The sequence below is a fragment of the Streptococcus sp. ACS2 genome, assembly GCF_000525585.1.
Taxonomy (GTDB): Bacteria; Bacillota; Bacilli; order Lactobacillales; family Streptococcaceae; genus Streptococcus.
This window is the reverse complement of the sequence record NZ_JALT01000046.1, coordinates 1-52,098: the sequence shown is the minus strand read 5'-3', so window position 1 is coordinate 52,098 and position 52,098 is coordinate 1. Positions and strand designations below refer to the sequence as shown.

At 41.0% G+C, this 52,098-nt stretch carries 45 protein-coding genes, 2 tRNA genes, 2 pseudogenes and 1 riboswitch; of the genes and pseudogenes, 41 read left to right on the top strand and 8 right to left on the bottom strand.

Annotated features, from left to right (window positions below):
• Window positions 1-445: 445 nt before the first annotated feature.
• The 23 genes from ald to HMPREF1517_RS09270 all read left to right on the top strand — a co-directional run bounded on the left by ald (window position 446) and on the right by HMPREF1517_RS09270 (window position 28,965).
• Entirely contained in the window at window positions 446-1,558 is a 1,113-nt protein-coding gene (gene ald, locus HMPREF1517_RS09385; RefSeq protein WP_037601550.1) for an alanine dehydrogenase, read from the top strand.
• Window positions 1,559-1,768: 210 nt separating this feature from the next.
• Window positions 1,769-2,131 carry a hypothetical protein gene (locus HMPREF1517_RS09380; protein WP_037601547.1) on the top strand — a complete coding sequence of 121 codons (363 nt, stop codon included), beginning with the start codon at window positions 1,769-1,771 and terminating at the stop codon, window positions 2,129-2,131.
• Between the two features lie 35 nt (window positions 2,132-2,166).
• Window positions 2,167-2,967, top strand: coding sequence for an alpha/beta fold hydrolase (locus HMPREF1517_RS09375; protein ID WP_037601544.1), 801 nt, complete (start codon window positions 2,167-2,169; stop codon window positions 2,965-2,967).
• Window positions 2,968-3,130: 163 nt separating this feature from the next.
• The gene (locus tag HMPREF1517_RS09370; RefSeq protein ID WP_037597536.1) at window positions 3,131-3,691 is read left to right on the top strand and encodes a PepSY domain-containing protein; all 561 of its coding nucleotides are present in this window, start codon (window positions 3,131-3,133) and stop codon (window positions 3,689-3,691) included.
• Between the two features lie 102 nt (window positions 3,692-3,793).
• Window positions 3,794-4,468: a response regulator transcription factor gene (locus HMPREF1517_RS09365; protein ID WP_002890309.1), complete on the top strand. Its 675-nt coding sequence runs from the start codon at window positions 3,794-3,796 to the stop codon at window positions 4,466-4,468.
• Window positions 4,440-5,783, top strand: coding sequence for a sensor histidine kinase (locus HMPREF1517_RS09360; RefSeq protein WP_037601541.1), 1,344 nt, complete (start codon window positions 4,440-4,442; stop codon window positions 5,781-5,783). The genes HMPREF1517_RS09365 and HMPREF1517_RS09360 overlap by 29 nt, the downstream gene beginning before the upstream one ends.
• A gap of 363 nt (window positions 5,784-6,146) precedes the next feature.
• On the top strand, window positions 6,147-7,463 hold the full coding sequence (locus HMPREF1517_RS09355; RefSeq protein WP_004182975.1) for an FAD-containing oxidoreductase: 1,317 nt from the start codon (window positions 6,147-6,149) through the stop codon (window positions 7,461-7,463).
• Between the two features lie 241 nt (window positions 7,464-7,704).
• A complete protein-coding gene (mvk, locus tag HMPREF1517_RS09350; protein WP_037601538.1) occupies window positions 7,705-8,583 on the top strand; it encodes a mevalonate kinase in 879 nt (292 codons plus the stop codon).
• Window positions 8,565-9,509: a diphosphomevalonate decarboxylase gene (gene mvaD / locus HMPREF1517_RS09345; RefSeq protein ID WP_004182973.1), complete on the top strand. Its 945-nt coding sequence runs from the start codon at window positions 8,565-8,567 to the stop codon at window positions 9,507-9,509. Before mvk ends, mvaD begins: the two co-directional genes overlap by 19 nt.
• Window positions 9,502-10,497: a phosphomevalonate kinase gene (locus tag HMPREF1517_RS09340; RefSeq protein WP_004182972.1), complete on the top strand. Its 996-nt coding sequence runs from the start codon at window positions 9,502-9,504 to the stop codon at window positions 10,495-10,497. The genes mvaD and HMPREF1517_RS09340 overlap by 8 nt, the downstream gene beginning before the upstream one ends.
• Before the next feature lie 48 nt (window positions 10,498-10,545).
• On the top strand, window positions 10,546-11,550 hold the full coding sequence (fni, locus tag HMPREF1517_RS09335) for a type 2 isopentenyl-diphosphate Delta-isomerase (RefSeq protein ID WP_004182971.1): 1,005 nt from the start codon (window positions 10,546-10,548) through the stop codon (window positions 11,548-11,550).
• A 462-nt stretch (window positions 11,551-12,012) separates the two neighbouring features.
• A riboswitch (M-box (ykoK) riboswitch) is annotated at window positions 12,013-12,168 on the top strand.
• Window positions 12,169-12,392: 224 nt separating this feature from the next.
• A complete protein-coding gene (mgtA, locus tag HMPREF1517_RS09330; protein ID WP_002890316.1) occupies window positions 12,393-15,053 on the top strand; it encodes a magnesium-translocating P-type ATPase in 2,661 nt (886 codons plus the stop codon).
• Between the two features lie 284 nt (window positions 15,054-15,337).
• Window positions 15,338-16,720, top strand: coding sequence for a bifunctional UDP-N-acetylglucosamine diphosphorylase/glucosamine-1-phosphate N-acetyltransferase GlmU (gene glmU, locus HMPREF1517_RS09325; protein WP_037601536.1), 1,383 nt, complete (start codon window positions 15,338-15,340; stop codon window positions 16,718-16,720).
• A gap of 75 nt (window positions 16,721-16,795) precedes the next feature.
• Complete coding sequence (locus HMPREF1517_RS09320) at window positions 16,796-17,344, top strand: NUDIX domain-containing protein (RefSeq protein ID WP_002890318.1); 549 nt, start codon at window positions 16,796-16,798, stop codon at window positions 17,342-17,344.
• Between the two features lie 3 nt (window positions 17,345-17,347).
• Complete coding sequence (gene macP, locus HMPREF1517_RS09315; protein WP_037601533.1) at window positions 17,348-17,608, top strand: cell wall synthase accessory phosphoprotein MacP; 261 nt, start codon at window positions 17,348-17,350, stop codon at window positions 17,606-17,608.
• A 66-nt stretch (window positions 17,609-17,674) separates the two neighbouring features.
• Window positions 17,675-18,367 carry a 5'-methylthioadenosine/adenosylhomocysteine nucleosidase gene (locus HMPREF1517_RS09310; RefSeq protein ID WP_002886153.1) on the top strand — a complete coding sequence of 231 codons (693 nt, stop codon included), beginning with the start codon at window positions 17,675-17,677 and terminating at the stop codon, window positions 18,365-18,367.
• Window positions 18,368-18,759: 392 nt separating this feature from the next.
• Complete coding sequence (locus HMPREF1517_RS10105; protein ID WP_051412009.1) at window positions 18,760-21,780, top strand: Spy0128 family protein; 3,021 nt, start codon at window positions 18,760-18,762, stop codon at window positions 21,778-21,780.
• 130 nt (window positions 21,781-21,910) lie between these two features.
• Window positions 21,911-22,909, top strand: coding sequence for a glycosyltransferase family 4 protein (locus HMPREF1517_RS09295; protein WP_004182965.1), 999 nt, complete (start codon window positions 21,911-21,913; stop codon window positions 22,907-22,909).
• Window positions 22,910-24,232 carry a glycosyltransferase family 4 protein gene (locus HMPREF1517_RS09290; protein WP_037601531.1) on the top strand — a complete coding sequence of 441 codons (1,323 nt, stop codon included), beginning with the start codon at window positions 22,910-22,912 and terminating at the stop codon, window positions 24,230-24,232.
• Between the two features lie 332 nt (window positions 24,233-24,564).
• On the top strand, window positions 24,565-24,888 hold the full coding sequence (locus HMPREF1517_RS09285) for a MazG-like protein (RefSeq protein ID WP_037601528.1): 324 nt from the start codon (window positions 24,565-24,567) through the stop codon (window positions 24,886-24,888).
• Between the two features lie 55 nt (window positions 24,889-24,943).
• A complete protein-coding gene (gene thrS / locus HMPREF1517_RS09280) occupies window positions 24,944-26,890 on the top strand; it encodes a threonine--tRNA ligase (protein ID WP_002890325.1) in 1,947 nt (648 codons plus the stop codon).
• A gap of 48 nt (window positions 26,891-26,938) precedes the next feature.
• The gene (locus HMPREF1517_RS09275) at window positions 26,939-27,877 is read left to right on the top strand and encodes an alpha/beta fold hydrolase (protein WP_037601525.1); all 939 of its coding nucleotides are present in this window, start codon (window positions 26,939-26,941) and stop codon (window positions 27,875-27,877) included.
• Window positions 27,878-27,906: 29 nt separating this feature from the next.
• Window positions 27,907-28,965 carry a DUF3114 domain-containing protein gene (locus HMPREF1517_RS09270; protein ID WP_037601523.1) on the top strand — a complete coding sequence of 353 codons (1,059 nt, stop codon included), beginning with the start codon at window positions 27,907-27,909 and terminating at the stop codon, window positions 28,963-28,965.
• A 75-nt stretch (window positions 28,966-29,040) separates the two neighbouring features.
• On the opposite strand, the gene HMPREF1517_RS09265 is transcribed toward HMPREF1517_RS09270, so the two are convergent.
• Window positions 29,041-30,207 carry a dipeptidyl aminopeptidase gene (locus HMPREF1517_RS09265; RefSeq protein WP_037601520.1) on the bottom strand — a complete coding sequence of 389 codons (1,167 nt, stop codon included), beginning with the start codon at window positions 30,205-30,207 and terminating at the stop codon, window positions 29,041-29,043.
• 75 nt (window positions 30,208-30,282) lie between these two features.
• Between HMPREF1517_RS09265 and HMPREF1517_RS09260 the strand changes: the two genes are divergently transcribed.
• Window positions 30,283-30,600 carry a winged helix-turn-helix transcriptional regulator gene (locus HMPREF1517_RS09260; RefSeq protein WP_037601517.1) on the top strand — a complete coding sequence of 106 codons (318 nt, stop codon included), beginning with the start codon at window positions 30,283-30,285 and terminating at the stop codon, window positions 30,598-30,600.
• Window positions 30,601-30,771: 171 nt separating this feature from the next.
• On the opposite strand, the gene HMPREF1517_RS09255 is transcribed toward HMPREF1517_RS09260, so the two are convergent.
• The 5 genes from HMPREF1517_RS09255 to HMPREF1517_RS09235 all read right to left on the bottom strand — a co-directional run bounded on the left by HMPREF1517_RS09255 (window position 30,772) and on the right by HMPREF1517_RS09235 (window position 34,751).
• Entirely contained in the window at window positions 30,772-30,963 is a 192-nt protein-coding gene (locus tag HMPREF1517_RS09255) for a PspC domain-containing protein (protein ID WP_002886147.1), read from the bottom strand.
• Window positions 30,964-31,019: 56 nt separating this feature from the next.
• Window positions 31,020-31,697: a PAQR family membrane homeostasis protein TrhA gene (trhA, locus tag HMPREF1517_RS09250; protein WP_037597545.1), complete on the bottom strand. Its 678-nt coding sequence runs from the start codon at window positions 31,695-31,697 to the stop codon at window positions 31,020-31,022.
• The gene (locus tag HMPREF1517_RS09245; protein WP_037601514.1) at window positions 31,690-32,139 is read right to left on the bottom strand and encodes a DUF1836 domain-containing protein; all 450 of its coding nucleotides are present in this window, start codon (window positions 32,137-32,139) and stop codon (window positions 31,690-31,692) included. Before HMPREF1517_RS09245 ends, trhA begins: the two co-directional genes overlap by 8 nt.
• 172 nt (window positions 32,140-32,311) lie before the next feature.
• Window positions 32,312-33,583 (bottom strand): hydroxymethylglutaryl-CoA reductase, degradative, encoded by a 1,272-nt coding sequence (locus HMPREF1517_RS09240; protein ID WP_037601512.1) that lies wholly within the window; start codon window positions 33,581-33,583, stop codon window positions 32,312-32,314.
• Window position 33,584: 1 nt separating this feature from the next.
• Window positions 33,585-34,751 carry a hydroxymethylglutaryl-CoA synthase gene (locus HMPREF1517_RS09235; protein WP_037601509.1) on the bottom strand — a complete coding sequence of 389 codons (1,167 nt, stop codon included), beginning with the start codon at window positions 34,749-34,751 and terminating at the stop codon, window positions 33,585-33,587.
• Between the two features lie 470 nt (window positions 34,752-35,221).
• Here HMPREF1517_RS09235 and HMPREF1517_RS09230 point away from each other — a divergent pair, with 470 nt between their 5' ends.
• From HMPREF1517_RS09230 to HMPREF1517_RS09190, 9 genes are all read left to right on the top strand, one after another.
• Window positions 35,222-36,082 (top strand): thymidylate synthase, encoded by an 861-nt coding sequence (locus HMPREF1517_RS09230; RefSeq protein WP_037601506.1) that lies wholly within the window; start codon window positions 35,222-35,224, stop codon window positions 36,080-36,082.
• 108 nt (window positions 36,083-36,190) lie between these two features.
• The gene (locus HMPREF1517_RS09225; protein WP_037601503.1) at window positions 36,191-36,694 is read left to right on the top strand and encodes a dihydrofolate reductase; all 504 of its coding nucleotides are present in this window, start codon (window positions 36,191-36,193) and stop codon (window positions 36,692-36,694) included.
• Between the two features lie 4 nt (window positions 36,695-36,698).
• Window positions 36,699-36,869: a hypothetical protein gene (locus HMPREF1517_RS10510; protein ID WP_002886174.1), complete on the top strand. Its 171-nt coding sequence runs from the start codon at window positions 36,699-36,701 to the stop codon at window positions 36,867-36,869.
• A gap of 17 nt (window positions 36,870-36,886) precedes the next feature.
• Complete coding sequence (gene clpX / locus HMPREF1517_RS09215) at window positions 36,887-38,113, top strand: ATP-dependent Clp protease ATP-binding subunit ClpX (protein ID WP_002890340.1); 1,227 nt, start codon at window positions 36,887-36,889, stop codon at window positions 38,111-38,113.
• A 9-nt stretch (window positions 38,114-38,122) separates the two neighbouring features.
• Window positions 38,123-38,722 (top strand): ribosome biogenesis GTP-binding protein YihA/YsxC, encoded by a 600-nt coding sequence (gene yihA / locus HMPREF1517_RS09210; RefSeq protein WP_002885996.1) that lies wholly within the window; start codon window positions 38,123-38,125, stop codon window positions 38,720-38,722.
• Window positions 38,723-38,851: 129 nt separating this feature from the next.
• Window positions 38,852-40,228, top strand: a complete 1,377-nt coding sequence (locus tag HMPREF1517_RS09205; RefSeq protein ID WP_037601500.1) for an amino acid permease — start codon at window positions 38,852-38,854, stop codon at window positions 40,226-40,228.
• A gap of 11 nt (window positions 40,229-40,239) precedes the next feature.
• Window positions 40,240-41,190, top strand: coding sequence for a homocysteine S-methyltransferase (mmuM, locus tag HMPREF1517_RS09200; protein WP_037601497.1), 951 nt, complete (start codon window positions 40,240-40,242; stop codon window positions 41,188-41,190).
• A gap of 112 nt (window positions 41,191-41,302) precedes the next feature.
• Window positions 41,303-41,557: a DUF1912 family protein gene (locus HMPREF1517_RS09195; protein WP_002886199.1), complete on the top strand. Its 255-nt coding sequence runs from the start codon at window positions 41,303-41,305 to the stop codon at window positions 41,555-41,557.
• Window positions 41,558-41,631: 74 nt separating this feature from the next.
• Window positions 41,632-42,009, top strand: a complete 378-nt coding sequence (locus tag HMPREF1517_RS09190; protein ID WP_037601495.1) for a helix-hairpin-helix domain-containing protein — start codon at window positions 41,632-41,634, stop codon at window positions 42,007-42,009.
• Between the two features lie 116 nt (window positions 42,010-42,125).
• On the opposite strand, the gene plsY is transcribed toward HMPREF1517_RS09190, so the two are convergent.
• Window positions 42,126-42,767: a glycerol-3-phosphate 1-O-acyltransferase PlsY gene (plsY, locus tag HMPREF1517_RS09185; protein WP_037601492.1), complete on the bottom strand. Its 642-nt coding sequence runs from the start codon at window positions 42,765-42,767 to the stop codon at window positions 42,126-42,128.
• A gap of 137 nt (window positions 42,768-42,904) precedes the next feature.
• Here plsY and parE point away from each other — a divergent pair, with 137 nt between their 5' ends.
• The 8 genes and pseudogenes from parE to rpsA all read left to right on the top strand — a co-directional run bounded on the left by parE (window position 42,905) and on the right by rpsA (window position 51,779).
• Window positions 42,905-44,854: a DNA topoisomerase IV subunit B gene (parE, locus tag HMPREF1517_RS09180; RefSeq protein WP_037601489.1), complete on the top strand. Its 1,950-nt coding sequence runs from the start codon at window positions 42,905-42,907 to the stop codon at window positions 44,852-44,854.
• A gap of 156 nt (window positions 44,855-45,010) precedes the next feature.
• On the top strand, window positions 45,011-45,559 hold the full coding sequence (locus HMPREF1517_RS09175; RefSeq protein WP_037601486.1) for a hypothetical protein: 549 nt from the start codon (window positions 45,011-45,013) through the stop codon (window positions 45,557-45,559).
• Between the two features lie 623 nt (window positions 45,560-46,182).
• Window positions 46,183-48,639, top strand: a complete 2,457-nt coding sequence (parC, locus tag HMPREF1517_RS09170; protein ID WP_037601484.1) for a DNA topoisomerase IV subunit A — start codon at window positions 46,183-46,185, stop codon at window positions 48,637-48,639.
• 155 nt (window positions 48,640-48,794) lie between these two features.
• A pseudogene (locus tag HMPREF1517_RS09165) lies at window positions 48,795-49,826 on the top strand (branched-chain amino acid aminotransferase); the annotation flags it as partial.
• A gap of 118 nt (window positions 49,827-49,944) precedes the next feature.
• Window positions 49,945-50,175 carry a DUF2969 domain-containing protein gene (locus HMPREF1517_RS09160; protein WP_002890369.1) on the top strand — a complete coding sequence of 77 codons (231 nt, stop codon included), beginning with the start codon at window positions 49,945-49,947 and terminating at the stop codon, window positions 50,173-50,175.
• A 60-nt stretch (window positions 50,176-50,235) separates the two neighbouring features.
• A tRNA-Tyr gene (locus HMPREF1517_RS09155) sits at window positions 50,236-50,316 on the top strand.
• Window positions 50,317-50,384: 68 nt separating this feature from the next.
• A tRNA-Gln gene (locus tag HMPREF1517_RS09150) sits at window positions 50,385-50,456 on the top strand.
• A gap of 120 nt (window positions 50,457-50,576) precedes the next feature.
• Entirely contained in the window at window positions 50,577-51,779 is a 1,203-nt protein-coding gene (gene rpsA, locus HMPREF1517_RS09145) for a 30S ribosomal protein S1 (RefSeq protein ID WP_003094841.1), read from the top strand.
• Window positions 51,780-51,853: 74 nt separating this feature from the next.
• Here the strand turns inward: rpsA and HMPREF1517_RS10390 are convergent.
• Window positions 51,854-52,098, bottom strand: a pseudogene (locus tag HMPREF1517_RS10390) (transposase); the annotation flags it as partial.

Here is a 52,098-nt window from a genome sequence, read left to right as displayed (position 1 = left end):
AATTATAGTGAGTGGCGAAAAGCTAATATCTAGAGTGGATATAGTGGTATAGGGTAATCTAGTTTTGTTTAAATCTGGATATGAGTGACAGTTTCAAAAACATGATGGTTTGGTCGCTTTTCATTATAGTTCTTATGGGACTTTTTGTGTACATTGAAAAAGCTCCATAATCCTCTACAGTGGTTTTACCCACTACAGAAATTATAGAGCCAAAAAATCTTTTGATCATTTAGTTTACACTTAAGAACCCAGCCGATTGGTTGGGTTCTTTTGTCGTATTTTAGAAGCAAGATTTCAGGACTTAGAAAGGGAGGGAAGATTTTTCACTTGCTATTTTTGAGTTTTTTAGATAAAATGAAAGCGTTATCATTTCAAAAATAGATAGGGAGTGGTCAAGTCATCTTTTTGATGTTTGACCTTATAACTTCCGAATAAGGAGAAACGTATGTTAATTGGTATTCCAAAAGAAATCAAAAATAACGAAAACCGTGTGGCTCTAACGCCTGCAGGTGTCCAAAGTCTTGTGGCTAAGGGACATGTCGTGTTAATCGAAACAAATGCAGGCCTTGGCTCTGGTTTTGCGGATGCAGATTATGCCAATCAAGGTGCTAAAATCGTTGCAACTGCTGCAGAAGCATGGGCAGCTGAGCTTGTGGTTAAAGTTAAGGAGCCTCTTGCAGCAGAATATGGCTTCCTTCGTGAGGATCTTTTACTCTTTACCTACTTGCACATGGCAGCAGCTCCAGAATTGGCAGATGCTATGGTCAATGCTAAGACAACAGGTGTGGCCTATGAAACAGTACGTAGCCAAGAAGGTCACCTACCACTTTTGGTTCCAATGAGTGAAGTTGCAGGACGTATGGCCGTTCAAATCGGTGCTCACTTCTTGACCAAACAAGAGGGTGGCTCTGGCGTTCTCCTAGGTGGGGTACCTGGTGTTCCTAAAGGGAAAGTGACTATTATCGGTGGTGGTGTCGTAGGGACACATGCAGCCCGCATTGCCCTTGGACTTGGAGCTCAAGTGACTATCCTTGATATCAGTGCTAAACGTTTGTCTGTCCTTGAAGAGGTCTTTGGTAGCCAAATTCAAACACTTATGTCAAATCCGCTCAATATTGAAGCGAGTGTCCGAGATGCTGACGTGGTTATCGGTGCTGTTCTTATCCCAGGTGCTAAAGCACCGAAACTTGTTACTAACGATATGGTTAAACAAATGCGTCCAGGTTCAGTTATTGTTGACGTTGCCGTTGACCAAGGTGGGGTTGTTGAAACTGCGGATCGCGTGACCACTCACGATGAGCCCGTTTATGAAACACATGGTGTTCTTCACTATGCCGTTGCCAATATCCCAGGAGCTGTAGCACGTACATCAACTATTGCCCTTACCAATGTCACTTTGCCTTATATCGAAGCCCTTGCAGGAAAAGGATTCAGAAAAGCCATTAACGACGACGAAGGTCTGCGTCAAGGGGTTACAACCTACCAAGGTCATATTACTAGCAAACCGGTTGCAAAGGGCTTAGACAGAGAGTATACATCAATTGATGAATTGGCATAAATAGATTATTTAGCATAAACAAAGAGGAGTCGCACCATGATTTGGTTGGCTCTTTTTTTGTGGTCTGAGATAAGAAATGCTACAAAGCCGAAACTATTAGAATTTTTCTAATTTTGGTCTTATTTTATGCTATAATGAGTAGACATATTAAGGGCAGTAATGAGTATCTATAAGGTATTTTATTCATGTTTGCCATTAGGAGGTTTTATCATGGCCAACCATATTCGTGTGATCACAGCAATTATTTTCTCTCAACTTCTCGTTCTTTATTTTGGTTTTCGTATGGATGTCTCTTTGACCGAACTGCTAACTACAGTAGCTGTGGCATCCCTGGTTGAGATTATTTATCATGTGAAGTTTGTTCGTAAGATAGGAGCCAATATTTCTTTTGAGACTTTTTGGAAAAACTGTGACCAACTTTTTAGAAAAAATGCTGTGCTGTTGGCTATTTTACTTTGTGATCTGCTTATTTTTAAAGGTGGGGATTTCTTGGCCTTCATTCTTTGGCAAGTTACCTTTGTTGTCTTGGTAAGTATTATCATCATGGCATCAAATAATGCCCCGGACGCATGATACTACTTAAATCTTGCAATGAAAGAGTTTAGATAATGTTTAGCATTCACAGAAATCATTTGTCAGACCAGGGCGTTGACTATGTCACCTTTGGTCGAGGAGATAAAGTTCTCGTTATCATTACGGGATTAAGTTTGCAAGGGTTAAGTGATATGTCTGACCTTGCCATTCACTCGCTATTTTATCGATACGCTAAGGAGTATACGGTCTATATTTTTGATAGAAAGGATCATATCGAAGAAGGTATTTCAATTGAAAATATGGCTGATGACCTCTACCATTCTTTACAAGAATTGCATATTGCTAATGCCTCTATCATAGGCATATCACAAGGTGGTATGATTGCTCAGCTATTTGCTATCAAGTATCCTCAAAAGGTGAAGAAGCTAGTATTAGCTCTGACACTTTCTCGCAATAATGCCGTCAGTAGAGAAACCATCGGAGGGTGGATAGAGATGACTGAAAATAACGATATGGACCAACTAAATAAGGATTCGATGAGTAAATCATTTTCGTCACCTGTTTTAAAGAAATTATATGTGATTAACAGATTATTTTTGAAGTCTGTAAGCAAGGAAAAACGCAATCGCTTTGTCTGTTTAGCCAAGTCTATTCTTGAGTTTGACTGCTATAAGTCGCTTGATAAAATCACTTGTCCGACCCTTGTTCTGGGAGCCAAAAACGATTTAGTTCTGGGTGTGGGTGGTGCAAGGGAACTTGCAAATAGCATTCCAAAAGCCTCCTATTATGAGTTTAGCAAACAGGGGCACGCGGCCTTTATTGAAAGTAATCAATTTAATAAAATGATATTAGAATTTCTGCGAAAGAATGCTTAGGCAGCAAACTCATAAAAATAAATCTAACCACTTACTCTCTCTAAAAAAATCAAAAAAAATAGTAAAAAAGTTATTTATTCATTTTAGATTCATCTTTCTTAGCTAAAATAAAATCATCAAGAGAAACTTGATAAGTTAATAAAAAAGAAAGTTGGAACATATCATGAAAAAAACAATTAAACAAAAAACAGTTATCACACTTGCATCACTTGGTCTCGCATGTAGTTCAGTAGTAGTGTTTGCTAATACTGCTAAAGCTACTAAAAGTACTGGGTCAACTACCCAATCAAGTTTGACGGTAGACCAAGCCAAAGAAAAAGCTCTCAATGAATCAAAAAGTGGTCAGGTAATCGGTTATGAGCAAGAGGCTAAGTTTGGAAAAACTGTTTTTGAAATTACTATTCTTGATGGTCAAAATGAGAAGGAGTACAAAATTGATGGTCAGACAGGGGATGTCTTGAAGTCTAAAACGAAAGACTTGACCAAGGATAAGGATGATAAGCAATTGATTAATGCTAGTTATAAGATTGATTTAGCTGGTGCTGAAAGTCAGGTTAAATCTAAATATCCTAAGTCTACTATTGAAAAATTGCAATTAGATGTTGAGAATAATACACTTGTCTATGACGTTAGTCTAACTGAGGGCAAGAAAGAGATTGATCTTGAACTTGATGCTAATACAGGCCAAATTGTAGAAGAAGAGATTGAAACAGACAAAGATTAATTTTAGTTATTAAAAATCTAAATCTCGACTAGTCCTTTACTAGCCGAGATTTTTCATACGAACATGATATAATATGGGATAAGAGAGTGAGAGTAGATATCTATGAAAATATTAGTAATTGAAGATGAAGTTGACTTAAACCGGAGCATAGTGAAATTATTAAAAACACAAAAATACAGTGTTGATTCGGCGTATGATGGTCAAGAGGCATTGGACTACATCAAAGTTTCACAGTATGATGTGATTATTTCAGATATTATGATGCCTAAATTAGATGGTTTGGGGGTATTGTCCTACTTGAGAAATCATCATATTAAGACACCGCTTTTGTTGTTAACGGCAAAAGATACACTAGAAGACAAGGTGACGGGTTTGGATGCTGGTGCAGATGACTATCTCGTAAAACCTTTTGAATTCGATGAATTGTTAGCTAGAATTCGTGTCATGCTTCGAAGAGATAATAGGGAAAATCTAACCAGTAGTGTGGTTTTTGGAGACTATTGTCTAGATTTTGTGAAAAAAACGTTGACTCAAAATGGCCAGCTGATTGACTTAACCTCTAAGGAATTTGAACTTCTTGAATGCCTGGTTAGACACCCGAATATTGTTTTAAGTCGGGAGCAAATTAGAGAGCATATTTGGGATTTTGATTATGTGGGAGAATCGAATATCATTGATGTGCTAGTCAAGAATATTCGAAAGAAATTGGGGAATCCGTCAATTATTCAGACAAAGAGGGGCATGGGCTATGTTTTCAAAAATGAAGAATCAGACTAAACAACCCTCTATAATTTCGAAGGTAACACTTTGGTATACAGTGTTTGTCTCCTTACTATTCATTGTCATGTTTGTAGCCTCTTTTATCATATCAGGAACTTGGTCTGACTATGAATCACGAAGTGAGTTGGAACAAGAAACGGTAGAATTGTCTACGGATCTTGATGATTTTGAGTCCTTTGATGATGGTATCTATTTTGCACTCTACAATCAAAATAAGGAGTTTGAAAAAGGGGCACTCCCAAGTGATTTTGATGCGAATGCTTCCTTTAAGTCTGGTAAATTATCTACCTATAGCAGTTCACAAATGAACTATTATTATTACGATGTTTATAATGCCAAGAAAGGAAAGTGGATTCGTGGTGTGCGAACCGCATCTGGACTGAGTAAGGAATTAACCTTGTTTTTAATTTCGATAGCTATTCTTGCTCCCATTTCAATTCTTGGTATGGCATGGGTAGGACGTCGAATTTTAAAACGTGCCTTTGTGCCAATTAAAGATGTGACTCAGATGGCGGAAGAGATTACAGAAAGTAGAGACTACACTAAACGTGTTTCCTCTTCTTATAAGCTGTCTTATGTTGAAACGACACGATTGACCAAAGTTTTTAATGACATGATATCATCGGTCCAGTCGACTTTTGAGAAAGAAAAGCGGTTTAATCAAAATGTTTCTCATGAACTTAGAACACCACTTTCTGTCATCTTGTCTGAAAGTGAGTTTGGTTCGAAATATGCTGATAGTCTGGAAGAATCCAAAGAATCCCATACTATCATAAACCGTCAGGCGAAATTAATGAAAAATATGACGGAGCAAATTTTGGAGTTGTCTAAAACTCAGAAGCTTAATTGGAATGATTTAGAAAGATTATCGTTGTCAAGCCTGATATCAGAATATTGCCAGGCACAAGAAAGAAAGTGGGCAGAATCAGCTATTGATTTTAAAGTAGCTATTGAACCCAATTTATGGATAAAGGGTGAGAAGTTACTTGTCATCCGAATGCTAGATAATCTGCTGAGTAATGCTATGAAATTTACTCGTACTAGTATTTCCATTACTCTTGAAAGGGTGGACAATCAGGCTCTTTTAAAAGTGGCAGATGATGGTATTGGTATCTCAGAAGACCAGCTCAATAAAATCTGGGACCGTTTTTATCAGGTCGAAGATTCTCGAAACAAATCGCTCAATAGTGGTGTTGGGTTAGGTTTATCCTTTGTCAAAGATATTGCAGAGTTACACCGGGCAGAACTTGATATTCAGTCTAAAGAAGATGTCGGCAGTACGTTTATTATTTGTTTCCCTCTAAGTGATTAAGAATACTGGATGAGGCTTAAAAGTATTTATTTCTAGCTAAACTATATTGAAGTTTTGGGATCTAAAAAAGATTTGGTTCTGGGAGTGGATGGTGCAAGGGAACTTGTCGATGGAATCCCAAATGCTTCCTATTATGAATTTAGCAAACTGGGGCACGCGGCCTTTATTGAAAGTAAGCAATTTAATAAAATGATATTAGAATTTCTGCGAAAGAATGCTTAGGTAGTGGACTGATAGAAACCTATTAAAATAGAATGAGAAAGGGGTTACAGTGGAGCTTGTAGCCTCTTTTTATTTCCGGTTCAATTGTGTGCAGTCTGAAAAATTAAATGATAGAATGGCGGTAGATAGGAGGATACAGAAATGTTGAACTATGATTTGATTGTTATCGGTTTCGGTAAAGCCGGTAAAACTCTGGCTGCTAAGATGAATGCAGCTGGTAAGAAAGTTGCTGTCATCGAGCGCAGTAAAGCGATGTATGGTGGTACTTGCATTAATATTGCTTGTATCCCAACTAAGACTATGATTGTTGCGGCTGAGAAGGGCTGGTCATTTGACGATACCATGAAAGAACGTGGTGCAGTGACTGGTCGTCTTAATGCTAAGAATTATAAAATGTTGGCAGACAATGGCGTTGATGTCATTGATGCAGAGGCACATTTTGTGTCAAATAAGGTTATTGAAGTAGTGGCTGGTGATGACCGCCAAGAGCTAACAGCTGAGACTATTGTCATCAATACAGGTGCCGTGTCTAATGTCTTGCCTATTCCTGGCTTGACAACAACTAAGCATGTTTACGATTCAACTGGTATTCAAACCCTTAAAGCCTTACCAAAACGTTTAGGTGTCTTAGGTGGTGGTAATATCGGTCTTGAATTTGCTGGCCTTTATAACCGTTTGGGAAGTCAAGTGACTGTCTTGGATGCAGCGACTAGCTTCTTGCCACGTGTGGAGCCATCTATTGCTAAGTTGGCCAAGGAATACATGGAAGAGGACGGCATTGTCTTTGAGCAAGGTGTTAAAACTTCCGAAGTGAAAAATGACGGTGATGAAGTTGTCGTTGTTACTGACAAAGGTGAGTTTCGTTTTGATGCGCTTCTCTATGCGACAGGACGCAAGCCTAATATCGAACCCCTTCACTTGGAAAATACAGATATTGCCTTGACTGAACGTGGCGGTATTCAAGTTAATAAGCATTTGGAAACAAGCGTTCCTGGTGTCTTTGCGGTGGGGGATGTTAATGGTGGTCTCCAATTCACTTACATTTCACTAGATGATTTCCGTATTGTCTTTAATTACTTGACAGGGGATGGTAGCTATAACCTTGAAACACGTGGAGCAGTTCCAACCGCTATGTTTCTCAACCCACCTTTGGCACAGGTTGGCCTTACTGAAGACCAAGCTAGAGCTGCAGGTGGACCGGTTGCTGTCAAGGAACTTCCAGTTGCTGGCATGCCTCGTGGTCATGTTAACGGTGATTTGCGCGGTGCTTTCAAAGCTGTGGTAAATCCTGAAACTAAGGAAATTTTGGGAGTGACCCTCTTTGGTCAAGAATCTCATGAAATTATCAATCTAATTACCCTAGCGATGAATCATCACATTTCATATACAGATTTGGCTAAACAAATCTTTACTCACCCAACTATGGCTGAGAACCTAAACGATTTGTTTGCGATTTAATATGAAAAGAGCCGATAGGCTCTTTTTTGTGAGTATATCATCCATACAAAGCGACACTCTAGGTTAGATGTCGCTTTTTTTGCGCTTTGATGATAAGATAGAAGTGCTATAAGAAAATTCTTTAGATTGGTGCTCTTTGTCTCCTTTGAATGCTTGATTGACCTTGAGTCACCACTAGAATCTGTATGAAAAATCTAGAAAGACACTCGCCTGCAAATTCGTCTGTGAGTGTGTGTAATTTATGACTAAGAAAGTAGGAGTGGGCAAGGCTCACAGTAAGATTATTTTGATGGGGGAGCACTCGGTCGTTTATGGTCATCCTGCCCTTGCCCTCCCTCTTAAGGATATTGAGGTTGTCTGTCAGATTCAGGCGGCTAAGACTCCTTTGACGCTCAAGGCTCAAGATCCCTTGACGACGGCGATTTTTTCAGCTCTTAATTATCTGAAAATCAAGAATCAGCCTATCAGCTATGCTATTAAGTCTAGTGTCCCTGAAAAGCGTGGTATGGGGTCGTCTGCGGCTGTAGCCATTGCGGCAATTCGAGCGGTCTTTGATTATTTTAATCAGGAGCTTAGCCAGGAGACCTTGGAAATGCTAGTTCATCAGGCGGAGACCATTGCCCATAGTAAACCTAGTGGTTTAGATGCCAAGACCTGCTTGAGTGACCAAGCCATTAGCTTTACGCGTAATATCGGTTTCAGGGAAATCGAGGTTAATTTAGGTGCCTATCTGGTCATTGCTGATACGGGAATCCATGGAAATACCCGTGAGGCCGTGGAAAAGGTTGAAGCCATTGGTTTAGATGCCTTGTCAGATCTCAACCAACTGGGCGAATTAAGTAAGAAGGCAGAACGTGCCCTCAAAGCCAAGGATCAAAAGCTTCTTGGTCAGCTCATGTCTCAAGCCCATAATCACCTTAAATCTTTAGGGGTGTCTTGTGATTTGTCGGATCTTCTAGTAGTAACTGCTCTGGAGCATGGTGCACTGGGAGCCAAGATGTCAGGCGGAGGACTTGGTGGCTGTATTATTGCCCTGACAAGTACTAAAGACCAAGCCCGAACGATTGCTAAAAAACTTCAAGAAAAAGGAGCCGTAAACACGTGGATAGAAAGCCTGTAAGCGTCAAATCGTACGCAAATATTGCTATTGTCAAATACTGGGGTAAGGCGGATGCGGAGCGTATGATTCCTTCAACCAGTAGTATCTCACTGACTTTGGAAAATATGTATACGGAAACCAAGTTATCTTTTCTGCCTGAGGATGCGACTGGTGATGTCATGTATATCGATGATGAGCTCCAAGGGGAAAAAGAAACAACCAAGGCCAGCAAGGTTTTAGATCTCTTCCGTACTAATCCAAACCAACATGTCAAGATTGAAACTTGGAACAACATGCCAACAGCAGCGGGTCTATCCTCAAGTTCCTCAGGACTTTCTGCCCTAGTTAAAGCAGCTAACGAGCTCTTCCAAGTCGGAAAAACGCAGTCTGAATTAGCTCAAATTGCCAAGTTTGCTTCAGGCTCATCATCACGTTCTTTCTTTGGACCATTGACAGCCTGGGACAAGGATAGTGGTGAGGTTTACCCGGTTGAAACAGACCTTAAATTGGCCATGATTATGCTGGTTTTGACAGATCAAAAGAAACCTGTATCAAGCCGGGACGGTATGAAATTGTGCACCGAAACATCGACCTCTTTCCCAGAGTGGATTAAACAGTCTGAGCAGGATTACAAGGATATGTTAGACTACCTCAAGGCTAATGATTTCCAAGCGGTGGGTGAGCTCACTGAAGCCAATGCCCTTCGTATGCACCAAACCACAAGCACGGCTAACCCACCATTTTCATATCTAACGGAAGCCTCATATCAGGCTATGGACGAGGTTAGGGCCCTCCGTGCCTCTGGTGAGCAGTGTTACTTTACTATGGATGCAGGACCAAATGTTAAGGTGCTCTGTCTGGAAGAAGACCTAGACCGCCTAGCAGACCACTTCAGTAAGGACTATCAGGTCATTGTTTCACGCACTAAGGAGTTGCCAGATGCCTAAGCAGTCGGTCAATCAGGTCACAGTAAAAACAGGTGGGAAACTCTACATTGCTGGAGAATACTCAGTCTTAACAGCTGGGCAGACAGCCCTAATCCAATTTATTCCTATTTTCATGTCAGCAGAGGTCAAGGAAGCACCAAGCACACAGCTGTCTTCAGATATGTTTGACTATAGTGTGGGCCGTGAGCCAGACGCAAATTACGCCCTCATTCAAGAGGCCTTGAATACTTTTGAGGCCTTTTGTGGTGAGAAGTTACCCGCTCTGGACCTTTCCATCACTGGAAAGTTGGAACGAGATGGGGTTAAATTTGGTATTGGTTCTTCGGGTTCTGTTGTGGTATTGACCCTCAAGGCCTTGGCAGCAGCCCTTCAGAAAGACTTATCCAAAGACATTCTCTTTAAATTAGCTAGCTACACCCTCCTCAAGCAAGGAGATAATGGTTCTATGGGAGATTTAGCTTGTATCGTATACGAGGATCTGATTTCCTATCGTTCTTTTGACCGTGAAAAAATAGCAGAGCTTATAGACCAAATAACTCTATCAGAGCTTTTGGATAAAGACTGGGACTATCGTATCAGTCCTGTAGTGCCAGTTCTCCAAGCTCACTTTTTGGTGGGGTGGACCAAGCAAGCTGCTATTTCAAAAGACATGGTTAAGATGGCCAAATCTCGTATATCAAGCAAGTATCTAAGTGAAACTGAAGCGGCTGTTCAAGCTGCTATCAAGGCTCTGGAAACAGGAGATAAGAACTTGCTTAAGAGCAGCCTTCAAACTGTCAGTGACCAGTTGGAATCACTTAGTCCAGATATTTATGTGGCCAAGCTGAAAAAACTCAAAGAAGCTGAGCAAGGCCTAGATGCCATTGCTAAGTCCTCTGGAGCAGGAGGTGGAGACTGTGGTATCGCCTTTGCCTTTGACCAAGCTAGCCGAGCTGCTCTAGTCGAGCGTTGGCAACAGGAAGGTATAGAGCTTTTGTATGAGGTTTAGGGGTCAGCTAAGTAGACATTATCACGCAAGAAAGTAAAGAAATAACCTATGACAAATCGTAAAGACGATCACATCCGTTATGCCCTCAAGTACCAGTCGCCCTACAATAGTTTTGACGATATGGAACTTATCCACAAGTCTCTACCGACTTATGATTTAGATCAGATTGACTTGTCCACACATTTTGCTGGACGAGATTGGGACTTTCCTTTTTATATCAATGCCATGACAGGTGGTTCTGCCAAGGGTGGGGCTGTCAATCGAAAACTAGCTGAGGTGGCCAGCCGCACAGGTATTCTCATGGTGACGGGGTCCTATAGTGCTGCTCTAAAGGGGGAAGCACCAGAATCCTTTGACTATCGCCAAGAGTTTCCAGACTTAGACCTAGCGACTAATATCGGTGTGGATAAGTCTGTGGACCTGGGCATTAAGACGGTGGAAGCTATGAACCCAGTCTTTTTACAGCTCCATGTTAATCTTATGCAGGAGCTTCTCATGCCTGAGGGAGAGCGTATTTTCCATACCTGGAAGGAAAATGTGGCGGCTTATGCACAGAAAATAGAGGTTCCTCTTGTGCTTAAGGAGGTCGGCTTTGGTATGGATGTGGAAACCATTCGTTACGCCATGTCTCAGGGCATCAAAACTGTGGATATCTCAGGTCGTGGTGGGACTAGCTTCGCCTATATTGAAAATAGTAGAGGCGGTAACCGAGATTACCTCAATGACTGGGGACAAAGCACCGTTCAGACCCTCTTGCAAGCCCAAGACCTTCGTGATAATGTGGAAATCCTAGCCTCTGGCGGAGTGCGCAATCCACTCGATATGGTTAAATGTCTGGTCTTAGGAGTAAAAGGCGTTGGCCTCTCACGAACAGTCCTTGAATTGGTAGAACGTTACCCTGTGGATAAGGTTGTGGCTGTCGTTAATGGCTGGAAAGATGACCTTCGTCTCATCATGTGTGCCCTTGATTGTCAAACTGTTGATGAGCTCAAATCTGTGGATTACATCTTACATGGTAAGCTACAAGGGACTTATATCAAGCAAAGAAAGTAGGAAAGAGCCAAGTGCTCTTTTTTAATTTTTAAAGATGATAAAACAATTTCTCTAGGCGATGATATTATGGAGACATCATTTTAACACCGGTCAAGGATAAATAATGACATTCCTGATTTGACTTGTTTCTAGCGAGCAAAGCGAGCACTTAACGAGACTTTCCGCTGTGAGAAAAGTTCTAGAAATACAAGTATTTCTAGAACTCGGAATTTTTGAGAGTAAAACAGTTTGGGGAACTGTTTTAGCCTGAGTCTAGAAATTAAAAAGTGAAGGGCTCAAAAATTAGTCATGGAGCTTCGAAGAAGTACGCTGACGTCCGCACTCACTTAAGGAAAGTCTAAAAAAATCCATTTTACAAAAGAATATCTTACAAAAAAGAGCGGAAGCTCTTTTTTTATTACCCACTCAAGCAAAAAGTAACTTTTCCCCTTGACAAGTTACTGCCTTAGGAGTATTATTTTCAGTGAAATACGGTAGGTGAGGCTACCACAAGGATACGGATGACTACCGCAAAGCAGTGGAGACACTACTCGTTGGTCAACAGTCCTGATTGCCAAGGTCAAGACTAAGCTCATTTCATCGCCTTGCGGAGCTAAAGCTTGAACGGTCCATTTTTTGACAGAATCTATTAAAAAATCAACCTCGAGTTTATAGAGTCTTACCTGTATATGAGTAGGACTCTTTTCTTTTGTCTGAGGTCCACCCACTATATAAAAAAATGAAAGGAGAAACCTATGAGACTAATCGACGATCACCCCGAACCGCACCTAACCAGTCAATCGCTGATTAGTGTCTTAGGGACTCCATAAGTGATTGGCTCCTGATTAAATAAGGAGATTCCAATGTCAACAAATAAAGAAAGACTTATTGCTGCTCTTCAAGAGCCACTTGAAACAACCCTTACTCGCTACAAGACTCACTTGGATGGCTTGAAGGAAGACCAAGTAGAAGAAAACCGTGACCTTTATGGGGAAAATGTCATAACCAAAGGACAAGAGGATTCTATCATCAAAAAGATTTATGAATCTATCATCAATCCCTTTACTGTTATTCTCTTAGTCATTGCTCTGGTTTCCTTTATCACCAATGTCTGGCTTGCTAAACCGGGTGAAGAAGACCCAACGACCTCTATCATCATTGTCACTCTAGTTTTGATATCTGGTGGTATCCGTTTTATTCAAGAACTTCGTAGCGACAAGGCTGCCAGTAATTTGTCTCGCATGATTGTCAATACAGCAACAGTACTTCGAGATGGCAGTGAGCAAGAAATCCCAATTGATGAAATTGTGGTTGGAGATGTGGTCAAACTAAGTGCGGGAGATATGATTCCGGCTGATGTGGTCTTACTAGATTCTCGTGATTTCTTTGTTCAACAGTCTGGCTTGACCGGTGAAAGCGATGCTGTGGAAAAAGCTTGTCTGGCTAAAGCAGATGGTCAAAATCTAGAGAGCCTGCTTGAAAGTGAGAGCCTTGCTTTCATGGGAACTAATGTTATCTCTGGTCGTGCAACAGCCTTGGTTTTAGTTGTTGGTGATGAAACCATGATGGGAGCAATTGAGCAGACCATCAATACTTATGACGAACCAACTTCATTTGAACGTGAGATGAATTCCATTTCTTGGCTCTTGATTCGACTCATGTTGGTTATGGTTCCTGTTGTTTTTGTGATTAACGGTTTAACAGATGGGGACTGGCTTGAAGCCGGCGTCTTTGCCCTTAGTGTGGGAGTCGGTTTGACCCCAGAAATGTTGCCGATGATTATCACAGCCAGTCTTGCCAAGGGTTCTATCATTATGGCCAAGGAAAAGGTGGTCATCAAAAAACTTAATGCTATTCAAGACCTAGGGGCTATCGACATCCTTTGTACGGATAAGACAGGAACCCTGACTCAGGATGAAATCGTTCTTGAGTACCCTCTTGATATCCATGGTGACCTTGACCTATCAGTACTTCGGAGAGCCTATCTTAATTCTTATTTCCAAACTGGCTTAAAAAATCTTATGGACCGTGCCATTATTAGCCGAACTGAAAGAGAAGCTAAGAAACATGACATCGTTCGTGACCTTGACCAGACCTTCCACAAGATTGATGAGCTACCTTTTGATTTTGAACGTCGTCGCATGAGTGTCATTGTTCAAGACACTGATGGATTTGTTAGCATGGTGACAAAAGGTGCCCTTGAAGAAATGCTCTCTGTTTCTAACTATGTGGAATACAAGGGAGACATTATCCCATTGACTGACGATGTTCGTGAGGAAGTCCTTGCGGAAGTTGCACAGTTGAATGAACAAGGTTTGCGTGTTCTCGGTGTTAGCTACAAATCACAGCTTAATGAAAATGACGTCTTTAGTGTCGAAGATGAAAGTGATATGATTTTGACGGGATATCTTGCCTTCCTTGACCCACCAAAACCATCAGCAGCACCTGCTATCAAGGCTTTGGCGGAATATGGTGTGACCACAAAAATTTTGACTGGAGACAATGATAAGGTGACACAGGCTGTCTGTGAAAAAGTTGGTCTAGATGTGACGCACATTCTACTTGGAAGTGATCTTGATACCATGTCAGATCAAGATTTGGCTAAGGCTGTGGAAACGACAACAGTCTTTGCTAAGTTATCCCCAGACCAAAAGGCACGAATTATCCTAAGCCTTAAGGAAAATGGGCATAAGGTAGGCTATATGGGTGATGGTATCAACGATGCCCCATCCATGAAGGTGTCAGATGTGGGGATTTCTGTGGATACAGCTGTTGATATCGCCAAAGAAACTGCAGATGTTATCTTGCTTGATAAGGATTTAATGGTCTTGGAAAAAGGTTTGGTTGAAGGACGGAAGGTCTATGCTAATATGACCAAATATATCAAGATGACCGTTTCTTCAAATTTCGGGAATATCTTTTCTCTCCTCTTTGCCAGCATTTTCTTACCATTCCTACCAATGGCACCTGTGCATTTGATTGTCCTAAATCTTGTCTATGATATCTCTTGTATCGCCCTTCCATTTGACAATGTGGACAAGGAATTTCTTAAAGAGCCACATATCTGGGAAGCCAAATCAATCATGCGTTTCATGGCTTGGATAGGACCTATTTCGTCCGTATTTGATATTTTGACATATATCTTGCTCTATTTCATCATTGTGCCAATGATTTTGGGGCATGGCTATGTTCATGGTTCACCAGAAGCAGCAGCCTTTATCATTATTTTCCAAACAGGTTGGTTTATCGAATCTATGTGGTCTCAAACCATGGTTATCCACATGTTACGTTCACCAAAACTACCATTTATTCAAAGTCACCCAGCACTATCAGTTGTTGTGACAACCTTATTTGCTGCTTTCTTTGTGACTTCTCTTCCATACAGTCCATTGGCTAGTCTCTTAAAACTCAGCCATCTAAACGGTCTCTATTTCATTCTCTTGTTTATCATCATTACTTTGTATATGCTTAGTGTTACCTTTGTGAAGCATATCTATATTAAGAAATACAAAGAATGGTTATAGGATAACTATTCTTAGAAAAAGAGCATAAGCTCTTTTTTCATTACCGTCCATTCTGCCAAAACTCTCTCATTTATGGTATAATAGGGCGATTATAGATAATCAGAGGCCCTAAAAAACGTCTGTTATGAGGACATCTTTTCTAAGAAATGAGAGACTATGTTTTCAAGGCCCCTTTCTTTCGTAGGCTATCCCAGTGGGAGGTTGAGGTCCTGAGATTTGGGGCTCAAGGCTAAGACCGCCTCGAAGGAAACCATCACAAATAAATCTTAAGAAGGAAAAAGAAAATGAGTAATTACGCTATTATCCTTGCTGCGGGTAAAGGAACTCGCATGAAATCAGATCTTCCAAAAGTATTGCACAAGGTTTCAGGCATCACTATGCTTGAGCATGTCTTCCGTGCAGTTTCAGCTATCGAACCAGCTAAAAACGTTACTGTTATTGGTCACAAGGCTGAGCTTGTTCGTGAGGTTTTGGACGGTCAATCTGCCTTCACTATGCAAACTGAGCAGTTGGGGACTGGTCACGCAGTAATGATGGCTGAAGAAGAGTTGGCTGGACTTGAAGGGCAAACGCTTGTTATCGCCGGTGACACGCCTTTGATTACCGGTGAAAGCCTTAAAAACCTTATTGATTTCCATGTTAATCACAAAAATGTTGCCACTATCTTGACTGCAACTGCGGACAATCCGTTTGGTTATGGTCGTATTATCCGTAACGAAAATGGCGAAGTGACTAAGATTGTTGAGCAAAAAGATGCCAACGAATTCGAACAACAGGTTAAAGAAATCAATACAGGGACTTACGTTTTTGATAATAAACGTCTCTTCGAAGCACTTAAAAACATCAACACTAACAACGCTCAAGGGGAATACTATTTGACAGACGTCATCTCTATTTTCCGTGAGAATGGTGAAAAAGTAGGTGCCTTCACTCTTCGTGACTTTGAAGAAAGTCTCGGGGTTAACGACCGTGTTGCCTTGGCTACGGCAGAAGATGTTATGCGTCGTCGCATCAACCAAGCTCACATGGTTAATGGTGTTACTTTCCAAAATCCAAACGCTACTTATATCGATGTGGATGTGGAAATTGAGCCAGACGTTGTCATTGAAGCCAATGTTACGCTTAAAGGGCAAACTAAAGTCGGTGCAGAGTCAGTGCTTACCAATGGGACTTATATTGTTGATTCAACTATCGGCGCCAATACTGTTATCACTAACTCTATGATTGAGCATTCAGTGGTTGAAAAAGGTGTTACCGTTGGTCCGTTTGCCCATGTTCGTCCGGATTCAATTCTCAAAGAAGGCGTTCATATCGGTAACTTCGTCGAGGTTAAGGGTTCTACCATCGGTGAAAATACTAAGGCTGGTCACTTGACCTACATTGGTAATGCGGAAGTTGGTTCTGACGTTAACTTTGGTGCTGGAACAATTACCGTTAACTATGATGGTCAACATAAATTCAAGACCCAAATTGCTAACAACGTCTTTATCGGAAGCAATTCAACCTTGATTGCACCGCTTGAAATCGGGGACAATGCACTTACAGCAGCTGGTTCAACCATTACAGAGAATGTTCCAGCTGACAGCGTCGCCATTGGACGTGGCCGTCAGGTCAATAAAGAAGGCTATGCCATTAAGAAACCTCACCACCCAAGCCAACAAAAGTAGGCTTAAGGCTATCTGAGCTTGGTTGTTCTTATAAAACCAGCTTAGAATGAGGTCAGAAGTAAAAGGAGTCAATTCATGGAGTTTGAAGAAAAAACACTCAAACGTGAGTCAAAATTTAAGGGACATATTTTTGAAGTTGCAGTAGACGAAGTCCTCTTGCCAGACGGTAAGACAGCTGGTCGTGAACTCATCTTCCACAAGGGAGCAGTAGCTGTTTTAGCGGTTACCCCAGAAGGAAAAATCATTATCGTCAAGCAATACCGTAAGGCTATTGAGGCGGTTTCCTACGAGATTCCTGCGGGTAAACTGGAAGTCGGTGAAGCTGGTGAAGAGATGGCTGCAGCAGCGCGTGAACTTGAAGAGGAGACTCAGTATAAGGGTGATCTCGAATTGATTCATGAGTTTTACACAGCCATTGGTTTCTGTAATGAAAAAATCAAGCTCTATGTGGCTACAAACCTCAAGCCTGTTGAAAATCCACGCCCACTTGACGAAGATGAGTTTCTTGAAATCTATGAGTTGACTTATGAGGAGTGTATGGAACTCGTAGCTTCAGGTGCAATTCAAGATGCTAAAACCATCATCGCTCTCCAATACTATGCACTTCATTTTGGAGGAAAATAAGTTATGAGTAAGCCACTTTTGACTGACGATGTCATTGAGCAGGCTAAGCGTGGGGAAATCGATTTAGAGGAACAACCTTATTATGAGGACTATGATCAAGAGTTCTACGATGAGGATTATGAGGCTGATTACCAGCCTTCGGCCTACAAGAGCCGTCGAATTGAGAATGCTAAACGCAATCAATTTCAACACAAGCTTAATCGCATCCTCTTTTGGGTTGTCGTCCTCTTGATTATTCTCTTCATTGCTGTCTTTTATTTCTAATAAGTCTATGAGTCAGATAGCTCTGTCTACTGATTCAGACAAGATTACAAGCTGAAAAGGAACTATATGAAAATTGGAATTATCGCTGCCATGGAGCAGGAGTTAGTGCTTCTAGTGGAGCAATTGGAAAATAAGGTTGAAGAAACTGTTCTTGGCAATACCTACTACACAGGACGCTTGGGCAAACACGACGTCGTTTTGGTGCAGTCAGGTGTTGGTAAGGTTATGTCAGCCATGTCTGTGGCTGTTTTGGCAGACCACTTTGGTGTTGATGCCCTCATTAACACTGGTTCTGCAGGAGCAGTAGCACCTGGACTTAAAATTGGAGATGTCGTTGTGGCATCAAAATTGGCCTATCACGATGTTGACTTGACAGCATTTGGCTATGACTATGGGCAAATGTCTATGCAACCACTCTACTTTGAAAGTGACTCTACCTTTGTAGAGACTTTTGAAAAGGTTTTGGCTCAAGCCTCTATCGACTCTAAAATTGGTCTTATTGCGACTGGTGATAGCTTTATTGCAGGTCAGGATAAGATTGATGCTATTAAAGGGCACTTTCCAGAAGTCTTAGCCGTGGAAATGGAAGGAGCAGCCATTGCTCAAGCTGCACACAGTGTCAAGAAACCTTTCATCGTTGTTCGTGCTATGAGTGATACAGCAGCCCATGACGCTAATATTACTTTTGACGAATTCATTATTCAGGCGGGAAAACAATCAGCTGCTATCTTAGTGGAGTTTCTCAAAGAGCTTGCCTAAAATACTTTAAATGAGTGTTTATGCTCAATTTCTTAATAAATTTAAAGACGACTGTTATTCCTTTAAGAATGGCAGTTTTTTTCTTCCTTTAGACAAGATAATCTTCTCATTTTTCAAAGAGAAAATCTGAATTTTAGTATTTTTTAGACAAAATTTGAATTAAAATTATGGCAATAAAATGAGAAAGAAAAACAATATTAAAAGAGAGACTCCGAAAGAAAGCTTATAATATAAGGGTTTAAAAATTTCACTATCTATTGATATCTTAGAAATCTTTACAAAACCTCCAAAGGGGTAAATAATTTTCTTGCAAAGTTCTGAAAATAGTGTATAATTCTGGTTGAAAAGGGTTACAAAAATGTTAAGATTTGTAAAAATGGGAGGATAGAATCATGAATAACCTATTCGGTGATTCGAGGCAGCGTTTCTCCATCCGTAAGTTTACGGTGGGCGTTGCTTCGGTCTTACTTTCGTCTGCGGTTTTTGGTGTAAGTACCGCTAATGCAGAACAAGCTGAAGAGCCTACGGGACAGCCAGCTACGAGTATACTTGAGGAAGCCAGTGAGTCTGATGGTGGGGGCCAAAGGACAAGCGCTAGCGTCTCAAGTCAAGAAGTGACAGCTGAACCTACTGTTCAGGCAGAGAGTACAAGTGCTATCTCAGTGACTGCTATTTCTAGTGAAGTTGCGCGTCAAGAGCAAACGGTTGCAAGCTCTGAACAAACTAGTTCATCGCAAGATAAGACTAGTGAAACTCTTAGTGAGAAACCTGTAACTGTTAGTGAAACACGAGAAGCTAGTGCTAGCGAACTTGCTGCAGCAAGTAATAGTAGTTCCACTTCATCTGATAATTTCGGACTTAAGGTTACCAATCTAAGTCGTCCAATTCCAGCGGATGTCAAGGTGACTAAGACAGGAACTGAAATCCATATTCAAAACCCTAACGTTGAGCTTCAATTTCCAGACGGAAATAGTATTTACTCAAGAAGTAAGGTTGTTTATCATGATATTTCATTCCCTAACGATATAGCTATTAATTCAGGTGACAAAGTTATCTTCACTCTTCCAAGTGAATTGCAATTTAAGACAAGCTATAGTGTTAATGTTTACAACCCTAATAACGAAGTTGTTGGTATTGCTCAGGTAGATCCTAAGAATAACAGTGTTGTAACCACATTTAATCATTATTTCGAAGATCACCCTATTGGGAAATATATGAATTTAGAGTTAGATACGCTTTATTCTGAAGCTCTCAAAGGTGGCGAAAAATTGCACCTCAATTTCAATGGTCATGTCGTTAATGTGACAGTTGGTTCTGCAAATCCTATTCCTGGTGACGAAGTCATTGCTAAATGGGGTAGTCAGGACAAGAATGATCCAACCCTAATTAACTGGGGAATGCGTCTTAATTACGCAAGACGTGTCTTGAATAATCTTCAATTGATCGATACTTGGTCTGATAATCAAAGATTTGTTGATAATTCTTTAGAGTTACGTTACATTGATTCTGCTGAGCCATGGGTTGATAAGGGTTCAGCTATGGAATTGATTAAGAGTTTCTCTCATGACGATACTAAATTTGAGTTAAATCTTGGTCGTTTGGACCGTATGGTTTATGTTTGGTATCAGACACGATTGACCAACCCAGCATCAGATTCTAATAATCCTACGAATAAAGTTGACCTTCATGCAGATGTTGAGTCAAAAACATATACTTCTGAAGTACGTTTAGTTGGAGGTCGTGGAAATGCAGGTGGTGAACAAGAGGTACATTTCAATCTTGAATTAGCCAAAGAGTTGGCAGGTAGAGCCTTGAAAGATAAGGAATTTACCTTCAAATTGGTTGATATGACAGATAATAAGATGGTTGATCTTGGTGAAACAACCAATGATGCCTCTGGTAAAATTGTCTTCTCAAATCTTGTACTTAACCAACCAGGTACTTACCACTATCGTGTGACAGAAGTTCCTGGTAATGATAGTGACGTCGTTTATGATAAGCTCCAAGCTGATGTGACTGTCCAAGTAGCTAGAGAAACCACAGATGGCCGAGAAAAATTAGTGGCCAAAGTGGTTTATCCAGATGACGTTATCTTTAACAATAAATTGGTAACACCAGCCAAGGCCAAAATTACATTTGGTAAGGAATTGACCAAGGTAGGTGTTAAGCAAGATCTAAAAGCAGATCAATTCCAATTTGTCCTTAAAGACCGTTTTGGAAAAGTCCTTGAGACTGTTGGAAATACAGCTGACGGTCAGGTTGCCTTTAGTGAGTTGACCTTTAACAAGGTAGGTACCTACAACTACACTGTTGAAGAACTTGCAGGTAAGGATGATGCAATTGTCTATGATACGATGAAAGCTGCTGTTTCTATCACGGTAACACGTGATGGTGATGCTCTTGTTTCAACCGTAGTTAATCCAAAAGACACCATCTTTAACAACAAGTTTGTGACTCCAGCTAAAGCTGCTATTCAGTTCAGTAAGGAATTGACTAAGGCAGGTGTTAACCAAACTTTGACTGCTAATGAGTTCCAATTTGTCCTCAAAGATAGTGCAGGCCATATTGTCGAAACTGTTGGAAATACAGCTGATGGTCGTGTTGCATTTAGTGAACTTCACTTTGATAAGGCAGGAACTTACACTTATACTGTTGAAGAAGTTAAGGGAACTAACGAAGATATCGTCTATGATGGTATGAAAGCGACTGTCTGGATTACAGTGACCCGAGATGGCGATGCTTTGGTATCAACGGTCGCTAATCCAAAAGACACTGTCTTTAATAACTTTGTTAAAGAAGTGCAACCAGCCAAGGCCAAATTCGAATTGACCAAGGTTCTTACGGGCCGTAACCTCAAAGATGGTGAATTTAGCTTCGTTCTTAAGGACGACAAGGGTAATGTTATCCAAACAGTGACCAATAATGCACAAGGAAACATTAGTTTTGAAAACATTGTCTATGACAAACCAGGTGTTTACTACTACACTGTTGAAGAAGTCAAGGGCAATGAAGCCGATGTGGTTTATGATAACATGGTAGCTAAATTCCAGGTGACTGTTACCAAGACTGTGGGTGAAAAGGAAAATCTGCTTGTAGCAGCAGTTCTCCTTCCTTTGGATACAGAATTTAACAATAGTTACATTCCTCCAAAACCTCCTACACCGCCAACACCACCGACACCACCAAGTGTCCCACCTAAACCACCAGTGGTTCCGCCGACACCACCAACACCGCCTACTCCACCAGTGACGCCAAAACCAGCTAAGCCAGTTCAATCCTCTGAGAAATCAGGACCTCAACTTCCAGAGACTGGTCAAGCTAACGATACTGCCTTGCTTGCCCTCGGTGTGGCAGCAGAAATGGCAGCAGTCATGGGTGTAGCATATAGCCATCGTCGCCGTAAAGACGTTTAAGATGATGACCTAAAAGATCGAGAATGCTCGATCTTTTTTAGTGTTGGAATGCCTATCTCATTAAATGAGAAATCAAGATAAAGCCAACTGCAGGATGAAATTTCTACTAAATTAAGCTATAATGAGGAGTATGAAAGTTCTACTTTATCTTGAAGGAAAATCGGTTCTTGAAAAATCAGGAATCGGACGGGCTCTCCACCATCAGATGCATGCCTTGGACTTGGCGGGGATTCCCTATACGACGGACATCTTGGGTGATTACGATGTCGTTCATATTAATACTTATGGTCCACGTAGCTTGATGTTGTTGCATGCTGCAAAACGCCGTGGCAAGAAGGTCATCATGCATGGTCATTCGACACGTGAAGACTTTGAGAATTCATTCATCGGTTCTAACCTTTTGGCCCCACTTTTTGGGAAATATTTGGCCCACATGTATCAAAAGGCCGATTACGTGATTACACCATCTGAGTATTCCAAAAAATTGATTCAGTCTTACGGAGTTACCACACCAATCATTGCTGTTTCAAATGGGATTGATCTGAAAAAATACGGTAAGGATCCACGTAAGGAAGAAGTTTTCCGAGACTACTTTGGTATCGAGGAAGGACAGCCAGTGGTTATTTGTGCGGGTCTTTATTTCCAACGCAAGGGAATTGAAGATTTCGTCAAGGTTGCTGAAAAGATGCCTCATGTTCGTTTCATTTGGTTAGGTAGTATCAGCAAATGGTTGATTCCTAAGAAGATTCGAGACATTGTCAATGGTAAGCATCCTGATAATGTCAGCTTCCCAGGTTATTTCAAGGGAGCCGTCTTCCAGGGGGCTATGAGTGGTGCTAATGCCTTCTTTTTCCCATCTTACGAGGAAACTGAAGGGATTGTGGTGCTAGAAGCCTTTGCTAGTCACCAGCATGTAGTTTTGCGTGATATTCCTGTTTATGAAGGTTGGGTTGATGACAAGTCGGCCTCATTTGGGCACAACGTGGACGAATTTGTAGTAGCCTTGCAAGATATTATCGATGGTAAAGTGGACAAACGTGAAGAAGGCTATAAGGTTGCAGAAAGTCGCTCGATTGATGATGTCGCCCAAAAGCTTGTTGAAGCCTACAAAGAAGTATTGGAGATTTAAATGCGTATCGGATTGTTTACAGATACCTATTTTCCACAGGTATCAGGTGTTGCGACCAGTATTCGCACGCTGAAGACGCAGTTGGAAAAAATGGGACATACAGTCTTTATCTTTACCACCACTGATAGAGATGTTGACCGCTATGAAGACTGGCAGATTGTCCGTATTCCGAGTGTGCCTTTCTTTGCTTTTAAGGATCGCCGTGTAGCTTATCGTGGCTTTTCCAAGGCACTAGAGATTGCTAAACAATATAAGCTTGATATTATTCATACGCAGACAGAGTTTTCATTAGGTCTGCTAGGGATTGCCATTGCACGCGAACTTAGGATTCCTGTTGTGCATACCTACCATACTCAGTATGAAGACTATGTCCGCTATATTGCCAAAGGTATGGTTATCCGTCCAAGTATGGTTAAGTACATTGTTCGTGGCTTTATGAGCGATTTAGATGGAGTCATCTGTCCGAGTGAGATTGTTTATGACCTTTTGCTCAAGTACAAGGTTGCAGCTGAAAAACGTGTCATTCCAACTGGAATTGAACTTGAAAAATTCCAACGTCCAGAGATTACTGAAGATGATGTGGCAGACTTGAGATCCAAGCTTGGTATCGCCTCTGATGAGACCATGTTGTTGAGCCTCTCTCGTGTGTCCTATGAGAAAAACATCCAGGCTGTGCTGGCTGCTCTCCCTTCTGTTTTGGAGGAAGACGACAAGGTGCGTTTGGTTGTGGCTGGTGACGGTCCTTACCTACCAGATCTTAAGTCTCAAGCCAAAAAACTTGGTATTCAGGACAAGGTGGTTTTCACTGGTATGATTGCGCCTAGTGAGACAGCACTTTATTATAAGTCTGCTGATTTCTTCATTTCGGCATCAACCAGTGAGACTCAAGGCTTGACCTATCTGGAAGCCTTGGCTAGCGGTACCCCTATCATTGCTCACGGAAATCCTTATTTGGATAATGTGATTACAGACCAGATGTTTGGAACGCTTTATTATCATGATAATGATTTAGCCGGGGCCATTTTGGAAGCTGCCATTGCAACACCAGAAAAAGACGAAACTAAGTGGGCTGACAAGCTTTATGAAATTTCTGCGGAAAACTTCGGAAAACGTGTCTATGAGTATTACTTGGACCTTACGATTTCTAAGGATTTCCACAATGACTTGAATGGTGAAGACAGTACCATGAAACGCTTGACGCGTATGGTAACTTATTTGCCGACTAAGGCTATTACCTTGCCTGTTAATGGCTCTGTTCGTATCCTCAAAGGATCAGCCAAACAGGTCAAGAAAATCAAAAATATCACGAAACTTTTGGATTAGGAAAGCTATCAGATTTTCCTAGTTAGGTAAAATCTTAGAATTGATTAATAAAAGAGATAATTAGCTTGAAAAATTACAGTTTCATGCTATAATAACGCATAGAGACATATCAGTCATGGGAAATCTTTCAGAGAGCGTGTGTCGCTGGGAATCACGCAGAGGACATGATTGGGACTACTCGATAAATTTTTTATGCAAACATAAAACGGTGGCCACGTTAGAGCCAATCAGAGGTGTAGGACAGACGCATTTTTTGTCGTACACGAACTAAGGTGGAACCACGTTGCGACGTCCTTTTGAGGATGTCGCAATTTTTTATGAGGAGATTAACTATGGAGTTGCAAGAATTAGTGGAGCGCAGTTGGGCAATCCGACAAGCTTATCACAATCTGGAAGTTAAGCATCATGGTTCCAAGTGGACGGTAGAAGAAGACCTCTTGGCTTTATCGAATGATATTGGAAATTTCCAACGATTAGTGATGACCAAGCAAGGACGCTACTATGATGAAACACCTTACACACTGGAACATAAACTTTCAGAAAATATCTGGTGGCTAGTAGAACTTTCTCAACGTTTGGATATAGACATCCTGACGGAAATGGAAAACTTCCTCTCTGATAAAGAAAAGCAGTTGAACATTCAGACTAGGAAGTAGTCTGCTAATAAAAAGTCAATGCTTAGAAACTATGAAATAATAAAAGGAGAAAATTATGATTAACATTACTTTCCCAGATGGCGCTGTTCGTGAATTCGAATCTGGCGTTACAACTTTTGAAATTGCACAATCTATCAGCAACTCTTTGGCTAAGAAAGCTCTTGCTGGTAAATTCAACGGTAAATTGATTGATACTACACGTGCTATCACTGAAGATGGAAGCATCGAAATCGTGACACCTGATCACGAAGATGCCCTTCCAATTTTGCGTCACTCAGCGGCTCACTTGTTTGCACAAGCAGCTCGTCGCCTCTTCCCAGACATCCACTTGGGTGTTGGTCCAGCTATCGAAGATGGTTTCTACTACGATACTGACAATGAAGCTGGTCAAATTTCTAACGAAGACCTTCCTCGCATCGAAGAAGAAATGAAGAAAATCGTTAAAGAAAACTTCCCATCAATCCGTGAAGAAGTGACTAAAGACGAGGCGCGTGAAATCTTCAAAAATGACCCATATAAATTGGAATTGATTGAAGAACACTCAGAAGACGAAGGTGGTTTGACTATCTACCGTCAAGGTGAATATGTTGACCTTTGCCGTGGTCCACACGTGCCATCAACTGGTCGTATCCAAGTTTTCCACCTTTTGAATGTTGCAGGTGCCTACTGGCGTGGAAATAGTGATAATGCTATGATGCAACGTATTTATGGTACAGCTTGGTTCGATAAAAAAGATCTCAAGGCTTACCTTAAACGCCTTGAAGAAGCTAAAGAACGTGACCACCGTAAACTTGGTAAAGAACTTGATTTGTTCATGATTTCTCAAGAGGTTGGTCAAGGTCTTCCATTCTGGTTGCCAAACGGTGCGACAATTCGTCGTGTCTTGGAACGCTACATCGTGGACAAGGAAGTAGCAGCAGGCTACCAACACGTCTACACTCCACCAATTGCCTCAGTTGAGCTTTATAAAACTTCAGGTCACTGGGATCATTACCGTGAAGATATGTTCCCAACAATGGATATGGGAGATGGTGAAGCCTTTGTCCTTCGTCCAATGAACTGTCCTCACCACATCGAAGTTTACAAACACCATGTGCATTCTTACCGTGAATTGCCTATCCGTATCGCTGAAATTGGGATGATGCACCGTTATGAAAAATCTGGTGCCCTTACAGGACTTCAACGTGTACGTGAAATGTCACTTAATGATGGTCATACTTTCGTAACACCTGAACAAATCAAAGATGAGTTCCAACGTACGCTTCAATTGATTATCGATGTTTACGAAGATTTCAACTTGACTGACTATCGTTTCCGTTTGTCATACCGTGACCCTAAAGATACTCACAAATACTTTGACAATGACGAAATGTGGGAAAATGCTCAAAGCATGTTGAAATCAGCCATGGATGACATGGAACTTGACTACTTTGAAGCAGAAGGTGAAGCTGCCTTCTACGGTCCAAAACTTGATATCCAAGTGAAGACTGCCCTTGGTAATGAAGAAACCCTTTCTACTATCCAATTGGACTTCTTGCTTCCAGAACGTTTTGACCTTAAATACATCGGAGCTGATGGAGAAGAACACCGTCCAGTTATGATTCACCGTGGGGTTATCTCAACAATGGAACGCTTTACAGCTATTCTTATTGAAAACTATAAAGGAGCCTTCCCAACTTGGTTGGCACCTCAACAAGTAACTGTTATCCCAGTTTCAAATGAAGCCCACACAGATTATGCTTGGGAAGTTGCCAAACAACTTCGTGATCGTGGTATCCGTGTTGAAGTGGATGAACGTAACGAGAAAATGCAATACAAGATTCGTGCGTCTCAAACACAAAAAATCCCTTATCAATTGATTGTTGGTGATAAGGAAATGGAAGACGGAACTGTTAACGTTCGTCGTTATGGACAAAAACAAACACATACAGAAGCTGTGTCAGAATTTGTAGAAAATATCCTTGCTGATATCGCTCGCAAATCACGCCCAGATGCCGAATAAAAAAAGGGTCGGTTAGCTAAGCTAACTGACTTTTTAGTAGGATAAACCATGCATGTTTTTATGAAAAGACTTTTATTTCTGATGGGAGCAGTTCTAGTCTTGTTACTGGCTAGCTTTATCTATCATAGATTAGCCTTGCAAAGAGAAAAGGCCTCTCTCAACCCTATGGGGCAAATGGTGTCTGTTAATGGCCATGATATGAGCGTCTTTGTGAAGGGGAATGGTCCACAAACCTTAGTTTTTCTATCTGGTGCTGGAACGGCCTCTCCCATTCTAGATTTTAAAGACTTGTATGATGGGCTTTCTAAGCAGTATAAGATAGTCGTTGTAGAGAGAGCTGGCTATGGTTATAGTGAGGACACATCTAAGTCCAGAGATGTGTCTGAGGTTCTTTCTGAGACACGTCAAGCCCTAGCCAAGGCACAAGTATCAGGTCCTTATATTATTCTTTCTCATTCGATGGCTTCCTTAGAAACGCTTTTGTGGCAAGAAAAATATCCAAGTGAAATACAGGCAGTCATCGGCTTAGATTGGGCTCTACCAGAGAGTTATTCGCAATTGAGAATGCATTCCCAGATTTTACGTATGGCTCGTTTAGGAAGTCAATTAGGTCTTTTAAGGTATATACCGAGTCGCTTATATGTGCCTAATGAAAATCTAAGTAGTAGTGATCGACGCCTCTATCAACGAATAGCTTATCGTCAAATACTGTCACAAGCTATGTTAAATGAGAGCCTATCTGTTGAGGAAAATACTAAAAAGGTTGATGCTAAGATAAATTCACAAATTCCCACCTTACTTTTGGTTTCTAATGGAGAAGGCACGAGTTTTAGCAAGGAGGAGTGGCGAAATTATGCGACCAGATTTGCAAAGGACCAGAAAAATATCGAACTGACTTTTTATGATGCCCCACATTATCTTTATCACTATCAGACCAAAGAGGTAGTTGCTAAGATAGAGGACTTCATAAAGGGGACCACTGATTAAACTAACTTATATTATTGAGGAGAGATGAGATGCTCATAGGCTCAAAAGCCTTTTCTAGCTTATGGAAGGAATGGCAAAAGGAATACCAGCCACTGCAGGTGCTGGAGTTATTGCTTGCTTATATAGAGATGCCAGAGGATCTATCTGGGGAGATAGAGGAAACTCAGCGTTTATTATCCTATTTTGACCCTGACTTGGCGCCTCATGATGCTTTCTGGAAGGATGTTGCCAGGTTAGTAGATTTGGCTTTTCCTGAGGACAGCTTATCTAAAAAATTCTCTATTGAGCGACAAATCCATCAGTTACGTTACCTGATTTCTAGTCAACAGGCCCAGTATGTGCGGACACATTATAAAAAAACAGGGATGACAGACAAAGAAGCTTTAGCTGTCTATCTCAGATGGAAACCTTTCACCATGTTTGATCAGGGGCGTCTGCACCAAAAGATTTCTTTCTGTGATGGCAAGGGGATTTATCCAGATGGGATTCCTAGTGTTAATCTCAAGATTCTCCTCTATAATCGTGTAGAGTTTATTCTAGATAGTCAGGGAAATTTTCTCAATGAGGTCGATGCGGAGCAGGTGACCGAGAGTGGAGTGGTTAATGGTGCTAGTTTCAACTATGGCAATTTCAAACGCCACTGGCAACTGGATGTGGAGCCGGTTCAACCACATGATCCTGCCTTTCGTAATCGGATGACCAAGGGTTTTCGATCACCCAACAAATTGAGAAAGAAGTGGGGCCGAAAAGAGCCTGAGCATTTTGACAAGTCTTTTTACAATCCAAATGGTATCTATGCCCAGTCACACAGATCTTTGGCTAATGATGTCAAACGTCAAGCCAGAACTTTTCTCGCCATGGTTTATGGCTTTAAACCAGTTCAGAAAAAGCAATCAAAGGAGGTTTATATGTCTAATCAACCACAAAACAATAAAGGGACAGCGGTTCTAGGATCACTAGTATTTATGGCCTTATACGCCCTAGGTATTTGGCACAATGCTGTCCGAGGAAATATTCCTTTCCTTATTCTATGGAGTGTTTTACTCTTAGTTAACGTCAGCTATTTGATTTTCCGCTTGAGAAAATAAAAAAAGAAAGTGATATGGACCTAAATGGTAAGAAATTTAGGTCTGTATCACTTTTTGTTTACATATGTCTATAAATTAAGGCAACTCTATTTCACTTAACCATTCAAAGATTTCATCATTACTATCAAAAGCAGAACCATTCTGACAGTGGAGGTCGCTTGAGTAGTTTTCTTTATCAAAAATGATTAATTTTTTCTCTTTTGACGGTATGGCTTCAAAATACTTAAATCCTAGTTGTTTATCGTAATACATATCATTAGTGGATAAAAGTACAAGAACAGGCCCTGAAATAGTTATCTCCTTAAATTCTTTACATCGTTTTATTAAAGAAGATAGTGAGGGTTCTCCAAAATTCCACTTTGCCTGTTCAACTTGCCAATTTAAAAACTTATTTCTTTGTATGTAAAACATAGCTAACTTTTCAAAAAAACTTGGTATCTCATCATCAATGAAACGATGGAATATTTGAGAGATACTATTTTTAAAGGATTCTAGGACACTTGGAAAATAATTATATAAAACAATACTATCAAATAAGTCATTTTTATTTCCTTGTGCGCGAGCCATTAGCAAACCGCCCAAGGATAGACCAATTCCGATAAAAGGTTTAGAAACTTGATTTTCGTAGTAATTAATTATGGCTTGGCAAACCTTTTCCCAATTAGGAATAAATGGAAGATGATGTTCTCTAAGGACAGAGGATTGACCTGGTCCCTCAAAAATGATGACATTATAACCTTCTTCGATTCCTGCAACAACATTTGTAAAGTAAAGTTCTTCTAACAAGGCATCGAAACCACCACAGATAAAGAGTGTTCCTTTGCACGTTGCTGTCTTATGAGTGAAATAAAGAGAACGTAATGAGATATTCTCATATGAAATCATTTCCAAACGATAAGGAATTTCTAACATCTTGAGTCCCTCATAAAAATATTGAACTGATAATTGGTAGACGTCTATTTTTCTTTTATCCAAAGGGGAAAGAAAAAATTCAGAGGCTTGAAAATAACGACTGGCTCGCAAAAAAGCATTTCCTCGACTAATTTTAGAAGAATATCGTTGAGTACGTTTTAATAGTTTTTCAGCACCGTCTTTCCAGCCACGATACCAAGATTCGTAATTACCGTCTTTAATTTGTTGGCAGATATTTTCAACCTCGGCAAAGTCACTCCCACCTCTAGGGCAGTACCATAGTACGCGCCGCGCTTCAAATTCGAATTCTCTTGTTTTAAAAAATACCATACTTCTCTCCTTTCGAAATGTAGTACAATAGTAACAGACTTTAATAATGAGAAAAAGAAGGTACCTAAAGGTAACATGGAAAACGAAATTTATTTACGCAAGCTTGCTCAACCCTTGTTAGGGAAATGGGCTGTATTTATTATTTTAACTTTAGAAAATGAGACACTCCATTTTGCGGAACTTGAAAGAAGGTTGAAAACAATATCTAGAAAGGTTCTTGCTCAAAATCTTCGTGAGTTAGAGTCAATTAACATAATCAGTCGTGAAGGTGTAGCTAGTACGGGTTCTCCAGTTTATTACGGGTTAACCGATTTGGGAAAAGATTTCTTACCACTTTTATATCAAATAAAAAAGTGGATTAGAGACCATGATGACTTGCTTTCACGAGAATAAGGTCATTTTTGCTAATATTAAACATATAGTGGAGCTTACTAGATTCCTGAAATCATCCACTGAACAATTTCATCTAAGGTCCGGTATTATTTAAGGAAATTTCAAAAATTTTATCTTCAATCTAAAAAGGTTTACCAATTGGCAAACCTTTTTTGTATATTCAATTATAACTTACCACTTGCTTTCTTCTGGGATAATAATCCAGCAAATGATGTAGAAAAGAAAACCTGTTCCAAATAAGAAGATCGCTGCAGCCCAAATAAGGCGAATAATGACAGGGTCAATGTCAAGATATTTAGCGATACCAGAACAAACACCGGCAATAATTTTGTTGTTTGGATCTCTTCTGAGTTCTTTTTTCATATGATTTACCTCCGTACTTCCTTATTATACCATAACACCTTGATGTCTAGTTGGCTTTAAGGAAGCATAAAGTAGACAATCCCCATATATTGAAGAGCCGAAGCCAACATGATGAAGAGGTGCCAAATCATGTGGAAGTATGGTTTTTTCTTAGCATAGAAAGCTGCACCAACCGTGTATGACAATCCTCCAGCAAGCATGAGTCCCCAAAAGGCAGGTCCTGTCTTAGTGACGATAGCTGGAATAATGAAGATAACCAACCATCCCATCATCAGATAGAGGAAGAGGGAGAATTTTTCATTGATTTTTTTAGCAAAGATTTTGTAGAGAATACCAAAAATTGTTGTTCCCCATTGGAGGACGATGATGCTGTAGCCTAGCCATCCGCCAACCAGTGAGAGGGCAACAGGGGTGTAGCTTCCAGCAATGGCGATATAAATCATGCTGTGGTCAATAATTCTTAGAACCATCTTGTGGGGTGAGTTGTAATCCATGGCATGATAGATGGCCGAGCTCAAGAACATGAGGAAAAGGCTGATAACGAAAACAGACATCCCGACAGCAGCAGTCATGCCGTAGCCGTTGTTGGCATGAACAGCAGTAATTGGCAGTAAGACTAGCATGGCCATAGCTCCGACGGCGTGAGTCACGCTGTTAGCCACTTCCTCACCAAAGCTAAGTTTTTTACTGAGTTTGAGGTTGGGAGAAGTGTTAAAAGTAGCAGTATTAGACATTGTTTCCTCCTTCAAGGTCGTTCAAAAGTTGATGGGTAGCTCGGTAGCATTGAAGTGTCTGACAGGCTGAGAGTATGACTTGCGGAGCCTCTTGGGGAAACTGACCATTCATACAGGCCACAAAGTCATTGTAGTAACTCTTTTGACTTTCAGCATCTGAATGTAGGATTTCCAAGGTTTTAGCAATCTCAGAAATCTCAAAGACAGTCTTCAGACTAGTGATGACAATAAGTCTAGCTACCTGAGCAGCATTATATTTTTTCTTGATGGGTTTTGCGACATGGCCATGTTTGACATAATTATTGACCATAGAGGCGGTTAGCCCCTTGTCGTTTGGCCCCAAAGTACTTTGGGTGACCTGATTGACATAGAGCAAAACCTGATCCAAATAGAGTTCAATCTCTGGTAATTCTTCCCAGAGAGGGTATTGTTGTGTTGTCAAATTATAAAAACCTCTTTATCTAGTTTTCATAACCAGATTATAACATTATAGAAATTTAAGTCAAGTCAGAACTTACGGGAAATGAAAAAGATGTTGAGATAATATGTTCAACATCTTTATTTCTTATGTGATATGGCAGAGTTATTTTTTAAAACTGCTTCAGTATCTCTTTTTATGGGGTTCTAAGTTTCTCCAAAATTGCTTGTGTAGTTTCTTGATTCATATGTTTGGCCTTGAGAAGTTCAGCCAAAACGTGAGGCATCTCTTCAGGACTAGCACCGGCTAGTAGGGCTAGAGATTTGGCCTGAAGTTTCATATGTCCTGCTTGGATACCTGTTGAAGTCAGAGCTTTGAGAGCAGCCAGATTTTGTGCTAAACCAAGAGAAACGATGATACTAGCTAGGGTTTTGGCATCTAGATGGTTAAGTAAGTCGTGGGCGATAGAAACACTAGGGTTAAGTCCGATTGAACCGCCACGGGTTGCAATTGGCATGGGGAGTGTTAATTCTCCCACCAATTCTTTAGCCTCCTGGTCATAAGTCCATGTGGACAGGCCACGGTAGCTACCATCCTTGCTAGCATAGGCATGGCTACCAGCCTCAACTGCTCGCCAATCATTGCCAGTCGCAATAACTAGGGCATCGATACCATTGAAAATTCCCTTGTTATGGGTAGCTGCTCGGTAAGGGTCCACCTGGGCCAACTGGCTAGCCATCTCCATTTTCTTAGCTAAATCATGAGCGTCTTCCTTGTTACGACTGAGGAAGCGTGTGCTAAGACGACAAGTTGCTGTCACTAGACTCTCGGTGGCAAGATTTGAGAGAATGGCCATGAGACTTTGACCTTCTGAGAGATTTTCCAGTTCTGGCACCAGTGCTTCCATCATGGTGTTGACCATATTGGCTCCCATGGCTTCTTGGGTATCAACGGCTAGATAGACAATGAGGAAGTCTCCTTTAGTCTCAGTCCAGAGCTTGCGAGGGCCACCCCCACGCTTAACAATAGAAGGGTGAGCCTCTTTGGCAACCTCTATAAGGTCCTGACTGGCTGCTTGAATTTTTCTTGAAGCATCATCCTTATCAGGAACGTCAAAGAGGGCAACTTGTCCAATCATCTTACGGTCATGAATCGTAGTCGTGAAACCACCAGAACGCTTAATGAGCTTGCTAGCGTAGGAAGCAGCAGCCACAACTGAAGGTTCTTCGGTAACCATGGGAACCTGATAAGTCACACCATCTACCAATACATCTGGGCAAATGGCAAAGGGGAGTGTGAATCGACCAATGACATTTTCAGCCATTTGATTGGCTGTTTCAAGGGTAAGTTGTTGGTCCTTATCCAGAAGATCTTGATTTTCCTGTGACAAAAGAGCATTCGTTTTCAAATGCTCTTTACGTTCTTGCGGTGTCTTCTTGGAAAAACCAGTCCAAGAGAGTTTAGTCATATTAATTTCCTTTGTAGATACGTTGGTGTTCAGAGATTTCAGTTAAACGGAAAGCTCCGGTTTGGTAATCAGCGAATTGAGTAGAGCCAGTGTCATCCAACTGCGCCTCTTCATAGAAAAGTTTTTCATAATCAGCAACGCTCAAGGGTTGACGTTTGGCAAAGGTATCTAGACGGTCTGAACGAAGCAGGTCTTTGTAGCCCTCAACCAGACGTCCTGAGAAAATTTCAGAGACAGCTCCAGAACCGTAAGAGAAGAAGCCAATCTTATCTCCTGCTTTAAGGTCTTGCGACTGTTCAAGCAATGAAAGAAGTCCAAGATAAAGTGACCCTGTATAGATATTTCCAATTTGGCGACTATAGGTAATTGAAGCATCAAAGTTGTTTGTTAAACGCTCTTTATTCTCGGGATTCAAATCTTTTGGAATGATTTTATTAAGTCCCTTAAGAGCTAGCTTAGGATAAGGAAGGTGGAGACAAAAAGCTGCAAAATCAGCAAAGTCAGCCTGATGACGCTCTTGGTAAGCTGCCCAAGTTGTCTTCAAACTGTCAAGGTACTGTTTGGTTGAATAGATGCCTTGAACATAAGGCGTTGAACTGTAGTTTGGACGCCAGAAGTCCATGACATCACGAGTTTGTGCCACGTTGTCATCAGCAAGCTCCAAAATACGTGGATTCTGACTGACTAGCATAGCTACAGCACCAGCTCCCTGAGTAGATTCACCTGAAGATCCGACACCATAGCGAGCGATGTCACTAGCGATAACCAACACCTTGCTCTCTGGGTGGGCTGCTACGTGCAATTTAGCATAGTTAAGTCCAGCAGTTGCAGCATAACAAGCTTCTTTCATCTCAAAAGAACGGGCAAAAGGTTGAATACCCAAAAGACTGTGAACATAGACAGCAGCAGCCTTTGACTGGTCAATGGAAGACTCAGTAGCCACGATGACCATATCGATAGCTTTTTTGTCATCGTCATTTAAAATATCAGCCGCCGCATCAGAGGCAAGCGTCACAATATCTTCTGTAATCGGCGTAATACTGGTTGCATCAAGCATCAGCCCCTTGCTGAATTTTTCAGGCTCCACCCCACGGGCAAGAGCGAGATCAGCCATGTTTAGAACATATTGACTGGTCGCAAAACCAATCTTATCAATTCCAATAGACATATGATGTTTCCTTTTTTCTTCATTGTAGAGTATCCAGAAGATACTAATCTATAGTGATTTTACCATAAAAGAGCGCTTTCGCCTTGAAAAAACTTTGATAGTTAGTTATATCTCATTTTTTGATAGGAACTAGGGGATTTTACACGACTTACATTTGCTATTCCATAGCTTATATTTCTCATTTACACCAGAATAAGGTAAAATTGAAATGGTAATCTACTTGTTTTTTAGCTATGTTAGAAAAGTAAAATTGTTGTTATATATTGAAATCATTGCGAGCGTTAAGTGAGACTTTCCGCTGTGAGATAAGTGTCTGTAAATAAAGTGTTTTGTTTACAGACACTCGGAATTTTTGAGACCATAGGCTCAAAAATTAGTCTTGGAACTTCGAAGAAGTTCGCAGACGTCCGTAATCACTTAAGGGAAGTCTCAAAAAATACTTTGTTTTCAATAGAATAAAGAGGAAAATCATGACAAAAGCAGACACTATTTTTAAAGAAAATATCACTAAAATCATGGAAGAGGGTGTTTGGTCGGAGCAAGCACGTCCTAAATACAAGGATGGGACTACAGCCAATTCCAAATACATCACAGGGTCTTTTGCAGAATATGATTTGAGCAAGGGAGAGTTTCCTATTACCACTCTTCGTCCTATTGCTATCAAATCTGCTATCAAAGAAGTGCTTTGGATTTACCAAGACCAGTCAAATAGCCTAGATGTCCTTGAAGACAAGTATAATGTGCATTATTGGAATGACTGGGAAGTTGAAGGCGTACCTGCCAATAATGGGGACAAGCGTTCGATCGGTCAGCGTTATGGGGCGGTCGTTAAGAAGCACGATATTATTAACCGTTTGTTGGCTCAGTTGGAGGCTAATCCGTGGAATCGCCGTAATGTCATCTCCCTTTGGGATTACGAGGCCTTCGAGGAGACAGCAGGACTTCAGCCTTGTGCCTTCCAAACCATGTTTGACGTTCGTCGTGTGGGTGGGGACATTTATTTGGATGCTACTTTGACGCAACGCTCTAACGATATGTTGGTGGCTCATCATATTAATGCCATGCAGTATGTGGCCCTTCAGATGATGATTGCCAAGCACTTTGGTTGGAAAGTTGGTAAATTCTTTTATTTTATCAACAACCTCCATATTTATGACAATCAATTTGAGCAAGCCGAAGAACTGCTCAAACGTCAGCCCTCTGATTGCCAACCACGCTTGGTCCTCAATGTTCCTGATGGAACGAATTTCTTTGATATCAAACCAGAAGATTTTGAATTGGTTGACTATGATCCTGTTAAACCTCAACTCAAATTTGACTTAGCAATTTAATAAATGCTTATGATTTAAGCCCATAAAGAGCTGGCAAAGTTTTTTCCAAGCTCTTTTTCTCTTTTTTTGTTAGAATGGATTGTAAACTTAAAAAGAAAAGGAAATACTGTGTCTAAACAACTCATTGCTATTTGGGCGGAAGCTCATAACCATGTTATTGGGAAGAATCACACCATGCCTTGGCACTTGCCTGCTGAACTGGCACATTTCAAGAAAACTACCATGGGTTCAGCAATTCTCATGGGACGTGTGACCTTTGATGGCATGAACCGTCGTTGCCTACCAGGACGTGAAACCTTGATTTTGACACGAGATAAGGACTTCGACTGTGAGGGTGTGACGACCGTTACGAGTGTTGAGGAAGCTCTGGCTTGGTTCGAACAGCAAGATAAGGACCTCTATATTGCTGGTGGTGCTGGTGTCTACAAGGCTTTTGATGGACGTTATGATGCACTCATCAAGACAACTATTGAGGCTGATTTAGAGGGAGACACGTATTTTCCACAACTAGATATGACGGCATTTAAAGAGGTATCACGTGACCGCGTGGTCAAGGATGATAAAAATGCCTACGACTTTAGCATAAGTCGCTATGAAAAAGAAGGAGACTAGGTTCATGCAACGTAGTGTTTTTGGGTTATTTACTGCATTATTGGGGGTGCTTTGTGTACTCTCTGCCATTCCTGCCTTTCGCAAGAAACGTTATGGGTTAGCAGTTTTTCTCTTTTTAAATGCTTTTACTAACCTTGTCAATACTATTCACGCCTTCTATGGCACCCTATTTTAGAAAAGAGTGAGGAATAAATGGCTGGAAATCGTAATGAAGAAATGGTTTATTGTTCATTTTGTGGCAAAAACCAAGAAGAAGTAAAGAAAATTATCGCTGGTAATGGCGTCTTTATCTGTAACGAATGTGTGGCCTTGTCACAAGAAATCATTCGTGAGGAAATGGCAGAAGAAGTTTTGGCTGACTTGGCTGAAACTCCGAAGCCAAAAGAACTTTTAGATATTTTGAACAACTATGTCGTGGGGCAGGACCGTGCCAAACGTGCCTTGGCGGTAGCTGTTTACAATCACTATAAACGTATCAATTTCACAGAAAGTCGTGAAGACAATGATGTGGATTTGCAGAAATCAAATATTCTCATGATTGGACCAACTGGTTCAGGGAAGACTTTCTTGGCTCAGACCTTGGCTCGTAGCTTGAATGTTCCATTTGCGATTGCGGATGCAACATCATTGACAGAAGCAGGTTATGTGGGTGAGGACGTGGAAAATATCCTCCTCAAACTGATTCAAGCGGCAGACTTCAATATCGAACGTGCGGAACGTGGTATCATCTATGTTGACGAGATTGATAAGATCGCTAAAAAGGGTGAAAATGTATCAATCACTCGTGACGTTTCTGGTGAAGGGGTTCAACAAGCTCTCTTGAAGATTATCGAGGGAACAGTGGCTAGCGTTCCACCTCAAGGTGGTCGTAAACACCCTAACCAAGAGATGATTCAAATTGATACGAAGAATATTCTCTTTATCGTGGGCGGTGCTTTTGATGGTATCGAAGATATCGTTAAGCAACGTCTTGGTGAGAAAATCATTGGTTTTGGTCAAAATAATAAGGCAATTGATGATGACTCATCATACATGCAAGAAATTGTGGCTGAAGATATTCAAAAATTCGGTCTTATCCCTGAGTTTATCGGACGTTTGCCAGTCCTTGCGGCCCTTGAACAGTTAACGGTTGACGACTTGGTTCGTATCTTGACAGAGCCTAGAAATGCCTTGGTTAAACAGTACCAAACCCTCTTGTCTTATGATGGGGTTGAACTGGAGTTTGACCAGGATGCTCTTGAAGCTATTGCAAGTAAGGCGATTGAACGTAAGACCGGTGCGCGTGGCCTTCGCTCTATCATTGAGGAAGTTATGATGGATGTCATGTTTGAGATTCCGAGTCAGGAAGATGTGACTAAGGTTCGTATTACAAAAGAAGCCGTTGACGGCACAGCTGCTCCAGTATTGGAAACAGCATAAGGAGGACCTATGGCTGAAGAACAAGTCCTAAATACGCACAATGCTGAGATTTTACTCAGTGCGGCAAATAAGAGTCACTACCCACAAGATGACCTCCCTGAAGTTGCCCTAGCAGGACGATCGAATGTCGGTAAGTCAAGCTTTATCAATACACTTCTTGGTCGTAAAAACCTAGCACGTACTTCTGGGAAACCAGGGAAAACTCAGTTGCTTAATTTCTACAATATTGACGATAAGCTTCGTTTTGTGGATGTGCCAGGTTACGGTTATGCCCGTGTGTCTAAAAAAGAACGTGCCAAATGGGGCAAAATGATTGAGGAGTACCTCGTGACTCGAGATAATCTTCGTGTCGTTGTTAGCTTGGTTGACCTCCGACATGAACCAACTCAAGACGATATCCAAATGTATGAATTTCTCAAGTATTATGAAATTCCGGTCATCGTTGTAGCGACTAAGGCTGACAAGATTCCTCGCGGAAAATGGAACAAGCACGAGTCAATTATTAAGAAAAAACTCAATTTCGATAAAAATGACCATTTCATCGTCTTTTCATCTGTCACACGTGACGGTTATGATGAAGCATGGGATACGATTTTAGCAGAATTATAAAAAGAGCTCGGAGAAATCCGAGTTTTTTTCTTGCGATAGTTTTTGTCTATCTCTTTGATAGTTTCCACCTATTATCCAAAGGGTTTTTATTATGATAAGCTTATTTTATTACATCTATTGGAGGAATCTATGGAAAACCATAATTATGAAAATGAAGGTCAGTTTCAACGGAAGATGACCTCACGCCACCTCTTTATGCTCTCGCTAGGTGGTGTTATTGGTACCGGTCTCTTTCTTAGCTCAGGCTATACGATTGCACAAGCAGGCCCTCTTGGTGCGATATTATCTTATCTTGTGGGGGCTATCGTTGTTTACTTAGTCATGCTTTCATTAGGTGAGCTAGCTGTTGCTATGCCAGTAACGGGATCCTTTCACACCTATGCCACTAAATTTATCAGTCCGGGAACCGGCTTTACGGTAGCTTGGCTTTATTGGATTTGTTGGACGGTAGCCTTGGGAACAGAATTTCTGGGTGCGGCCATGTTGATGCAACGTTGGTTTCCATCAGTTCCGGCTTGGATGTTTGCGGCATTCTTTGCCTTGGTGATTTTTGGAATTAATGCTCTGAGCGTAAGGTCTTTTGCGGAAGCGGAATCTTTCTTCTCTTCTATAAAGGTTATTGCTATCTTGGTTTTTATCATCCTAGGTCTGGGGGCTATGTTTGGTTTGGTCAGCTTTGATGGTCATCGTGAAGCTATTATGTTCAAGCATTTGACGGCTAATGGTCTCTTTCCAAATGGTGGTCTTGCCATTGTATCAGTCATGTTGGCGGTTAACTACGCCTTTTCGGGAACAGAGTTAATCGGTATCGCAGCTGGTGAGACAGATAATCCTAAAGAGGCTGTTCCACGTGCTATTAAAACGACAATTGGACGCTTGGTTATCTTCTTTGTCTTGACCATTGTGGTATTGGCTTCGCTTCTTCCCATGAAAGAAGCAGGGGTATCTTCAGCACCTTTCGTTGATGTTTTTGACAAGATGGGGATTCCATTTGCGGCAGACATCATGAACTTTGTTATCCTGACAGCTATTCTTTCTGCTGGGAATTCGGGACTCTACGCTTCAAGCCGTATGCTTTGGTCTTTGGCCAATGAGGGAATGCTCAATAAAAAGCTAGTGAAAATTAATAAACATGGAGTTCCAATGACAGCCCTTTTGATTTCCATGGCCGGAGCAGTTTTATCGCTCTTTTCAAGTATCTATGCTGCAGATACAGTTTATCTAGCTTTGGTATCAATCGCTGGTTTTGCAGTTGTTGTTGTCTGGCTCTCCATTCCTTTGGCACAAATCAACTTCCGTAAACAGTGGAAGCTAGAGCATTCTGAGGACGAGTTAGACTATAAGACACCGTTTAACCCAATCCTACCTTATATCACAATCGTTCTCTTGGCCATTTCTGTGCTAGGGATTGCTTGGGATAGTTCGCAACGTGCGGGACTTTACTTCGGTATTCCTTTCATGATTTTCTGCTACCTCTATCACTACCTTCGCTTTAAAAAATGGTAAGGAGGCCTTGTATGGCAACATTTAAAGACTATTTAGAGAATAAATCTCCCCTCATTCTTCATGGAGCTCTAGGAACAGAGATGGAGAGCTTGGGTTATGACATTTCTGGCAAACTCTGGTCAGCCAAGTACCTTCTTGAAAAGCCAGAAGTTATTCAAAAAATCCACGAAACCTATGTAGCCGCTGGGGCTGACTTGATTACCACATCGTCTTATCAAGCGACCTTGCCAGGCTTGATGGAGGCTGGTCTTACTGAGAAAGAAGCGGAGCAGATTATTGTCTTGACAGTTCAGTTGGCAAAGAATGCACGTGATAAGGTCTGGACAACATTAGATGAGACTGAGAAGGCAAAGCGTCCTTATCCATTGATTTCTGGAGATGTCGGTCCTTACGCAGCTTATTTGGCTAATGGTTCTGAGTATAGTGGTGATTATGGTCAAATTACTATCGAGAAGCTTAAGGATTTTCATCGGCCTAGGATTCAAATTCTCCTAGATCAAGGTGTGGACTTGTTAGCTTTGGAAACTATTCCAAATCGTTTAGAAGCACAGGCCTTGATTGAACTCCTGACTGAAGAATTTCCAGAATCAGAAGCTTATCTCAGTTTTACAGTCCAAGAACCAGTCACTATCAGTGATGGGACTTCTTTAGAAGAGATTGCCAAGCTTGTTTCCCAGTCAGACCAAATCTTGGCCCTAGGAATCAACTGTAGTTCGCCTCTTCTTTATGATCAGGCTCTTGCTATTCTTAAAAATGCTGGAAAAGCCCTCATTACTTACCCAAACTCAGGTGAGGTTTATGATGGCAGTACGCAGACTTGGAAACCTAAGGATAAGGATGCTCTAACCTTAGTTGAACATAGTAAAGATTGGCATGCTCAGTTTGGAGTTAAGATTTTAGGTGGCTGCTGTCGCACACGTCCAAATGACATTAAAGCCTTATATACAGAGTTTAGAACCTAGTCAAATTTCTAATTATTTGTTATAATAGGAGACTGTAAGGCTATGAGCTCTACACATTATTAGTAGAAAATGAAGCCAGCGTTAAGCTGGTTTTTAAAATGAAGAGGAAAATATGACCTACGAACAAGAATTTCTAAAAGACTTCGAAGCCTGGGTTGTTACCCAAGTTAAAGTAAACGAAACGGCCTTGGCCGCTAGCAAGAAAATCTGGGAAGAAGACGGAGATGAACGTGCACGTGATGCAAGTTACCGCTATGAAGCTAAATTGGATGCTTACAATTTCCTAATTGGTAAGTTTGCCAACTATCGTGCTGGCAAAGGTTTCCATGATATGCCAGATGGCTTGTTCGGGGAACGTCACTATTAATAAAGGATGAAAAAGAAAATGGCGATACTACTTTATAGAAAGGTATCGTCTATCAAAATAGGAGAAAACTAAACATGGCTAAAGTAAAAAATAAAAAGAAAGCTTTTAAACACCGTTTGAAAAAACAAGGACTTTTCAATAATGTTAAAGCCCCTGTTCCCCCCGTTGCGCCTGTTCCACCAGTGCCACCAGTAGCACCACAACCTGTTGCTGAAACTAAGACAGTTGCCAAGGAAGAAGTAGCAGCCAAAGACCTTAGTCTTGAAGCTTTCGCAGAACTTCCAGAAGTTGAAGGCCTTCGTTCAAACCTTGTAGAAACTCTTTATAATGAAGGTTTGACTTCAGTAGAGGCTTTTGCTACTGTGACTGAAGAAGAAGTTCTTGCCCTCAAGGGTGTCGGACCTGCGACAGTTAAAAAATTGAAAGAAAATGGTGTTAGCTTCAAAGCTTAAGCCTAAAAAAGATCCGAGGTGTAGCCTTCGGATTTTTTATTGTTTTAGAAAGCATTGCTTGATTAGAAAAACAAGAAAACCACTAGTAAATCTAGTGGTTAGTAGGTCTGGATTGTTTATTTCTTTGGATTTTGTTTGGTTAAATTAAGTCCAAAAGGTACCAAGTTTTCTTGATGCCTGCGAATGCGCCCCATATTTTCAGTGTGGCGGAAGATGATAAGCAAAGCCATGATGGTAAGAACCCCAGTGAAAATAAGGTCATAGCTATCTAGTAAGAAATGGATGGCTGGAAACACAGCTAAGGTAATAAGTCCAACAATTGCTGCAGTGACACTTGAAAATGAAATCATGCTGGTTAGATAGAGTGTAAGGACAAAGACCAAGAGTAGGAATACACAGTAGAGTGGGGCAAAGCCAAGAAGCACCCCTGCACTTGTCGCAACAGCCTTCCCACCTTTAAATCCAGCAAAGATTGGAAAAACATGTCCGATAATGGCAAAGAAACCAATGACTAGAGGTGAAACTTCTGTGACACCAAGCCAGATAGGTAGAAGGACAGCCAAGGTCCCCTTGAACATATCAACCAAGAAGGTGATGGTACCAGCAGTCTTACCTAGAACACGAAAGGTATTGGTTGTTCCAGTATTTCCAGAGCCATGCTCACGAAGATTGGTATGGAAGAATAGTTTCCCAATCCAGAGGCCGGTCTGAATGGAACCTAACAAGTAGGCGATTAGGATTAACAATAAGATTTTCATGAGATAATTATAGCATACAGCCTAGTAATTGACAAAGTCAGTCAGCCTTAAGATATCTTTTGGACTTTCTTGATTTCCTTTGCAAATTCTTCTGAAAACTTATAAAATAATAAGGATGAAAATTTTGGAGGTCACTCTTGGCTAAAAAAGAAATAAATGTAAATAATTATAATGATGATGCCATTCAGGTACTAGAAGGGTTAGATGCGGTTCGCAAGCGCCCAGGAATGTACATTGGCTCAACGGATGGAACAGGACTTCACCACCTAGTTTGGGAGATTGTCGACAATGCGGTCGATGAAGCTCTTTCTGGTTTTGGTGATGTCATCGCTGTCACCCTAAATAAGGATGGTTCCGTTTCTGTTTCTGACTCTGGACGTGGGATGCCGACAGGTATGCATGCCATGGGTAAACCAACAGTTGAAGTTATTTTCACTGTTCTCCACGCGGGTGGTAAATTTGGACAGGGTGGTTATAAGACTTCTGGTGGTCTTCACGGTGTGGGTTCTTCAGTTGTTAATGCGCTATCTAGCTGGCTTGAGGTAGAAATTACCCGTGACGGTAGTGTTTATCGTCAGCGTTTTGAAAATGGGGGTCACCCTGTAACAGGACTTGAAAAAATCGGCAAGGCACCTAAATCTAAGACAGGTACAAAAGTTACCTTTATGCCTGATGCTAGTATCTTTTCAACGACTGACTTCAAATTTAACACCATTTCAGAACGTCTCAAAGAATCAGCCTTCCTTCTTAAGAATGTCACTATGACATTGACAGACTTGCGTGGTGAAGAAGAAGTTCGGGAAGAATTCCACTATGAAAATGGGGTTCAAGACTTTGTTTCATATTTGAATGAGGACAAGGAAACGCTGACACCAGTTATTTATATTGATGGAGATCAGCAGGATTTCCACTTGGAATTAGCCCTTCAGTATAATGACGGTTACTCTGACAATATCCTTTCCTTTGTCAATAATGTCCGTACTAAGGACGGAGGTACCCACGAAACAGGCTTTAAGTCTGCCATTACCAAGGCTCTTAACGATTATGCACGTAAAACAGGTCTTCTCAAAGAGAAGGATAAGAACCTTGAGGGGTCAGATTATCGAGAAGGCTTATCAGCAGTTATCTCGCTCTTAGTTCCTGAGGAACACCTTCAGTTTGAGGGCCAAACCAAGGACAAACTTGGATCTCCTTTAGCTCGTCCTATTGTGGATAGCATCGTTTCAGAGCATTTGACTTATTTCCTTATGGAAAATGGAGATCTGGCTTCTAACTTGGTGCGTAAGGCTATCAAGGCCCGTGATGCCCGTGAAGCTGCCAGAAAAGCTCGTGATGCCAGCCGAAATGGCAAGAAAAATAAAAAAGACAAGGGGCTCTTGTCAGGAAAATTGACGCCAGCCCAGTCTAAAAATGCAAAGAAAAATGAGCTTTATCTGGTCGAAGGAGATTCTGCCGGTGGATCAGCTAAACAAGGCCGTGATCGTAAATTCCAGGCCATTCTTCCTCTTCGAGGGAAGGTCCTCAACACTGAGAAAGCCAAAATGGCAGACATTCTCAAAAACGAAGAAATCAATACCATGATTTATACTATCGGTGCTGGAGTTGGAGCTGACTTTAACCTTGACGATATTAACTACGACAAGATTATCATCATGACCGATGCCGATACCGATGGAGCTCACATCCAGACCTTGTTGCTCACTTTCTTCTATCGTTATATGCGTCCACTGGTTGAAGCAGGACATGTTTATATCGCTCTGCCTCCTCTTTACAAGATGTCCAAAGGGAAAGGTAAGAAGGAAGTTGTCGAATATGCATGGACGGATGGGGAACTTGAAGAACTTCGTCAAAAATTTGGTCGTGGCGCTCTTCTTCAACGTTACAAAGGGCTTGGTGAGATGAATGCTGACCAGCTTTGGGAAACAACTATGGATCCAGAGACCAGAACGCTTATCCGAGTGACTATTGACGACCTAGCGCGTGCCGAACGTCGTGTCTCAGTTCTTATGGGAGATAAGGCGGCACCACGCCGTCAATGGATTGAAGATAACGTTAAATTTACCTTGGAAGAAAGCGGCGCATTTTAGGTTGCAGACCAGAAGGGAAAGTAATAAGATAGAGTCAAGGAGAGCGCTTACTATCAATAGATACTTGGGATTATAAAGAAACAAGTTGATTGTTTTCTACATTGTTTATTAACGATTTGCTGTGTCATTGACTAGAAATTAATAGGAGGTAGAAAAATGGATTTTAATGTTATCGATTATCTAGCTTACCATGCAGATGTAGCTGTTCCGGCTATTATTCTTATGGTTATTGTTTCTACCATATACTTAATTTTTTATGGCATACGACCTATAAAAACACGCTTTTTTATCCTTTTTCTCCTATCTATAGTTTCCCTCATAATCTTCGTGGTGGATAATCCTCTCTATTCTTATTTTGGTAGTCCATACTCAGGTTTATTATTTGTTTTTTACTATATGTTGGTCTTTTCAGTGTTTTATGTGCCATTCTCGCTAATAGCTTTTATAAAAAGTCTTCTACATTTAATACGCTTTCAAACCAAATATTCAATCTTACTAGTTATTAATAGTTTCTTTGCCACATTACTGGCTTTTCTCAACCTGCTCTTTTTACAAGGGTCTTTGGGATTTCTCCCTGCTTCATCTATGTACCTTATTTTTCTTCTCCTAGCAATAATTGGCATTGTTCAAACTATAATAGGAGGAAAGGAAAATGAAAAAAATAAAGACTATATTGCTAAGTCAGGAAAAGACAGTATGAGGTAGACCTATGTTATCTAAGGTATTAAGCTTTTTACTCTACTATCCTCAAGTAGTCCTTCCTGTTTGTGGGGGAGCAATAGCTTATTTAAGCGTTTATAAAAAGAGACCACTAAAAACACGCTTTTTAATCTTGCCTATACTAGTAGTGATAACCTTCCTTCTATCTTTGATAGATAATCCCTTCTCACAGAGGACCTACACGGGGTTGTTATTGGCTTTCTACTATGTCTATGTTTTTTCTCCCCTAAGTGTTGTTTGTAGTATCACATCTCTTTTAAAAAGTATCTATCATTATAAGCTATTCCGTATGCCATTAGCTCTAGTTCTCGTGATCAATGGCTCCATAATGACCGGTCTAACAATTTTAAACCTTATTTTATTCTTTGGGGAACTTTCTACTTCATTGACACTATCTTGTGTATCTTTCATTTTAATTGCGATAAGCACAGTGGTTCAATTTGTGATTGGTGAAATAGAAACTAGGAAGGTGAAAACCATTCTTCTACAGTTACAAAGTCAAGGAACAACATTGTAATTAGAGGTGTTGCAGTGAAGTAGGGGGTCTACTATTTGTCTTTTATATTATTTCAAATCATTACTTAAACTAAAAAATAAAGAGAATTATTATGTCTAATATTCAAAACATGTCCCTTGAGGACATCATGGGGGAGCGTTTTGGGCGCTACTCAAAGTACATTATTCAGGAGCGTGCGCTTCCTGATATTCGTGACGGTCTGAAACCCGTTCAACGTCGTATTCTTTATTCCATGAATAAGGATGGCAATACCCATGACAAGGGCTATCGTAAATCTGCCAAGTCGGTGGGTAACATTATGGGTAATTTCCACCCCCATGGTGACAGTTCCATTTATGATGCCATGGTCCGTATGTCTCAGGACTGGAAGAATCGTGAAATCTTGGTTGAGATGCACGGTAACAATGGTTCTATGGACGGTGATCCACCAGCGGCCATGCGTTATACCGAGGCACGCTTGTCAGAGATTGCTGGCTACCTTCTTCAAGATATCGATAAAAACACTGTTCCTTGGGCTTGGAACTTTGATGATACAGAGAAGGAACCGACCGTTTTACCTGCAGCCTTTCCAAACCTCTTGGTCAATGGTGCGACAGGGATTTCTGCTGGTTATGCCACAGACATTCCACCGCATAATCTAGCAGAAGTCATTGATGCCGTTGTCTACATGATTGACCACCCATCGGCTAAACTGGATAAATTGATGGAATTCTTGCCTGGTCCAGATTTTCCAACAGGGGCTATCATTCAGGGCAAAGATGAGATTCGTAAGGCTTACGAATCTGGTAAGGGCCGAGTCGTTGTGCGTTCACGTACTGAAATTGAACAACTCAAAGGTGGTAAGGAGCAAATCATTGTTACTGAAATTCCTTACGATGTTAATAAGGCAGTTCTTGTTAAAAAAATCGATGATGTTCGTGTCAATAACAAGGTTCCAGGCATTGCAGAAGTTCGTGATGAGTCTGACCGTACAGGGTTGCGTATTGCTATCGAACTTAAGAAGGATGCTGACAGCCAAACCATTCTTAACTACCTTTTGAAATATACGGATCTTCAGGTCAACTACAATTTCAACATGGTGGCTATTGATAATTTCACCCCACGTCAAGTGGGCTTGCAAAAGATTTTGTCTAGCTATATTGCCCACCGTCGTGATATTATTGTTGCTCGTTCAAAATTTGACAAGGAAAAAGCTGAAAAGCGTCTTCATATTGTCGAAGGTTTGATCCGTGTTATTTCTATTTTGGATGAGGTTATCGCTCTTATCCGAGCTTCTGAAAATAAGGCTGATGCTAAGGAAAATCTTAAGGTCAGCTATGATTTTTCAGAAGAACAAGCTGAAGCCATCGTGACCTTGCAACTTTATCGTTTGACCAATACGGATATCGTTACTCTCCAAAATGAGGAAGCTGATTTACGCGAGCAAATTGCGACCTTGGCTGCCATCATTGGTGACGAGCGCACCATGTTTAATGTCATGAAGCGTGAACTCCGTGACATTAAGAAGAAATTTGGTAATGACCGTCGTTCAGAGCTGCAAGCGGAAACCAAGACTATTGAAATTGATACCGCAAGTTTGATTGTTGAGGAAGAAACCTATGTCAGCATCACTCGTGGTGGCTATGTCAAACGTACTAGCCCACGTTCTTTCAATGCTTCAACGATTGATGAAGTCGGAAAACGTGATGATGATGATTTGATTCTGGTTCAGCAGGCTAAGACAACACAGCATCTCTTGATGTTCACTAACCAGGCCAATGTGATTTATCGTCCAATCCATGAGTTGCCAGATATTCGTTGGAAGGATTTGGGAGAGCATTTATCACAAACCATCACTAATTTATCTAAGGATGAAGAAGTGCTTTACGCCGAAATCCTAGATGATTTTGAAGCTGGTACTTACCTAGCAGCTACCAAGCTGGGTCAGATTAAACGTTTCGAACGCAAGGAATTTACGCCATGGCGTACCTACAAGTCTAAGTCGGTTAAATACGCTAAACTCAAGGATGATAGTGATTTTATTGTCACAGTCACTCCAATTCAATTGGATGATATCATGATTATCACTCAAAGAGGTTATGCCCTTTGCTTTAGCGCGGACGAAGTGCCAGTAGTTGGGGCCAAGGCAGCAGGTGTTAAGGCAATCAATCTTAAGGATGATGATATCGTTCAGGCTGTTTTTGTGGCAAATACTCAAAGTTTCTACCTTCTAACACAAAGAGCCAGTCTCAAACGTGTGGCTACAGCTGATATCCCACAGGCTAAGCGAGCTGGTCGAGGTCTCCAAGTTCTTCGTGAGCTTAAGACGAAACCACATCGCGTCTTTACGGCTGGTCCAGTCTTTACAGAAAATTCTGGTGGTGAGATAGATCTTCTAGCAACACCAGTAGAGGAGACTCCTCAGACCTTGCTTGTGACAGCCACGACAGGTGAAACTGCAGAGGTTGGTTTGTCCCTTCTAAATCTTTCAGATCGTACTAGCAATGGAAGTTTTATTGAAGGGTTAGCAGACAAAGAAGTCTTTTCTGCTAAGATTATTGAAAAATAATGATAAAAAAGCTTTGTTCTCTTACTAGAGAGCAGAGTTTTTTCTTTAAGAGACTAAAGAACTGTTTTAAAAAGAATTGTCAGAATTTTGCAACATAACCTTGAAATTTTCAATGAAAAGGACTATACTAGAAAGCACATAGTAACAGAAAAGAGGACATACACATGACAGTTGATTTAGACTGGGAAAATTTAGGATTTAATTACCGTAAACTTCCATTCCGTTATATCTCATATTTCAAAGACGGCAAATGGGACGAGGGGCATTTGACTGAGGATGCAACTTTGCATATTTCAGAAGCATCTCCAGCCCTTCACTATGGTCAAGAAGCTTTTGAAGGACTCAAGGCTTACCGTACTAAAGATGGCTCTATTCAATTGTTCCGTCCAGATGAAAATGCCAAACGTTTGCAACGTACTGCTGATCGTCTTTTGATGCCACAAGTTTCTGTCGACAAATTTGTAGATGCATGTAAACAAGTTGTGCGTGCCAATGAAGAATACGTTCCACCATATGGTACAGGTGCTACACTTTATCTCCGTCCACTTTTGATTGGGGTTGGTGATATTATTGGTGTGCATCCAGCAGATGAGTATATCTTTACTATTTTTGCTATGCCAGTAGGTAACTACTTCAAGGGTGGTTTGGCTCCAACAAACTTCCTTATTCAAGATGATTATGACCGTGCTGCGCCACATGGTACAGGTGCTGCTAAGGTTGGTGGTAACTACGCAGCAAGTATGTTGCCAGGTAAGATTGCACATGACCGTAACTTCTCTGATGTTATCTACCTTGATCCAGCAACTCACACTAAGATTGAAGAAGTGGGTTCTGCAAACTTCTTTGGTATCACAGCTGATAACGAATTTATTACACCACTCAGCCCATCTATCTTGCCATCTATCACCAAGTTCTCATTGCTTCACTTGGCTGAAAATCGCTTCGGTATGAAAGCTATCCAAGGTGATGTTAAGATTTCTGAATTGGATAAATTTGTTGAAGCAGGTGCCTGCGGTACAGCTGCCGTTATCTCACCAATTGGTGGGGTACAACATGGTGATGACTTCCATGTCTTCTACTCAGAAACAGAAGTAGGTCCTGTAACACGTAAACTTTATGATGAGTTGACAGGTATCCAATTTGGTGATGTTGAAGCACCAGAAGGATGGATTGTCAAAGTTGACTAATTCCTAATAGATAAACGATTATTTTAAGGCTTGCTCTTGCAAGCTTTTTTCTTTTTCGGTAGAATTAAGAAGATACATTAAGAAAGGATGGCTCGAGCCAAGGATCGGGTATAAATCTATGAGTAAAAAAGATAAAAAAATTGAAATCCAAATTAATGATGCTAAAGTAGTCGTCAACAAAGCAACCATCGAAGGTTTTGAACTTCTTGTTGGCAAGAAAGTGATTGGACAAATTGTGGAAATTGATGGTAAGTTTGCCGTTGTTGACAAGGAAAATGTTGCAGGTTTCCACAAAAAAATGGATGATGCAGTAGCTGCCATTATTGAATCGTACAATCTTAATCATTAAAATCCAAAGTAAAGGCTTGCTTTGGTCAAGAAACTGTGATATACTATTTCTTGTTCTTAAGGAGAGATAGCGAAGAGGCTAAACGCGGCGGACTGTAAATCCGCTCCTTCGGGTTCGGGGGTTCGAATCCCTCTCTCTCCATGTCTAAGAAACTGAATCGGGATAGTCGATATCAAGTACTTAGATGTTTTTTTATAGCATTTTGCTATTGGGGTATAGCCAAGCGGTAAGGCAAGGGACTTTGACTCCCTCATGCGTTGGTTCGAATCCAGCTACCCCAGTAAAAGGTATCGGGTGCATTGGCACCGTCTATGTTAACCATTGTCTTTGCGGGTACCTTTAAAAATATATTGTTATCAAGGGTCAGAATTGGCTGGCTCTTGTTGGAGGATCTTTTTAGAATGAACGAATTTGAAGAATTGCTAAACAGTGTTAGCGAAGTTAACACAGGTGACGTTGTAACAGCTGAAGTTATCTCAGTAGATAATGATCAAGCAAATGTTGTTATCGAAGGAACTGGTATCGAAGGTGTTTTGACACGTCGTGAATTGACAAACGACCGTGACGCAAACGTTGCAGACCTTGTTAAAGTTGGTGAAACACTTGAAGTGCTTGTTCTTCGTCAAGTTGTTGGTAAAGATACTGATACTGTAACTTACCTTGTATCTAAAAAACGCTTGGAAGCTCGCAAAGCTTGGGATAAACTTGTTGGTCGTGAAGAAGAAGTTGTTACTGTTAAAGGAACACGCGCTGTTAAAGGCGGACTTTCAGTTGAATTTGAAGGTCTTCGTGGATTTATTCCAGCTTCAATGATCGATACTCGTTTTGTTCGTAACACTGAACAATTTGTAGGTCAAGAATTTGACGCTAAAATTAAAGAAGTTGATCCAGCTGAAAACCGTTTCATCCTTTCACGTCGTGAAGTTGTTGAAGCTGAAGCTGCAGAAGCTCGTAAAGAAGTCTTCTCTAAACTTGAAGTTGGTTCAATCGTAACTGGTAAAGTTGCTCGTTTGACAAGCTTCGGTGCTTTCATCGACCTTGGTGGTGTTGACGGACTTGTTCACGTGACTGAATTGTCTCACGAACGTAACGTTTCACCTAAATCAGTTGTATCTGTAGGTGATGAAGTTGAAGTTAAAGTTCTTGCTATCGACGAAGAAGCAGGACGTGTATCACTTTCACTTAAAGCAACAACACCTGGACCATGGGATGGTGTTGAACAAAAACTTGCTGCTGGTGATGTAATCGAAGGTAAAGTTAAACGCTTGACTGACTTCGGTGCTTTCGTTGAAGTATTGCCAGGTATCGATGGACTTGTTCACATCTCTCAAATTTCTCACAAACGTGTTGAAAATCCAAAAGATGTTCTTTCAGTAGGTCAAGACGTTACTGTTAAAGTTCTTGAAGTAAACGCTGATGCAGAACGTGTATCACTTTCTATCAAAGCTCTTGAAGAACGTCCAGCTAACGCTGAAGGCGAAAACAACGAAAAACGTCAATCACGTCCACGTCGTCCAAAACGTCAAGAAAAACGTGACTACGAACTTCCAGAAACTCAATCTGGATTCTCAATGGCGGATCTTTTCGGAGATATCGAATTGTAAGATAAAAAAGAGGCATGGAAACATGTCTTTTTTTGGCTCTTTGTCAACTGTAGTGGGTGACGAAAAGCTAACATCTAGAGAGGACCTGATAGGTCTTCTCTTTTTTTATGTTCAGAGTGATGAAGACACGTTTCTTAAAGTTGATGAAGTTTCTAAAACCGAAGCCCAACCGTTTGATGTCTTTAATCAACTTATTAGTTGCTTCAAGTTTGGCATTTGAATAGTCTGTTTCTAGCGCATTCTTGATGTATTGCTTGTGTCTAAGAAAAGTCCTAAAGACAGTTTTGAAGTAATGATTGACCTTGCTTATATTCTCCTC

Bases quoted from the DNA above. Each gene is read 5' to 3' on its own strand.
- HMPREF1517_RS09230 (WP_037601506.1), top strand. From the start codon at position 35,222: ATGACAAAAGCAGACACTATTTTTAAAGAAAATATCACTAAAATCATG.
- HMPREF1517_RS09270 (WP_037601523.1), top strand. From the start codon at position 27,907: ATGCTCATAGGCTCAAAAGCCTTTTCTAGCTTATGGAAGGAATGGCAA.
- HMPREF1517_RS10105 (WP_051412009.1), top strand. From the start codon at position 18,760: ATGAATAACCTATTCGGTGATTCGAGGCAGCGTTTCTCCATCCGTAAG.
- plsY (WP_037601492.1), bottom strand. From the start codon at position 42,767: ATGAAAATCTTATTGTTAATCCTAATCGCCTACTTGTTAGGTTCCATT.
- HMPREF1517_RS09255 (WP_002886147.1), bottom strand. From the start codon at position 30,963: ATGAAAAAAGAACTCAGAAGAGATCCAAACAACAAAATTATTGCCGGT.
- HMPREF1517_RS09195 (WP_002886199.1), top strand. From the start codon at position 41,303: ATGACCTACGAACAAGAATTTCTAAAAGACTTCGAAGCCTGGGTTGTT.
- trhA (WP_037597545.1), bottom strand. From the start codon at position 31,697: ATGTCTAATACTGCTACTTTTAACACTTCTCCCAACCTCAAACTCAGT.
- HMPREF1517_RS09295 (WP_004182965.1), top strand. From the start codon at position 21,911: ATGAAAGTTCTACTTTATCTTGAAGGAAAATCGGTTCTTGAAAAATCA.
- HMPREF1517_RS09160 (WP_002890369.1), top strand. From the start codon at position 49,945: ATGAGTAAAAAAGATAAAAAAATTGAAATCCAAATTAATGATGCTAAA.
- HMPREF1517_RS09175 (WP_037601486.1), top strand. From the start codon at position 45,011: ATGGATTTTAATGTTATCGATTATCTAGCTTACCATGCAGATGTAGCT.
- HMPREF1517_RS09365 (WP_002890309.1), top strand. From the start codon at position 3,794: ATGAAAATATTAGTAATTGAAGATGAAGTTGACTTAAACCGGAGCATA.
- macP (WP_037601533.1), top strand. From the start codon at position 17,348: ATGAGTAAGCCACTTTTGACTGACGATGTCATTGAGCAGGCTAAGCGT.
- mmuM (WP_037601497.1), top strand. From the start codon at position 40,240: ATGGCAACATTTAAAGACTATTTAGAGAATAAATCTCCCCTCATTCTT.
- HMPREF1517_RS09235 (WP_037601509.1), bottom strand. From the start codon at position 34,751: ATGTCTATTGGAATTGATAAGATTGGTTTTGCGACCAGTCAATATGTT.
- HMPREF1517_RS09380 (WP_037601547.1), top strand. From the start codon at position 1,769: ATGGCCAACCATATTCGTGTGATCACAGCAATTATTTTCTCTCAACTT.
- HMPREF1517_RS09360 (WP_037601541.1), top strand. From the start codon at position 4,440: ATGTTTTCAAAAATGAAGAATCAGACTAAACAACCCTCTATAATTTCG.
- mvk (WP_037601538.1), top strand. From the start codon at position 7,705: ATGACTAAGAAAGTAGGAGTGGGCAAGGCTCACAGTAAGATTATTTTG.
- parC (WP_037601484.1), top strand. From the start codon at position 46,183: ATGTCTAATATTCAAAACATGTCCCTTGAGGACATCATGGGGGAGCGT.
- yihA (WP_002885996.1), top strand. From the start codon at position 38,123: ATGGCTGAAGAACAAGTCCTAAATACGCACAATGCTGAGATTTTACTC.
- ald (WP_037601550.1), top strand. From the start codon at position 446: ATGTTAATTGGTATTCCAAAAGAAATCAAAAATAACGAAAACCGTGTG.
- HMPREF1517_RS09190 (WP_037601495.1), top strand. From the start codon at position 41,632: ATGGCTAAAGTAAAAAATAAAAAGAAAGCTTTTAAACACCGTTTGAAA.
- glmU (WP_037601536.1), top strand. From the start codon at position 15,338: ATGAGTAATTACGCTATTATCCTTGCTGCGGGTAAAGGAACTCGCATG.
- mgtA (WP_002890316.1), top strand. From the start codon at position 12,393: ATGTCAACAAATAAAGAAAGACTTATTGCTGCTCTTCAAGAGCCACTT.
- HMPREF1517_RS09260 (WP_037601517.1), top strand. From the start codon at position 30,283: ATGGAAAACGAAATTTATTTACGCAAGCTTGCTCAACCCTTGTTAGGG.
- HMPREF1517_RS09355 (WP_004182975.1), top strand. From the start codon at position 6,147: ATGTTGAACTATGATTTGATTGTTATCGGTTTCGGTAAAGCCGGTAAA.
- fni (WP_004182971.1), top strand. From the start codon at position 10,546: ATGACAAATCGTAAAGACGATCACATCCGTTATGCCCTCAAGTACCAG.
- HMPREF1517_RS09310 (WP_002886153.1), top strand. From the start codon at position 17,675: ATGAAAATTGGAATTATCGCTGCCATGGAGCAGGAGTTAGTGCTTCTA.
- thrS (WP_002890325.1), top strand. From the start codon at position 24,944: ATGATTAACATTACTTTCCCAGATGGCGCTGTTCGTGAATTCGAATCT.
- rpsA (WP_003094841.1), top strand. From the start codon at position 50,577: ATGAACGAATTTGAAGAATTGCTAAACAGTGTTAGCGAAGTTAACACA.
- HMPREF1517_RS09205 (WP_037601500.1), top strand. From the start codon at position 38,852: ATGGAAAACCATAATTATGAAAATGAAGGTCAGTTTCAACGGAAGATG.
- HMPREF1517_RS09340 (WP_004182972.1), top strand. From the start codon at position 9,502: ATGCCTAAGCAGTCGGTCAATCAGGTCACAGTAAAAACAGGTGGGAAA.
- HMPREF1517_RS09375 (WP_037601544.1), top strand. From the start codon at position 2,167: ATGTTTAGCATTCACAGAAATCATTTGTCAGACCAGGGCGTTGACTAT.
- HMPREF1517_RS09265 (WP_037601520.1), bottom strand. From the start codon at position 30,207: ATGGTATTTTTTAAAACAAGAGAATTCGAATTTGAAGCGCGGCGCGTA.
- HMPREF1517_RS09275 (WP_037601525.1), top strand. From the start codon at position 26,939: ATGCATGTTTTTATGAAAAGACTTTTATTTCTGATGGGAGCAGTTCTA.
- HMPREF1517_RS09320 (WP_002890318.1), top strand. From the start codon at position 16,796: ATGGAGTTTGAAGAAAAAACACTCAAACGTGAGTCAAAATTTAAGGGA.
- HMPREF1517_RS09370 (WP_037597536.1), top strand. From the start codon at position 3,131: ATGAAAAAAACAATTAAACAAAAAACAGTTATCACACTTGCATCACTT.
- HMPREF1517_RS09290 (WP_037601531.1), top strand. From the start codon at position 22,910: ATGCGTATCGGATTGTTTACAGATACCTATTTTCCACAGGTATCAGGT.
- HMPREF1517_RS09240 (WP_037601512.1), bottom strand. From the start codon at position 33,583: ATGACTAAACTCTCTTGGACTGGTTTTTCCAAGAAGACACCGCAAGAA.
- HMPREF1517_RS10510 (WP_002886174.1), top strand. From the start codon at position 36,699: ATGCAACGTAGTGTTTTTGGGTTATTTACTGCATTATTGGGGGTGCTT.
- HMPREF1517_RS09285 (WP_037601528.1), top strand. From the start codon at position 24,565: ATGGAGTTGCAAGAATTAGTGGAGCGCAGTTGGGCAATCCGACAAGCT.
- clpX (WP_002890340.1), top strand. From the start codon at position 36,887: ATGGCTGGAAATCGTAATGAAGAAATGGTTTATTGTTCATTTTGTGGC.